This is a genomic window from Deefgea rivuli DSM 18356 (assembly GCF_000620145.1).
Lineage (GTDB): Bacteria > Pseudomonadota > Gammaproteobacteria > Burkholderiales > Chitinibacteraceae > Deefgea > Deefgea rivuli.
Window position 1 is genome coordinate 254806 of sequence record NZ_JHVM01000008.1, and the last position, 57671, is coordinate 312476.

Sequence of the window (57671 nt, forward strand, 5' to 3'; positions counted from 1 at the left end):
TTACCCTACCAACTAGCTAATCAGCCATCGGCTGCTCCAATCACGTGAGGCTCTTGCGAGTCCCCCACTTTCCCCCTCAGGGCGTATGCGGTATTAGCACTCCTTTCGAAGCGTTATCCCCCATGACTGGGTACATTCCGATGTATTACTCACCCGTTCGCCACTCGTCAGCGGAGCAAGCACCCTGTTACCGTTCGACTTGCATGTGTAAAGCATGCCGCCAGCGTTCAATCTGAGCCAGGATCAAACTCTTTCGTTTAATCTCTGTGCTAATTTGTACAACTTGGCTTACTTTTGAAATGGTTTTAAGGCCATTCCTACATCACTTCTAACCGATTAGATTTACATCTAACCGATCATTTTGAGAGTGTAAGCACTTGTTTGACTGGCAAACTAAGCACTCACACTCATCGGCTGTATTTTGTTAAAGATCAGTGGCTTAGACACCGAAACTAGCTGGAAAACTGCTTGTTTCGTTTGCTGTGTCAGCAGCAGAGAGGCCGAAATATACGGCACAGCCCCACACACGTCAACACCTACGTGCAAAGAAAATTCAAGTAGGTAGATAAGTCGTTGATTTACATAGAAACCAAATTGAAACAAAAATACAGCAAAGGCTAGAAACCAAAAAGGGCGCTAACGCGCCCTTTGTTAAAAACAATTCAAAACCATCGAAATTCAGATCAATCGCATCGATAAATCAATCGCGCGCGTTACTTAGAGTGAGTTTTTACACTGTAAATCGCCAAGCAATCCGTACATTGACTCTTGTTTCCCTTTATTTTGCCCTTATGTTGTAAGAACAAACAATCAATGGCCAAGTGCCACAGGAGTTCCAAATGGCCAAAGTCGTTATGTATAGCACGGGCTATTGCCCATATTGCGATCGTGCGGAGCGTTTGCTGCAACATAAAGGTGTTACTAATTTAGAAAAGATTCGCGTTGATCTTGATCCTAGCCAACGTGAAGTGATGGTGGCTCGTGGACAGCGCACCGTACCGCAGATCTATATAGATGATTTTCATGTTGGTGGTTTTGATGACTTGGCAGCACTAGACCGTGCTGGCAAACTCGATCCACTATTAAATTAAGCAAAACTTTTCTTGCATCGTTATCTTGCCTCGCCGTACTTCACGTACTGATCTTCGGCTTTGATGCCTTGCCATAAAATATTTTGCACGATTTAGGTTTAAACAAATAATGATTCGCAGGTGGCATCCAAGCTGCAAACTATGCGATGATTTCCGCCGAACCCAATAGAGTTCTATTTATATAACAACCGCTTTAAAAAGGGATGGACATGAGCGAAGAAACTCAAGCAGTACAAGAAGAATCACAACAACCGATTTTTGCCGTACAAAAACTCTATGTAACCGATATTTCGCTTGAGTCGCCAAGTGCGCCGAACGCGTTTATGGAACAAGAGCAACCAGAATTCAATATTCAATTCCGCAACCAAGCTCGCGGCTTTGATAATGGTTTCTTTGAAGCCAGCCTGACTGTGACTGCGACGGCTAAAGCTGAAGACCGCACCGTGTTCTTGGTTGAAGTAACGCAAGCCGGTTTGTTCCAAATCGAAAACGTGCCTGAAACTGAAATGGATCCATTGCTTGGCATTGGCTGCCCAAGCATTTTGTTCCCGTACTTGCGCGAAGCCGTTTCTGATTTGACGACCCGTGCTGGCTTCCCACCGCTATTGTTGCAGCCGATCAATTTTGAAGGCATCTATATGCAACAGCGCCAACAAGCTGCCGCACAAGAAGCCAATGAACAAACCACTCATTAATTTAATGGCGCGATCTGCGCTATTGAGCCGAGTGTTCGCTGTGAGCCTACTTGCCGTTATGGCAAGTGGCGCTCAGGCGATTGAATATCGCTCCACGGCCAGACATGGCGTTATTTTTTATGACGCTCCGGCAGAAACCTCTGCCAAACGTTTTATCCTCAGCGCCAACATTCCGCTCGAAGTGATGAGTGAACAAGGCGACTGGCTCCGGGTTCGCGACCGCGACGGAACGCTAAGCTGGATCAAAAAATCAGATGTGGCAACGCGCCGCTTTGTCCAAGTCAATCGCCTTAGCGATGTGCGGCAAGCCGCCAACCCCCAATCCCCTATTCTATTTAAAGCAGAACGTAATCTCCTGCTTGAACGCATCGATGCCAGCAACACTGGCTGGATCAAAGTGAAATACCGCGACGGCCAAACTGGCTACATTCGTATCGAAGATGTTTGGGGCGCTTAGAGCGTATTTTTAAAGTGCTGCGCATACCGTGATAACGGGTCGGGCGGTGCTCAGAATCCTCATGTACAAAGCGTACATTCCGGTTCCTGCGCTCCGGCCTCGCCGTTCTGACGGGCACTCGCTACTTTTAAAACACACTCTTAAGCTGCACCAACTCAGCATCAACAACACCATCACGAGGACTTTCCATTGAAACTTGCTGTTTTAGGTGCTGGCGCTTGGGGAACCGCGCTCGCCATTCGTTTTGCTGATCGCCAAACCGTCAGCCTATGGTCGCGTGAAGCGGAACAAGTCGCCCAAATGCAAGCCGCAGGCTGCAATGAACGTTACCTCGCCAATGCGCCCTTCCCAAGCAATCTCACTGTCACCGCCTCATTGGCAGACGCTGTTCTTGATGCAGGATTGATTTTGATTGTGACGCCAATGGCGGGATTACGCAGCACGCTCAAAGCCTTGCGTGAACTCGGCAGCACCGCGCCCGTATTGTGGGCATGTAAAGGCCTAGAAGCGGGAACAATGAAATTGCCGCATCAAGTGGCGCTTGAAGAAATGGATGATGCGATCCCGCGCGGCATGTTGTCTGGCCCAAGTTTTGCACAAGAAGTCGCCAAAGGCCTGCCGGCGGCAGTGACTATTGCATCAAGCGACGCCGCTTTTGCGCAGCATGTCGTGCAAGAACTCAATACCTCGGTACTGCGCCTCTATGCTAGCGACGATTTGATCGGCGTTGAAATCGGCGCGGCAGTGAAGAACGTCATGGCGATTGCCGCTGGTGTGGCTGACGGTTTAAACCTCGGCCTGAACGCGCGCGCCGCATTATTGACGCGTGGCCTCGCAGAAATGGCGCGCTTCTCGACGGCGCTCGGCGGCAAAGCTGAAACGATGATGGGTTTGGCAGGGATTGGTGACTTGATGCTGACCGCGACTGGCGATTTATCGCGCAACCGCCGTGTGGGTCTGTTGCTCGCACAGGGTTTGAACTTGGACGAAGTGTTAAAAAACCTCGGCCACGTCGCCGAAGGCGTACCGACTGCGCGTGAAGTCGTCAGCCAAGCCGCCGCACTGAATATTGAGATGCCCATCAGCCGAGCCGTTTGCCAAGTGCTGTTTGAAAATGTGCCCGTCAGCGAAATCATCACCGACCTGATGGGCCGCAGCCCAAAGATGGAAACGATGCAATAAGAGGTATTTAACTCTAGCTATTTACTGATAATGGCTACATTGATATACCAAAGGGAAAGCCACTCGATTGAGTGGCTTTTTTAATTCAGAGACCACGAAACCGCGGTCGGCATTTAATAGGAAATCGTAGATAACGAATGGCAAAAACATGCAGCGCGATAATTATGGCGTTGCAGTATCGATGCGGCCGTAGGGTGGGTTAGGCCGCCGCATGGCATCGAGAAACAGTATTGCGTTTCGGCCGCGTACCCACCGGAACGCGATTTTAGATAGGACAGCGTCACGGTGGGTTACGTCCGCTTTAGCAGCTGCGCCTCTGAAACACAGTGTGGCGGACTATAACCCACCCTACGATTGCACCAGATTCGGCTTTATTGCGGCTTACGAGTTGCAATAGGAGTATTTAACTATAGCCATTTATAAACAATGGCTAGATAGCAATACCCATAAAGAAGCCACTCGATTGAGTGGCTTCTTTTAATGAGAGAAATAAAGAATCCGATAAAGTAGCAGCAGGTAGCTCCGATACTTTAGTTTTTTAAGTACACTGCAATCGCTTTGTTTAAATTGTTTGGTTTTGCCATTTCACGGCTTAATATCTGACCCGCAGCAATTTGCTTTGGTGTCATTGAAGTCAACACTCGCTCCCTGCCCTCGCTCCCATTAGTCGTAGAGTCCATTGCTGCAAGGTTAAATAAAGCATAAGCGATTACTTTATTCTGTGGAACTCCACGACCACTTGCATACATAACCGCGAGATTGTTTATTGCTGAAGCCTCCCCTTGCTCAGCGGCCTTCCGATACCAACTCAGAGCATTTGCAAAATCTTGAGGTACGCCTTTCCCATTGTCGTACATCCATCCAATACCCACTTGCGATGCCGCATCGCCTTTCTGTGCTAGTGGCATAAGAGCTTCAAACGCCCGAGTGAAATCTTCTGCTTTTAGTGTCGAAAAAAGCTCATTTACGTCAGAACTCGCCCCCACTACCTTTGTCGATTTTTTAATGGGATTGTTTGCAAAAGATACATTTCCATTTTCATCGATATGTTTATCTATACCCGCATTTACTGTGGTAGATAACATAAAAGTGAAACCTATAACAACAAAACAAAAAATTTTCATTTGAAACAAATCCTTTAAAAAAATTACTTCACTAACGCATTATCCTCACTGAATAATCCCACCACCCAAGCAAACCTCATCCTTATACAGCACCATCGATTGTCCCGGTGTCATCGCCCATTGGGGTTCGTCGAACACCAGCTTCACACCGCCGTCGACATAGCTTAGCGTACACGCCGCGTCTTGTTGGCGGTAACGGGTTTTGGCGGTGTAACGCCCTTCCGCTGGCGTTTCGCCCAGAATCCACGAGCAATCTTGCGCGATCATCGTGTTATTCAGTAGCAGCGGGTGATCGTGGCCTTGCACCACCAGCAGCTCGTTGGTTTCTAGATTTTTGCCGGCAACAAACCACGGCTCGGTATTACCTTTGGTACCGCCGATGCCAAGTCCGCCGCGTTGACCGAGCGTGTGGTACATCAGGCCTTGATGCTCGCCCATCACTTTGCCTTCAGGCGTCACCATTTTGCCCGGTGTTTTCGGCAAGTAACGATTTAAAAACTCGCGGAATGGCCGCTCGCCGATAAAGCAAATTCCAGTGGAATCTTTTTTCTTGGCATTCGGCAGATTGATTTGCTCGGCAATCACGCGCACTTCAGTTTTTTGCAAATCACCCAACGGGAACACCGCATGCGAAATTTGCTCTTGGCTCAGGCGATACAAGAAATAGGTTTGATCTTTGCTTTGATCGGCTGCGCGCAGCATTTCGGTGCGGCCGTCGCTCCGCAGACGCGTTTTCGCGTAATGCCCTGTCGCCAATTTTGCACCGCCAAGCTTAATCGCGAATTCCAAAAACGATTTAAATTTGATTTCGCTATTACACAAAATATCGGGATTCGGCGTGCGGCCAGCCGAGTATTCGGCGAGGAAATGCGCGAATACGCGGTCTTTATATTCGGTCGCGAAATTGACCAGCTCGATGTCGATGTCCAACAAATCGGCCACCGCAATTGCGTCCATGCTGTCTTCTTTGATCGAGCAATATTCGTCGCTATTGTCGTCTTCCCAGTTTTGCATAAACACGCCGTGCACTTCATGCCCCGCCGCTTTGAGTAAATGCGCGGCTACTGACGAATCCACACCGCCCGACAATCCAATTACAATTTTCGTCATTTCGCTAATCCATCAAACTTTTGAATTTCATCGAACGTCTGTAGTACCGCCAGCGGGTAAGACTTACCCGCCAAATAATCATCCACACATGCCAAAATCAAGGGGCTGCGATGCTGCTCGCGCCGCGCCACCAGCTCATCGCGCGTCAACCACACCGCAGCTTCAATGCCTTCGTCAAGCAACCCCAGCACCAGCGATTCATCGTGCTCGCCTAATTCGCCCGTAAAGGCAAAACGCAGATAGGTTAAATCCGTGCCCGGCACCGTCCACTGATACAGGCCTTGAAACGCGGTTGGCGTAAAGTGATACGCGGTTTCTTCCCGCGTTTCGCGCGCGCAGGCGGCGGCAATCGACTCGCCAAATTCAACATGCCCAGCAGGTTGATTGAGTTTAATCTCGCCGTTGATGCGCTCTTCGACCATTAAAAAACGGCCGCCCTGCTCAATCACCGCGGCAACGGTAGCATTGGGTTTCCACATATCGATTTCTTGTGAATTTTTGAATACGGCGATTTTACCTGATCGCGGTAATGGGCGGGGTAAGCTTGCGACGGCAGGATTGCCGCCAGAGCGGCTTTTTATCGCAGCACTGAATGCCAATAGAAAACAATGAATTAGGGTATATCGATACAGGCATTAATAATTAATGGCTACATCAATATACCCATAGTTTTCAACAATAAGTACTGACTATCCTAGCAAAATGATTAAGCTAGGCATCACGTCCACTCGTGCAGCGCTTGCTTTAATAATTCAGGGCGAATCGGCTTGGCGAGGAAATCGTCCATGCCCGCATCTAGGCAACGCTGTCTATCTTCGGCCATTGCATTGGCGGTCAACGCGATAATCGGTACGCGCGTTGGCGCGGTTTGTTCAGTAACGCGAATTCGCCGCGTAGCTTCTAAACCATCCATTTCTGGCATTTGCATATCCATCAACACCACATCGACCGTTTGCTGCGCCAAAATCGCTAATGCAATGTGGCCATTTTCGGCGCAAATGACGCTATGGCCTTGGCTTTCTAGCAAGCGCGTCGCGACTAAACGATTGGTTGGATTGTCTTCAGCCAATAAGACCTGCAAAGGGCGCAATTGCAATGGCAGCACATAAGGCGCGGGCTCTAATGCTTCAGCCGAAAACGGCCACATCAACTCAAAGCGAAAGAGCGTTCCGCCTTGTGGATTGGCCGCCGCAATCAGCTCGCCGCCCATACCACGCACCAAACGACGCGCAATGGTTAAGCCCAAACCTGTACCGCCATGCGCCCGAGTTGACGAGCCGTCGGCCTGTACAAAAGCATCAAACACGGTCGCCAATTGCGCAGGCGGAATGCCAACGCCAGTGTCGATGACAGCAATATTGAGCTGGCAAAATTGTGCATATGACTGCGCTCGCACGCGCAGCGTGACTGAGCCTTGCTCGGTAAATTTAATCGCATTACCCAACAAATTAACGAGCACTTGGCGTAAACGCAATTCATCGCCGAGCAAACAAAGCGAATCGCTGCCCTGAAAATCGAGCAGCAACTGAATGCCTTGGCTTTTGGCGCTCAAACTAAACATCTGCAACACGCCATTGAGCAAAGTATTTATTTGCACGGGCTGCGCCTGCAACTCCAAACGATTGGCTTCAATTTTGGATAAATCCAGCACGTCATTGACCAGCGCCAGCAATAAATCAGCCGATTGATTAATCACATCGACTTTCTCTTTTTGCAGCGGCGACAGCGATGTTTGCGCTAGCAAATGCGCCATGCCGACAATGCCATTCATCGGAGTACGGATTTCATGGCTCACATTGGCGATAAATTCGGTTTTGGCGCGATTGGCTTGTTCGGCTTGATTGCGCGCGGCGACCAAATCTTCGGCCAAGCGCGTTTGTGTGAGTTCTAGCTCCAAACTTTCCAACATCGTATCGCGGTAGTTGTCGGCGCTTTTGAGCAGCGCAAAAAAGAAAAATACATACATAATCGCCAACGTCATATTCATCGACGTCGGATTCACAATACCATTGAGCCACATCGGTAGCGTCATACAAAAAGCATAAATTCGCATTGCCGAGCGCATCGGTGATAGCACCGGCATGGCGCCCACGGTCAGCCCTGAAAACACCAGAGCAGTCAAAATCGACAACAACATCGAACTCGACAGCATCAAATAAACGCCACCGATGCCCCACAATGTGCTCGAAATACTAACGCCGATGAGATGAATTTTGCGCCAATACTCATCACGATATCGCGCAGGATTGCGCTGATAGCGGCGAAAAACCGATAGGCGATACAGCGCAAAACCACAAACACAAAACCACCACAGCCCCAGCAACCAAATCGAATGCTCGTTGCGATGCAAAATCAAAAGCGTAGTCGCCGCGACAATACCAACATATTGCCCGCTGGCCGCCTTGCGATAACTCAGCGCCGTTGTGCGCTGTAAAATTGCGGCATCGTTTACCGTCATCCATTGCCATCCAAATTTTTAAGCTGCTTAGACGTTATAAAGGCGGCCAAACTACTGGCCGCCTGAACAAAGCTTATCATTACATCAAGAGACAGATATTACACTGCCATTTTACTTGTTGTAATTTTTAATGCGCTACATTACATCGCGTCTAAAACCTTAATCCCGAGCAAGTTCAAACCTGCCGCCAACACTTTGGCCGTCAAATCGCAGACTTTCAAACGCGACGCATTGGTCACGCCGTCTTGATTCACTGGGCAGTTTTCATAAAAGCGCGAGAACATCGTCGCCACGCTATATAAATACGCGCACAGCAAATGCGGCTGGCTGTCTTTGGCAACCGCATGAACCACATCGCTAAAGCGCGCTAACTCCAGCGCTAAGGCGTGCTCCGCGGGTTCGGTCAACACAATCGCTGCGTTTTGATCGTAATCCGTTACTTTGCGGAAAATACTCTTCACACGGGTGTAGGCATATTGCAGATACGGTGCGGTATTGCCCTCGAAACTCAACATCGAGTTCCAATTGAAGATGTAATCGGTGGTGCGGCTTTTGGATAGATCGGCGTATTTCAATGCGCCGATACCGACTGCATTGGCGATGTCACGGCGAGTGGCTTCGTCCAAGCTTGGGTTTTTCTCTGAAACTAAGGTAAAAGCACGTTCTTGCGCTTCGTCGAGCAAGTCGACTAATTTCACCACATCGCCTGAGCGGGTTTTAAACGGCTTGCCGTCTTCGCCCATCATTGTGCCGAAGGCGATATGTTCCAACGATACGGATTCGGGCGCGAATTTGGCCTTTTTGGCAATCGTGAACAATTGCTGGAAATGCAGTGCTTGCCGCGCATCGACCACATACAAGCAACGATCAATTTTCAGCTCTCGCACACGGTAGCGGATCGCGCCCAGATCGGTGGTGGCATACAAATAACCGCCGTCTTTTTTCTGAATAATGCTCGCTTGTGGCTCGCCGTCTTTGTTTTTGAATTCATCCAAAAACACCACTTGCGCGCCTTCGCTCTCCACCAGCAAACCTTGATCGCGCAATTCATCGACGATAATCGGCAAATCTGCATTGTAAAAACTCTCGCCGCGCACATCGCCATCATCAAGCAAGACGTTGAGTTTTTGGTAAACCGCATTGCAATGCGACAAGGAAACTTCAACAAAACGTTTCCACAGCGCATTCACTTCCGCGTCGCCGCCTTGTAGTTTTACGACGTAATCGCGTGCGGTATTGGCAAAGGAAGCATCTTCATCAAAACGCGCTTTGGCGCGGCGATAAAAGCCTTCCAAATCTTTTAGCGCAATATCAGCATTACCTTCTTGCTGCTGCTCGATCAAGAACGCCACCAACATGCCAAACTGCGTGCCCCAGTCGCCCACGTGATTTTGCCGCGTCACATTCATGCCAACGTAGGCCTGCACTCGCGCCAGCGCATCGCCAATAATCGTCGAGCGCAAATGGCCGACGTGCATTTCTTTGGCCAAATTCACTGATGAATATTCAACCATCACATGCTGCGCAAGAAGTTGCGCCACGCCGAGATGCTCATCTTTTAATGCCGTTTCAACGTAAGCCGCCAAGTAGGCGTTATCGAGTTTGATATTGATAAAGCCAGGGCCGGCGATTTCGAGCGCGCTAGCAATGCCAGTCAAATCCACCGCATCGATAATTTTTTGCGCCAATTCACGTGGATTGAGCTTGAGTGCTTTGGCTGCGCCCATCACGCCATTCATTTGATAATCGCCAAATTCTGGACGACTCGCCGCTTGCACCAAAGGCTGTGCATCTGGCGCACCGACTGCGGCCAAGGCGGCGGCAAAACGAGAATTCAATAAGGGAAGTAAAGACACAGACAGCTCCGAAAAGAACAAACGCCGAGATTCAGCGGCATAACAGCGCTAAAACGCGACGTTTAAATGATTGATTACCCGCAATTCTACGGGGGTGAGACAGGAGGGGCAAACCTTAAACCGTATTTAGGCTGCATCAAAAATAAAAATCGCCACTAAACATGATGTATATCGCTCTAAGCCTTATTAAATAATATCTACATAGCAATACCCATTACTTGAATAAGATCGCCATGTTTTAATTCTACTTATCAATTCGCTGGCCTCAAGCACTAATCAAAGTACGGTCTAAATTTGGCATCTCATCATAAAACAAAGCCGCTCTTCGGCTGCATCTGCCAATTGCTTTCGCAAAAAGCAAGGTGATACACTCAAAGTCCGCAATATAACTTTACACAGATCAACAGATGAAAAACCTCAAACTGTTTTTAGCCACGGCAGTGCTTTCCACCTGCGCGATTGCCGCCAATGAGCTTCCACTGCGCACAGACTTAAATGAAAAAGTGCTGATGATCCCTGTCGACAAAACGTTTTACGGCGGTGATATCAGCTTAGAAACCACTTTATTCAAACCCGATGGCGATGGGCCGTTTCCTTTAGTCATCATTAATGATGGTAAGTCGCTCGGTAATCCGTCGTTTCAAGATCGTTCCCGTTACTCGCTGATGGCGACAGAATTTCTCAAACGTGGTTATGCTGTGGCCCTGCCGATGCAGCGAGGATTTAGCAAATCAGGCGGCTCAAATTTTTACTTGGAAGGTTGCAATAGCCCTTATGGCGCTGCGCTCAAGCAGGCTGCTGACGTGCGTACAGTGATCGCCCATTTTGCGAAAACACCCGAAATTGATACCAAGAAAGTCATCGTTGCAGGTCAATCGTTTGGCGGCCTCGGCACTATGGCGCTAGCAAGCGACGCGCCGGATGGCGTGAAGCTACTCTTGAATTTTGCTGGCGGTTTGAAATATGAGGGTTGTCAGTGGGAAAGTACATTGAAGTATACATTTGAGAAATTAGGTGAAAATGCCAAAACACCTTCTCTATGGTTTTATGGTGAAAACGATAGCTTTTTCCCGCCTGAGTTATCCAAGCAACTGTACAGCAATTTTAATAAAACCAACGCCAGCGCAGAAATGATCTCCTTCGGCAAATTCAGAGGCGATGCGCATGGCATGTTTGGTACCCGCGAAGGTTTTGATAGCATTTGGTGGCCTGTTGTTGAAAAGAAATTAATTTCATTAAATATGCCGACGGCGATTATTCATCCGCAATATGATTCAAATAATAAAACAGAGAGCACCGGTTATGCACAAATAGATCAGCTTGAAAAGCTGCCCGAGTTTACAAGACCTAAATGTAAAGAAAAGTACGCCAGCTTTATTAAAGAAACAGCAGGGCAACGCGTTTTTGCAATTGCTGAAAATGGTGGCTGCGGATTTTCTTGGGGCGAGGATGATAAAGAAAACCAATTTATGGCGATGAATTACTGCGAACGAGTGTCCAAAGGCACACCATGCCAACTGTATTTAGTCGACGATAAAGTGGTTTGGCCGAACAGCTAATTGATTAATCAATCGCCTGAAATCAAAAATAGAGCAGCCGCAAGCTGCTCTATTTTTTTGCATTATTTCAAGAAACCAAAACCATCCCTATATAAGAGCATCCCGCGACTAAAAGTGAAAGAATAAGCGACCAATCTATTCTCTCAAGCAACCAGCTAAATCTTAAAGCGCGCGACCACTTGCTGCATGCTCTGCGCGGTTTGGCTCAGCGTGTCGGCGGCAACTGTGGTTTCATGGATAGCGCGGCTGGTTTGTTCGGCTTGCGCTGATATTTGCTCGATACGCACAGCGACATCAGTCGATGCTTCGGATTGCTCGCTGAGCGAGCTACTCAAATTACGCACAATCGCCGATACCTGTTGCGCCATTTGCCGCAAATTAGCAATCGCATCACCAGCCGATTGCGCCAACGTAACGCTGCTATCAACCAGCTGAACGCCGCGGCCTACGCCTTGCACAACGACCGCAGTAGAGCTTTGAATATCTTGCACTGTTCTGGAAATCTCGCGAGTTGATTCAGCGGTTCGCTCAGCCAATTTACGCACCTCATCGGCGACGACCGCAAAGCCTCGCCCCATATCGCCAGCGCGTGCAGCTTCAATCGCGGCATTGAGTGCCAGCAAATTCGTTTGATCGGCAATATCGCGAATAATCGCCACAATCTGTGAAATCTTGGCTGATTCATTCGCCAATTGACCGATTTGTTCTGCCGCTTCTTTAACGACCACGGCCACTTGCTCAATTTGCAATTGCAACGCTGACAGCGCTTCATTTCCTAATTGAGCCTGATGATCTGAATTGTGCGCCAAATTCGCCGCATCCCCCGTACTCACAGCAACATGGTTAATCGACACAACGAGTTCTTCGACATTAGCGGCAATGGCCGCCGCCGCGCTGCTTTGAATTTCGGATGCGTGATCAATTTGATGGACGGTGGCGTTCAATCGCGTGCTGGAGCCTTGGATGATTTCAGCGCTTTTTCTGGTTTCGCCCATTGAAATACGCAATGCGCTTTGCATATCACCGACCGAAGTTACCAACTGGCCAACTTCATCTCGGCTGGCTACTGGCAATTGCCCGCGTAAATCACCGTTTGCGATTAAATTGGCCGCGTTGATTAAGCCTTTAAGACGCAGCTCAATATGTCGTGCGATTAAATACGCCAAAAACAGGGCAAAAATCGAACCCAATATCAAAGCAAAAGTACCAATTTGGGTTGCCGAATTTACATTTTTCTCGGCTTTGGCCGCAGCGGCATCCGAGCCTTCGCGATTATATTTCACTAAAGCATCGGTTTGATCACGAAGTAAATTAGCCGCCTTAACCCATGTAGTTTTACGCAATTGCTGCGCTTCGTCTTCTTTACCCGCTTTTGCCAACTCAATGGCTTCAGATACGGCACTGCGATAAGCATTGGCAGCTTCGATAGAGCGCATATAAATGCCGCGTTCTTCATCACTTTGAATCAGTTTTTCATAGCTTTGAAATGCCGCGATAACTTCTTCATCGAGTTTTTTTAATGATGATTCCAGTTTGGTTTTTTCTTCCGCAGAGCCCGGTAATAAATACTCCAAACTGCGTACGCGATAGCGCAAACGTAACTGACTAATTTCACCCGCCGCTTGCACTGAAGGCAGCCAGTTTTTGGCAATCTGTAGTGTGTCTTTACCTACATTTTGAATTTGAAACACACAAAATAAAATGGCGATAATTAAGATGCCGCCCGTGAGCAGAAAATTAATAAATAACTTATATCGCAAGCTAATATCATCAAACCAGCGCATCGCGTTCCCCTGCATCATTCACATTAAGCCGACTTAATTTATAGCCTTTATTGCAAAATAAACTTAAACAAAAAAGCCCCGCTTCATCCAAAAATGAAGCGGGGCTTTTTGAAGAGTAAAGCAAAGTTATCGCATAGCTTGCAGCGCGGCGATGCGATCTTCCATCGCTGGGTGAGAGCTAAATAGCGATGACCAACCCGCTTTGGCCGAAATACCCGAGGCCGCCATATTGCTCGGCAATGAGTTCGGCTGCATGCCGCCCAAACGACGCAGTGCGTCTATCATCGGCGCCCTGTCGCCCATCAATTGCGCCGCACCCGCATCGGCACGGAATTCGCGTTGGCGTGAGAAATACATAACGATGACGCTAGCCAAAATCCCGAACACGATGTCACAGACGACCACGGTAATCCAATAGCCAATACCTGGGCCAGATGATTCTTCGTTGTCGCGGCGCAAAAATGAATCGACCAAATAACCGACGACGCGGGCGAGGAAAAATACAAAGGTATTCACAACGCCTTGAATCAAAGTCATCGTCACCATATCGCCATTTTTAACGTGGGCGATTTCATGTGCTAAAACCGCTTCGATTTCGCGGTGCGTCATGCTGTAGAGCAAGCCAGTCGACACCGCGACCAGCGAATTATTTTTACTTGGGCCGGTCGCAAATGCGTTCGGCTCGCCTTCGTAAATCGCCACTTCAGGCATCGCAATTTGCGCGCGTTGCGCTAAGCGCGCCACCGTATCAAATAGCCATTTTTCATCCGCATTGCGCGGCTGAGCAATCACTTGCGCGCCCGTGCTCCATTTGGCCATTTGTTTTGAGATGGCCAAAGAGATAAACGCACCACCAAAACCCAATACGCCAGCGAACATCAATAGCATCGGCAAATTCAGGCCGTTCGCGCTAATAAAGCGATTTAATCCAAATATATTAATAAAAATACCCAACACCACCATGATGGCAATATTGGTGCCGATTAATAGTATCGTTCGTTTCACAATTCCCTCCTTATTTAGACCCGCAAAAGTTTTCGTGATTGCATCGTCGTTTCCCAAAACGTACTTCACGCACAAACCGAGGTATCAACGCCTTGCCATCCAACTTTTGCACGAGTCTTTAATATTACTTAGTCGATTGACTGATCCGAATCGGAATAAGTTCCTTGGCTACCATTTTGCGTTTGAACGCGCGGCTCAAGGTATAAATGGCAATGAGTGCGAATAAAATCAAGATGCTGTTCATTATCGGTAGGCCTTTTATTATTTCTAATGTTTGTTTCAATCAACCCATTCACCCCGAATGGGCTGATTCAGTTTTAAATCGCCGCTGCGACAGCGGCTTCATCGGCCATATCGGCAGCGATCAGCATTTCATTGGCCAGCACTTTACGGCTGGCAATTTTGCGCACGACTTTTTGTCGTTTGGCATTCACGCGCTGAATAGTTTGTGCCGCGCGGTGAATTGCTCTATCCACGACTGATCGCAAATCACTGCCGCGCTCATGCACAATCACCGCCTCATGCCCAGGCACGATCAGCTTCACTTGGACCGATTTATCCGCGCCGCCTTTCGGGCCGTTTTCGTCGCTGAGGCGCACGGTAATCGCGCCGATTTTACTGAGGGTACGATCCAGCGCGAGGCGCAGACGATGCAGAATATAGCTGTGCATAGATGAATCGATAGCTAATCTGTGAGTCAAAATGAGTGGTCGCATTGTCAATCTCCAAAAAGGATAAATTAAACCAAGCCTCACTGGGTGCAATTTATAGATTGCGGCATTCCAGTGAACCTTCAAGTTAACGCAATAAAGCGCAGAAGGAAATCAGAGTATGACTGATACACCTTCAATTTTTATCGATAGATCGTGGCAGTATTCACAGCCTTTGATTTGGAACTAAATCGACTCCCGCCAGAGTACTGTTTTGCAGCAAGTACAAATAGTGTAACGTCTTGCATCAACCTGATCCACCCGCTGCTCGAGGTTGCCACATTGATAACAAGCAATCTTCTCTCCCCGTACCAACTCTGAAAATAACTCTCGATATTCAGCTTGGCTGATCCTTCGATGCCAGTGTTTCTGCAGCCACGGGTTATGAATCACAAAAGGAGCCATAACGCTCAACACAGCTGATGCTGTTAGTGTCCCGATAATTCGTAATGCGTTCATTGATCCATCTCCCGCCATAAGCGATTTTTACATTGCCGACAAATCGTTTGCCGCCGCCAATCGGTGTATTGCAACAAGCCCACATCCAATTGCAGCGTCGAACCGCAATGGCAACACGCGGTGTCATCACCTTGCACGCAGTACGGATGAGTTTGCCGATACTCTTTTAAAGTCGGCAACTGTTCCCACTCCTTTTGTGCCCAAGGATTGTAGGCAATGAAATACCAGATCAAGCACGCAGCCAGCACAAGGCCGATCACACTCAGCCAATGCGTCATATCCATCCCACTTCTCCTCTTTAGATTGCGGTGTAAATCGAATAGCAAAGCGTGAAATTATTCATACGCTTTAGCTTGGCTTACTTTAACTGCGCTTTACAGATTCAAACAGCAGGCTTACATTGACTCATCATCAGCTTTTTTCGATCTATAAACCATGAGCGACGCCGTACTGAATTACCGACATTTATATTATTTTTGGGTGGTCAGCCAAGAAGGTGGTATTAGCGCGGCAGCGCGCAAATTGCAGATGACACCGCAAACCATCAGCAGCCAGCTGTCTTTACTCGAAGCGCAAATCGGCAAAGCCTTGTTTACGCAAGTGGGGCGCAAGCTTGAACTCACTGACGCTGGCCGCAGCACACTACCGTTTGCCGATCAGATTTTTATGCTCGGCGAGCAATTACAACAAACGCTCGCCAGCGACAGCACACCGCGCCAGCGATTTCATGTTGGCGTTGCCGATGCGCTACCCAAGGCTGTCGCCCAGCAATTGCTCGCCAAGACGCACAGCGCCCATAACCGCTTATTATGTATCGAAGGCTCTCCCGACGAATTGATGGCCAAGCTGGCTATGCATCAACTTGATGTCGTACTGGCAGATCGCCCTGCCGCACACGGTGCACATTTACGGCTGGAAAGCCAAGCCTTAGCGCAATGTCCGGTGATGATTTTGGGTAATGCCGCGCAAGCAGCGGCACATTCTGCGCAATTTCCAGCCAGCCTGCATGGCGCGCCTATGCTCTTGCCTACGAGGGATACGGCGCTGCGAACGCAATTAGATTTATGGTTTTCAGATCGAAATATCGTACCCGATATTGTCGGTGAATTTGCGGATAGCGCTTTGATGCAAGCTTTTGGTATAGCAGGTATTGGCCTCTATCCATCACCAATCATACCTTTCAGTGCAATACCCACAAGTGAATTACAATCACTCGGCCATCTTGAAGGCTTATACGCCGATTATTACGCCATCTACGCACAGAAAAAAATTAACCATCCAACGCTCGATCAGTTACTGCAGCGCTAATCCTTAAGGCTGAAAATTCCAGAGTTAGAAACGACAGAACAAAAAATAGCCCGCTGTAAAAAGCGGGCTATTTTTCATTCAAGCTGATGGTGACTTATTTTCGCTTTTTTGCCGAACGCTGTGTTTTGCTGGCTTTATTCGCCTTGCTCGATGGTGAGTGCGCGGCAGAGCGCTGTGCGGACTTCTTCGTTGCCGAGCTCGACTTAGATTTAGATGTCTTTGATTGCTTCGCTGATTTCTTCGTCGCGGATTTGCCCGAGGCTTTAGTGTGCGATTTAGCCTTCGGCGGCGAAGCAAGCACTGGCGTACTAACTTTGGCAGGGCTGGCTTTACGCACAATCGGTGGCGCCGCCGCTGCATCATCAAAAGGCAAAGGCGCATCTTCCGCCAATACCAATCCTGAACACAACAAAGAACCAATCAATAACATTATTTTTCGCAGCACATTGCTTCCTCTATTTCAAAATGGCTGAGCCCAGACTCGGCCAAGCACACAGCGGCACATTATAAACGAGCTAGATCTAAATGACTTAGGACTTTCCCTTGCGCCAAAGCCTAAATATCGACAACAGAAAAGCATGACGTCAGCATTTTACGCTAGTTATTTACAGTGCAAATAAGACTATGAAATGATTGAAGATATTTGTTTTGTAGTGATTGACAGCGCAACTACAGATGGTAGGATTCACAGCATAACTTAAATACCAGTCAGGGCTTGATGCACTGATCAATCAAAAGTGTAAGTTATAGCAGTAATAGGATATTCCCAAAAAACAAGGCCGGACTTCAATCCAAACGGATCAGTACCGACCAACGAGGAGTGAGACAAATGAATAAAGCGATCAAACTTTCTGCACTGATTAGCGCTGTATTTCTAAGCGCAAGTGTGTGGGCTGCTGACTGGAGTGCCAGCTCGGTTTATACCGCCGGTGAAACCGTTACTTATCAAGGCAATACCTATACCGCCAAATGGTGGTCCAGTGGTGAAATCCCAGGCTCTAGCCAATGGGGCGCATGGAAACTAGTCAGCACAGGCGGTGCAACACCAGCGCCGACTGTTGCACCAACGGTCAAACCAACAACAGCACCAACGGCAGCGCCGACAAGCCAACCTACCGTAGCACCCACTGCAACACCTACGGTGAAGCCAACTACAGCACCGACTATTGCACCAACTGCCACGCCAACCGTAGCGCCAACTGCTGTACCTACCGTAGTGCCTACAGTGGCACCAACACCAACTGCAGCCCCCACTGCCACACCAGCACCAGGTAACGGTTTGCCTAAATGTGCAGCCGCATGGAGTGCCGCATCATCGTATGCCGGTGGCTCAGTTGTAAGCCACAACAATACCAGTTACACAGCAAAATGGTGGGTGAATGCGGGGGTAACACCAGGCACTGCAGCAGACTGGAACACAGGCAGCGCTTGCGATGCATCGGCATTACCGACCCCTGCACCAGGTGGTGGTACGACGACAGGCGGCTTGCCAACGAAAGCCCAAGCCGAAGCTTACGCAGCAACGCTGACCAACAGCGACATTTTCAACAAAGTAAAAGCTTCAGTTCGCACTTTGCCGAACTCCGTCGTTGAGGCCGTTGCACCGGGACTGATGAGCAATCCAAGCAATGTGAAACGCATCGAAGGCATCATGCCAAAAGCGAAATGGGATTTCTATTTCTCTAAAGCGCACCCAAGCTACACCTACACTCGCTTCTTGCAAGCATCCGCTAAATTCCCGGCATTCTGTGGTGACTACACCGATGGCCGCAATGCCGACGAAATCTGCCGTCGCTCATTGGCTGCTTCGTTTGCTCACTTTGCGCAAGAAACTGGCGGTCACAGCGTAACGCAGTACGGCAATCCAGAATGGTTGCAAGCACTGGTGCATGTCCGTGAAATGGGTTGTTCTGACGACGGCACCAATTGTGGTTACAACGGCGAGTGCGCTGATCCAGTATTCAACAAAGTCTGGACTTGCGGTACTGATGCCAAAGGCGGCTACATGAAATACTTTGGTCGCGGCGCGAAACAATTGTCGTACAACTATAACTACGGTCCATTTAGCCAAGCGATGTTTGACGGCGACCAATCGGTATTGTTGAAAGATCCAGATCGCGTAGCGGAAAGCTGGTTGAACTTGGCCTCTGCCGTGTTCTTCTTCGTTTACCCACAGCCACCAAAACCATCGATGTTGCACGTGATCGACGGCACTTGGGTTCCAAACGACTTTGATAAAGCGCGTCAATTGGGTAACGACTTCCCAACGTCGATTCAAATTATCAATGCCGAATGCCAAGACACACCGACTAAACCAGCTGCACAAAATCGTCTTGATTACTACACCGAGTTTGCCCGTGACTTGGGCTGGGATATCAAACGCGAATCAATGAAATGCGCAGGTATGGGTCGTTTTGACGGTGGTTCATCCGCAGCATTCAATATCTACTGGGAAAAAGATTGGAAAGTGGGCGGCGATAACAAGTGCCAACTCGTTAGCTACCAAACGCCGTACAACGCTTTGATCGATGGCCAATACGTGAAATGCGTAGATGCTAACTGGGGTATCACTCTGAAGTAATTACTAGCCATAGGCTACAGAGAAATACTGCCATAGCACACAAAAACGGGAGCCTAGTCTCCCGTTTTTTATTTAAGCCCAAATTATTTAATTATTAAACGAGATCGGCCACTGCGCTGCGCCAGAAGCACCCCCGCCAAAATCAAAGCACCGCCGAGGATATGATAAATTTCTATCGTTTCACCCAAGGCCAGCACCGCGATCAGCGCGGTAAATAGCGGCAATAAATTCATAAAAATTGCGGTTTTATCACTACCCATCGCTTGCACCCCACGCATCCAGCAATACGCCGCAACGACGGATGAAGCGATCCCTGCAAATAGCACTAGACCGAGCGCGGGCATCGGCAACGCCATACTTTGCGCGGTCATCGCCACTGGAATCAGCAGCAACACGCCGATCAGCACTTGCACGTATAAATTGAGCCACGCCGAAAAAGGCAAAGCCCAGCGCTTTAACAAAATCCCATACAGCGCATACGCCGCCGCGCCGATCAGCATCAGCACATCACCGAGATTCACACCGCCGTGCAGTAAATTGAGCGGCTGACCTTGGCCAAGCAAATACAACACACCCGCCAAAGACAGCGCCACGCCGATCAAAGCCAGCGCACGCGGTTTGTGCTGAAAAAATAGGCTATTGAGCAACAGCCCCAATAAAGGAATTAGCGCACAAATTACGCCCATATTGGTCGCCGACGTGCTGTGCGCGGCGTAATACGCCAAGCATTGATACAGCACCATACCCAACAGCGCGAGCACTGCAAATTTGGGTAAAAATGGTCGTATCGCCACGCGCTGCTGCCACAACAAGCGGCCACAAAATGGCGTCAGCACCAGCGCGGCAATCAGCCAGCGATAAAATGAAATTGCAGCCGGATCAATCACCGTCGCAGCCGCTTTTGATACCACGGTATTGGCCGCCCAAATCAATACCGCCAACAATGGAAACCACGCTTGCATCGTATTCTTCTCTGTTGATTTATAACACCCAGTTTAACGCCGTCTTATTTCATGCTTATAATGCAATCCAGACAAAACACTCTTTCATTTCAGACAACTTGTGCCAAATTTTTATGGCAAGGCGGGGAAGCCGCAGACAGTACATCTCGTACGACAAGGCGACACAACGATGCAAGAAAACTTTGGCTTTACTACGTCCTTAGCCCCGTATAGCGCGAGCGATATTAGTCTCGCCGCGCCCGAGCCTTTATATTTTCGCCGCGAGCGAGTCGACGCTCATACTGGCTATGCGCCGCATCGCCATCGTTGGGGGCAACTCAATCGGATTAGTCTGGGTCTGATCGAAATCACCGTTGGCGATGAAAAACTCATAGCGCCTGCTGATTACATTGTTTGGGTTCCTGCCGAATTGGTCCACGCGGCGTATATCAAGCAAGCGCTGGACTACACCTCAGCCTATGTGTCAGACGAATGGGCGCAGCACTTACCCAAGGCCACGACCTTAATCGCGCAAACGCCGTTGATTCGCGCGCTATTTGATGACTTTGCACAGCGGAAAATTAGCAGTACGGCCGATGCCAATGAACAGCCACAAGCCCAATTGCTGCTACAACGCCTGTGCCAGTCTGAGCAACGCCCCAACTATCTGCCAAGCAGTTCGCATCGGCAACTCACCATCATTTTGCAAACCTTGCACGATAATCCGGGCGACAGCACGCCGCTGGCGCAATGGGCAGCGCAAGTACACACCAGCGAACGAACGCTGGCGCGGCAGTTTCAAAAGGAATTGGGAATGAGCTTTGTGCAGTGGCGCAATCGGCTGCGTTTGCTGAGCGCGCTGGCGCAACTTAAAGATGGCGTTGCAATTCAAGATATCGCATGGCGACTCGGCTACGGCCATCCATCCGCATTTATTGCAATGTTTCGCCAGCACACGGGGCTGTCCCCCGAGCGCTATCGGCGACAAATGCAAGGAGGAACCAACTTTGCAGGATTACTGGCCTAATAACTTTTTCGCCACGGAAATCAGCGCCGCTGGCCGATTGCTATACGCCGCCAAGCGCCCTTTTGCATTCGGCAGTAGATTCAAGTCATAATGCAAACGCCCCGCCACCAGCCAGAGACGCTCAGCAGGCAGTTGTGCCAACAAGGTTTGCTGCGCAGTCGACAAACACGCGTTATAACTTTGCACAATCACTTGCGGATACGACTCAGCCGCCAGTAGCAGTGCGCTAATTTCAGCCTCCGTCGGCGACGGAGAAACGATCAGTTCATCGACTTGGCAGTTCGCCGCCAATAGCAAAGGCAACAAAGTGCCGCGCGCGGCGGTGCTTTTTCCTAGCGCTACTTCATCAATTTCGGTGCGCGTTTGCACTTCGACAGTCATCAATAAAATTGGCAAGCTTAAATCAACAGCTTGAAACTGTTCGCTCACCTGCAAAGCCTTCGCCTGTACTGAAGCCGCCAAGGCCAAGGCTTCCGGCGTTTGCAATTGCTGCGGCTCAAACGGAGCTGCCCAATCGCTCACCGCTGCGGATTGCTTTAAGCGCGCAATTCGCGCCAGGGATTGCTGGACTCGCTCACGACTCAGCACACCACTGGCGATGTGCTCTTGCAGCGCCAATACCGTCGCTTGCTGCAAAGCATGTGTATGCGACACCAAAATCAAATCTGCCCCCGCCTGCAAAGCCTGTACCGCGCCAGCCACCACGCCAACGCCTGAAGCAATCGCCGCCATCTCAAGACAATCAGTGAAAATCACCCTGTCAAAACCCAGCTCATCTCGCAACAAACCCGTCAGCACCGCGTGCGACAGTGTTGCGGGCGTATTGGGATCAGGCTCAAACTCTGGGAACACCACATGCGCCGTCATCATCGCATCGACGCCAGCGGCAATCGCCGCTTTAAACGGCGCCAGCTCAACCTCATCGAGGCGTGCTTTTGCATGTGGCACCACCGGCAGCGCGTAATGCGAATCCATCGCCGTATCGCCGTGCCCAGGAAAATGCTTGGCCGTCGCCGCCACACCCGCCGCCTGAATGCCACGGATCGCCGCCAAGCCGTATTCACTTACCGTAGCGGCATCTTCACCAAACGCGCGAATGCCAATCACCGGATTAGCCGGATTATTATTAATATCCAGCACCGGCGCGAAATTAATATTGATCCCCAGCTGACGTAACTCCGCCGCACCAATGCGATGCAAAGCCTCACAATCGGTCGCGCTACCGCTGTCCGTGGACTGATTGGCTGACGCTCGGGCATACGCCATCGCAGAAGGTAACGGCGTGACGCCCGCCTCAATCCGCATCACCATCCCCCCCTCTTGATCAATGGCAATCAACAGCGGAATGTCTGACACTTCGGCATTAATGGCTTGCAAACCACGGCACAGCGCCGCCACCTGCGCGGGTGATTCAATATTGCGGCGAAACAAAATCACGCCACCGATACGTTGCTCGCGAATTAAGCCGGCAATCTGCGCATTCGGCACAAAGCCATCAAAACCCACCATGACGAGCTGACCGACTTGCTGTTTTAAAGATTCAGAAAGATTTGGATTCATTGCGCAAGGCTTCCTTCAAACGGTGGAGTGAGTTGGCTTGGTCGGCAAATCGCCGCAGCCCTTAATTTACCAGACTTAAGCCTTTGCGTTCACAGCCCAACGCGCTTTAGAGAGGCGATACAGACAATGCTCGCGCAGTTCATGCCCGAGCAGCACTTTAGGATGCTGAAAATTTTCGGTCTCTTGAAGCATTCCCAAGCGGCGCATCACCGCTTGCGATGGCTGATTGTGAATACTGGTGAACGACACAATTTCCGCCAAATTAAGCTGAGTAAAACCACAGCGTAATGCACCTTGCGCAGCTTCGGTCGCGTAGCCTTTACCCCAAAATTCATGCGCCAAACGCCAGCCGATTTCGGTACACGGCGAAAATGGTAATTCGGGTGAAGGGATATTCAAACCGACAAACCCAATGAAACGTTGCGTAGCCTGCTCCTCAATCGCCCAAAACCCCCAGCCCTGCTCGGTAATAATGCTACGCATCGCTTCAAACGCCGCATCACTTTTATCGCGGCTTAAACACGCCGGAAAATATTGCATCACACGCGGATCGGCATTCATTTGCGCGAAAGCTTCCGCATCTTCATCGCGCCACTGGCGAGCGATTAATCTATCCGTTTTAAATTCGATGATGTCCGCCATATCAAAACTTCCTTGCAAAATTCCCAGCTCAATAACAAAAAAGCCAAGTTAACCTTGGCTTCTTTGTTTCACTCAGTGCAAAACTTAAGCGCGTAGACGGCGCAAGACTTCTTCACGACCAATCAGCGCCAATACCGCATCCACTGATGGGGTATTAGTAATGCCGCACACTTTCGCGCGAATCGGCATGCCGACTTGTGGCATTTTCACGCCTTGCTGTTTGACGAAATCTTTAATCAACGCGCCCAAGCTCGCTGCATCCCAAGACTCTAGCGCAGCGGCGGCTTCAGCGAACAGCTTCAAGCGCTCTTCGTCTTCTGGCGTGAGGTGCTTATCGGCGATTTCTTGTGTTGGCGTTAAAGCTTGGTAGAAATACTCGGCTTGATCGGCCATTTCGACCAAAGTTTGGCAACGATCTTTCAGCAAGACGCACACTTCGGCCAGCGCTGGACCTGCTTCGGTTTTCACGCCTTTGTCGGCCAAGAAGCCCGCAACGCGCTCAGCCAATTTAGCTGGCTCTGCGGCTTTGATATATTGCGCATTAGTCCACAGCAATTTGTCGCGGTCCATCCGGCTTGGGCTGCCGCTGACGTCTTTCAAATCGAACCATTCTACGAATTGAGTCATCGAAAAGATTTCGTCATCGCCATGGCCCCAACCGAGTCGCGCCAGATAATTGAGCAATGCTTCAGGCAGAATCCCTTGCTTATCGTAATCGACCACCGACACGGCGTCGCGACGCTTGGATAACTTAACGCCTTGATCGTTATGAATCATCGGCAAGTGCGCAAACACTGGCACAGCAACGCCCATCGCTTCGTAAATTACGATCTGGCGCGGCGTGTTGTTCACATGGTCATCACCGCGAATAACGTGGCTGATTTTCATATCGGCATCATCAACGACGACGCAGAAGTTATACGTTGGCGTGCCGTCGGGGCGCGCGATGATTAAATCATCCAGTTCGCTATGGCCAATTTCGATGCGGCCTTTGACTTGATCTTCCCACACCACCGAGCCGCCGATTGGCGTTTTAAAGCGCACCACAGGTGTTATGTCTGCTGGAATTGCGGGCAAAGTTTTGCCAGCTTCTGGACGCCAAGCGCGGTTATAACGTGGCTTTTCGCCTTTCGCCTCAGCTTCGGCGCGCTGTGCTTCGAGTTCTTCTTTGCTGCAATAGCAAAGGTAGGCGTGACCGCTGTCCAGCAATTGCTGGATCACCACTTTATATCTATCCATGCGTTGCATTTGGTAGAACGGACCTTCGTCGTAGCCGATATTAACCCAATGCATGCCGTCCATAATCGCTGCCACCGATTCAGGCGTCGAGCGCTCCAGATCGGTATCTTCAATCCGCAGCACAAACTGGCCGCCGTGTTTTTTGGCATACGCCCAAGAAAACAGCGCAGTGCGAACACCACCAATATGAAGTAAACCTGTTGGGGAAGGGGCAAAGCGAGTGCGTACGGTCATGGCAGCAAGTCCAGCAAAATGCAAAAGCGTTATTGTACTTTAAATGCAGGCTATTGCTGTAGATGCAGGACTTCACCGCAGCGATACACACGGCAATAAGCCCAGCACAGGAGTAAAACTTTACGGCGGCAATTCGTGGGTTATTTGAATTTAAAGCGATGTATTGAGCTGTATCCATTATTTTATAATGGATACAGCTCAATACCTAGATAATTATAAAGCAGCCAAGCGCCTCGGCTTGGCTATGCTCAGTTTGCTATTGATATCCAAGGTCAGATTGCCCGGATTGTAAACGACAACTTCGCTAGAAAACTCCGGCAAGGTGACTTTGCTCGGTTTTTCAAAACGCACCAAAATATCGTAATACGATTTCAATGTTTCTACGTACACCACCGGTGCGCCGCCTCGCGCGTAGCCGTATTTAAGCGTACTAAAATGCTCGGGCTTCCTCAGTAGCGGCAATACGCCTTTCAGGTCGGTCCAGCTATCTGGGTTGATGTTGAGGCGCAGCGCCAAAGTGCGGGCGTCTTCCACGTGGCCTAGGCCAATATTATAGGCCGCCAGTGCTTGCCAAGTTCGATCCGGCTCGGGAACGGTTGCAGGGATGTTTTTACGCATCATTTGAATATAACGCGCACCGCCCAGAATACTCTCACGCGGGTTTAAGCGATCAACGCGCAATAAAGACGCCGTATCGTTGGTCAGCATCATAATGCCGCGCACGCCGGTCGGCGAAATCGACTCATTATTCCAATGTGATTCTTGATAGGCTAAAGCGGCTAATAAGCGCCAATCAATGCCGGTTTCTTCTTCGGCTTTTAGAAAAGTAGCGCGAAATTGCGGTAAGGTGGATTTAATTCGCCCCAAATAAGTTAGCGCATCGACCGGATCAATCCGATTGACGTGGCCATAATAGCGATCTTGCAAACGGCTCAACGAGCCTTCCGCAATCACTTGGCGGAAATACGCCGAGATCATCGTACGCAATTGCGGATCTTCATCGCGCACCGCCCACGACAATTGCTGGCCGCTGTTAGTAGATGAGTTTGTAAACGATTTAGAAATCGCCACATTAGGATAATAATTTTGCGCTACATCCGCCGCATGAGAATCAACGACGGCATAGGCCAGCTTGCCGCTTGATACTTGCTCGATCAAATCTTCGTTATCGACTTGCGCTACGGTATTAAGCTGCAACAGCGGATATTGAGCTTTTTGCTGACTGAGCGAATCCACATATTGCGGCAAAGTGCTCAGTACCGCTTTGCCTTGCTGGATCTCACGCAGCGCATCGGCTTCGCTACGCGACGAAGCGTAAACCAAAACTGGCGTGATATTTTGATACGCAGGGCCAAATAATAAGCCTTCGCTCTCCATACCACGATGCACGCCGACGGCTAGATGTGCCTCGTGTTGCTTGAGGCGCTGCACCACTTCGCCATACGTGGCCGCCATAATAAAGCGCACTTTCAGGCCATTGATTTCAGCGAAACGCGTCACTAAATCATATTCAAGCCCAGCATAACGGCCCTCGGCGTCCACATATAAAGTGGTCGGGCCATTTTGCACCAGCACGGTTAATTCTTTGGATTCCGCCCATGGTAATACACGTTGTGCTTGCGACGAATGTTCGCCACAGCCCAAAAGTACGCACGCTGAAAGCGCAATCAAGAATCTCTTCATGCTGGTCCTGTTCCTTACTAAGATGCCCGCATTGTGCCTAAACCTAGGCAAAAAAACAAACAAAACAACAAACTAATTCTTGGCAAACAAGGACTTGCAGCGTAGAATCCGCGATCTTGTTGGAGAGGTGGCAGAGTGGTTGAATGTACCTGACTCGAAATCAGGCGTAGTAGCGATACTATCGGGGGTTCGAATCCCCCTCTCTCCTCCAGCGGAATAAAAAATAAAGCCCTGATTGATTCAGGGCTTTATTTTTATCTAAAAATGAAGTCAGGCGCTAGCGCATCAGCCGCGTCACAAATCAAATAAGGGTTTAATTTTGGCGGAGTCAGGGTGCAGCATCGCCAATTCGTATGCCGATTGCCCACGCAGATCCAGCGTGCGCGCATCCGCACCATGGCTGAGTAATAATTCAATAACACGGCGATGCCCAGCTTCGGCGGCGTAGTGCAAAGCGGTTTTTCCTTGTTGGTCTTGCTCATTAACGATCAAGCCTTGCTCAAGCAACAAAGCCACTGCGCCGACTCGCCCTTTAGCGGCGGCGGCCATCAATGGCGTAAACCCATGATGATCGCTAACATTTAAACGCACGCCAAAACGTAACAATAAATTCAAGCCATTGCTATGGTCACCTGCAGCAAACAAATGCGCGGCTTGCTGGCCTTCTGAATTAGCAGCATGAGCGCGAGCGCCGTTTTGTAACAGTAATTCAGCGGCATCGAAATGCCCGTAAAACACCGCCCACCAAAAAGCTGTTAAGCCATCGCCATCGGGCGAATCAACGTGTGCGCCGCCCTGCAATTGCTCACGCAATACCTCCAGCCTGCCGCGCTTGGCAGCCTCAAGATAAGCTGGAAGATCAAATTCGTTTAAATGAATCGCCGATTCAGTTCGCACCGCTTCTTCATAACCCCAAATCGCTGCCTCACTGCCTATCCCCATTACGCGGTCATGTTCACGCTGAATGGTAAATAGCTCATGTGCTACATCAGGCGGAAAGCCTTCCCGATCACCGCGCGTATCAAATAGAAGTTCGTTTAAAAAAACGACCAGTGTTTCTCGGCCCCACATCTGCGCCACGCGCTCGGCGATACGTGGGTAGTGTTCGATCAATAGTTGCGGCTTATTTTCAGGCCCTAAAACCTGAAGAAGCCGAGAAGCCAATGCTGCGTCCATGATTCACCTCCATGCTAATTTCATCCTTAATCTATAGACCGATTTTTGGCTAGCACGATGATTATTTGCAGTAAATCTGGCGCAATAATGAACTTAAGGCGTCGCTTTGGCCGCGCAGTATTTGGCGTAATCGGCCTGCAACACTTTTTGCTTTTCCAGCATCTTCCGAATGTCGTACGGTTGATTATTTCCAGTCAAGCGGCGCTGAATTAGACTTTGCTCTTTACTAATTTTGGCGCAGCGCTGTGCCTCTAATTCAGCCAGTTTTTCTGGGCTCGCTTTATAATATTCTTGCGCCTGCGCCGTGCTCGCAATCAAAACGATAGTAATCAATAAACTCAATTTCATTTAAATACACTCAATTGTTGCTGAACGATATGGATCAAATTGGCATCAATCGCCCAATGCTGCTGCTCAAACTGCCGCACCGGTACGCAGCCCGCCAAACTATTGCAGACAAAAACCTGCGTAGCAGAATATACGTCGCTCAAACTGACCTGACGCTCTTTAATGGGTATATCGTCAAGAACTACAATTTTTAATAGCATAGAACGATATACCCCTGCCACACCCGATTCGTCCAGTTGCGGCGTACACCAGGCCCCATCGATCAGCGCAAAAAGATTACTCATCACGCCTTCAATGACAAAACCATCACGATCGAGCATCACGCCATCAAAGATGCTTGGATCAGACCATTCACGCCGCGCGATAACGTTTTCCAAACGATTCAAATGTTTAATACCCGCCAACGCTGGTTGCCAGCTCGCACGCGTTCTGCACAGCCGCAGCACTGCGCCTTCGGTATAAAGCTCTGGAGAATACGCAGGCAAAGCGGCCAATTGCACGATGCGATTCGACTGCAAATCGGCGGCGGCCACATAGCCCCGCGCCGATTCGCCGCGCGTGATAATGATTTTAATGCTGTGGTTTTGTGGCATGAGCAGCGCAATATCGGCCAGCAGCAGCGCTTCGCTCGGCGCGACAATACCAATCCGAGCGCAATCGCTGACGAGTTTGGCATATTGCTGCGACCAAAACTCAATCCGGCCATCGACTACTTTCATCGTACGAAACACGCCATCGCCAAACTGGATCGCACGGTCATTCAAACTCAGGCTTTCAGCCAAAACCCCATTCACCAAGCGCATCAATTTGCTCCCTGCACATTGGCAGTAAAGTCAAAAACGGGGATCACGAAAAGCACGAAAAAAAGCCGAAAGACACGAAAAAAATCAAAGCTGCCAAGTTGCTGTTCGTGTCTTTTCGTGTGTTTCGTGGACCAATGAATTGTTATTTGAATCAACCCGCCACACCCAATGCGCGCAATAAACCACGCGCTTTGTGCCGTGTTTCTTGCAGCTCTTTTTCCGCATCCGAATCAGCGACAATGCCTGCGCCTGCGCGGAAATACAGTTGCTCGCCGCGCTGGACAAAGGTGCGAATCAAAATATTGCTATCCATGCTGCCGTCGCGGTTGATGTAGCCCAAGCTGCCGGTGTAGGCCAAGCGAGGGCGATCTTCTAGCTCGCGGATAATTTGCATACAGCGTACTTTCGGGCAACCGGTAATCGTGCCGCCCGGAAACAGCGCGCGCAGTACATCGGCAGTATTCAGACCCGCGCGCAGCTCGGCGCGGATATTCGATTCGATATGATGCACAAAAGAATACGTCGCCACCGCCATTAGCTCATCGACTTTCACCGTACCCGGCACCGCGATTCGCCCCAAATCATTACGCTCTAAATCGACCAGCATAATGTGTTCGGCGCGCTCTTTGGGTGTATCGAGCAGGCGTTGCTTCAATGCCGCGTCTTCAACGGGATCAAGCGATCGGGCAAACGTACCCGCAATCGGCCGCGTTTGCACAATGCCGTCTTTGACTTGCACCAAGCGCTCGGGCGATGAGCTGATAATCTGCCCCGCCGCGCCTAAATTCAAATATGCTGAAAACGGCGCTGGATTGGCAATTCGCAATGCCGCGTACACATCCGTCGCCGCGCCTTGCGAAAGCGAGACATCCCAGCCGCGCGATAAATTCACCTGAAACACATCGCCATCGACGATGTATTGCTTGGCGCGCGCCGCGCCGTCGAGAAACTGCTGCGGATCGTCTTCTGAGATCGCCGCAATCTGCAAAGGCTGCGCCTGCCATGCTTTGGCAGATGCAAGCAGTTCTTGTAACTGCGCCAACAATTCCGGCGTTTCAGCAACAAGCGTTGCAGCTTGTGTTTCACGTTGCAGCACAATCGCCGCCGGGCAGCGAATGAGTACGCCCACTGGGAAATCAGCATACTCACCCAGAGTACGTGAGATTACGCTAGGCTCAAAAAGCTCTAGAAGCTCATACCCCGCATAAAACACCCAGCCCCCCTGAAAGGGTAAATCGGACGCAATCGGCGCAGATTCTCCAATCATGGCCAAGTCGCGCAGCAAAGCCGCGCCTTCATGCGCCGCATACAGGCGGAACTCGCTCGGCAGGGCAAATAGGATATCCCAACCCTGCGTTTGCGAAGATTGCAGCAGAGCGGGAAAATGTTGGGGCGCATTTGCGGCCAGCGCTAGCAAATCCGGCGCTTGGGGCAAATCGCTCGTAAAATAGTTAAATTCAGGCATAGGCGCTATTGTAGCAAAGCCCGCCAACTCACCGCACATGAAGGCACACGATGAAACAACTTTTAATCAGCGCCCTCCTCGCCAGCTCCTCATTAATGGCGGCCGATTTACCGCCCGTGCAATCGGTCGCCAATGTTGATTTGGCGCGCTATGTCGGCCAATGGCATGAAATCGCCCGCTTCCCGATGTACTTTCAAAATCAATGCGTCGGCGACGTCACGGCCAATTACAGCCAGATGGACAATGGCAAAATCAAAGTCATCAACCGCTGCCGCACCAAAGACGGTGAATTTGATCAAGCCGAAGGCAGCGCCAGCGTCGTCGAAAACACCGGCAATGCGCAACTGAAAGTGAGCTTTTTCTGGCCGTTTCGCGCCGATTATTGGGTGATTGGCCTTGATCCCGATTATCGCTGGGCGGTGGTGGGCAATCCGAATCGCAAATACCTGTGGATTTTATCGCGCACTAAAACTATGACGTCTAGCGATTTAGCGGCGGCCAAAGCCAGTGCTGCAGCACAAGGCTTCCCTTTACAGCAATTAATCCAAAGCGAGACTGCAGCGGTTCAAGTCAATAGCTAGTTGCCGCAGTAAGCTTACCGCCTATCGGTCACAGACTCCGAATTGTCAGAATTGGGCTAATACTGATGTGAAATGCTGTTAGGAAATAGGCACATGACATTTCAATTTCGCTTCCAGCGCATGCTTTTGGCACTGTTGCTCGCAACTTGCTGCCTCTACACGCTTGCCGCCGAGCCTTGGCCACGCTCGATCGGCGTGAGTATTTCTAGTTTGGAAAATCCTTACTTTGTCGCGCTAGCGCAAGGTGTGCGCCAAAAAGCTAAACAACTCAACCCGAAAACCAAATTTATCATCACATCAGCAGGCTATAGCGCCGAAATGCAAATCGAGCAAATCAGCACGATGATCAAGCAAAAGGTGGATTTGATTCTCGTTAGCGCCTCTGACGAGAACGCGCTGGCCGACATTTTATTAGCGGCGCGCAAGCAAGGAATTATCGTGATTGGTGTCGATGTGCGTGCCCAAGGGGCGATGCAAACCGTGCTGACGCACAATGTACTCGCCGGCCAGCTGGTTTGCGAATATCTCGCGAACAGTCTCAGCGGCAAAGGCCGCGTCGCGATTCAAACTGGGCCACAAGTTTCCTCGGTCATTGATCGCGTCAACGGCTGTAAACAGGCGTGGAGTAAATATCCGAATCTACAATTAGTAAGCCAAACCGAAGATGGTGAAGGCTCAATTTGGGGCGGTTACACCGCGATGCAGCAGCTAATCAAGCAACACGGCCATGTTGATGCGATTTTTACCATTAACGATAGACAGGCGCTAGGCACATTACAGGCGTTGCAAAAAGCCAAACAAACGCAGACAAAAATTGGCTCAGTGGATGGCTCTCAAGCTGTCGTGAACGCGATTACTCAAGGTTCGGCGATTATCGCCACCGCCAGCCAATCACCCGGCACGATGGGCCAGCGAGCAATTGAGATGGCTGTCGCGCTACATCAAGGCGGCAAAGCCACGCCTGAACTGGAGTTGATGCAACCCACTTTAGTCACGCCAAACAATTCAGCGCAATTTAAAGCTTGGGATGCAAACAACCCAAGACAATAGGTATATGCACATGACCCTTTATCTAAAATGCCTGTAATTAAATACCCATCATAGAAATAAATAATCGATTGAAAACTTTGAGAGCGCTTGCTTGTGAATATTTGCTTTCACATGCCCACCCACGCCGACAAGAAGCAAGACGTTTTTTTAATCAGCTTATCGAGCCGACCATTGCCAAGGCGGCCTTTCTAAATCGTGCAGCCCCACAATTGCCGTTTCACCGAATTCTTTGTTCAAAATAATCGAGTTGCAGTCACTCTCACGCTCCAGCGCGGCGACCAGACGATTGGCGTGACTAACGACAATCACTTGGCTACGCTGCGCAGCGGCACAAATCAAGCGCGCTAAAGCCGGTAATAAATCAGGATGCAAGCTGGTTTCTGGCTCGTTAAGCACGAGTAATTCCGGCGGGCGCGGACTCAGCAGTGCGGCAACTAACAGCAAATAACGCAGTGTGCCGTCCGATAGCTCACTCGCCGCCAAAGGCCGCAACAGCCCATGCTGCCACATCAACACGCTAAATCGGCCTTGCTGCACCTCAATTTCAATCCGTGCGCCAGGAAAGGCATCGTCAATTGCCGCCGCCAGCGCCTCAGTCTCACCAATTTCAATAATCGTTTGCAAAGCCGCCGCTAAATTAGCGCCATCATTAGCCAGAATCGGCGTATACGTGCCGATTTGTGGCTGCCGCGCAGACGCGGCGGCATCGGTGCGCAGATGATCGTAAAAACGCCAGCGACGCATCGCTTCACGCAATTGCAGCACTTCGGGCGCGTTGATCGGATCGGCACATTGTGTAAATACGCTCTCGTACGTCGGCACATGCTGATTGACGACTTGCCATGCACGACCATCGCGCGTTCGCGCCACTGCGCCGCGCCGATCCAGCAATAGCGCTGCGTCGCGCTGAATTCGCCCGGCCCAGATTTGCTCGCGTTTGATTTCTGGATCACCCGCAAACATTGAGATCGATGGTGTCGGCAATCCCAAATCAATCACATACGAAAAATCATCGCCAGCAAAACCCAGTTTCAGCGCCACCGTGGCTTGCCGCACCGTGCCTTGAATCGGCACATCACCGCGCCGCATTGCTGCGCTGATATTTTCTGGGCCAGCCCACAGCGTTGAAGCAAAACCGCCTTCTTGCGCCAAATGCGCGATCAAGCGCCCTTCCGCCGCCTCGGCAGTTAAACGCAAGGCGCGGTACAGGCTCGATTTCCCGCTGCCATTCGTACCGCTGATGACGTTCAGTTGCGCCAACGGCACGATCAAATCGCGTAGTGAGCGGTAATTGGCAATGGCAAGGGTGTGTAGCATGGCGGGTTGGAGTCGATCAGAAGAGTCATCATCATAATGATTTGTTCACATGCTGTGCGTGTTTAAAGGCACAAAAAAAAGTCCATTCATGGCTACAAGACGTTGATTTTACGCACTCGACTACACCCAAATGGATGTTATCAAAATTAATTCTTACAGAAAACACAGCAAAAAAATCGGCAGACAAGCAACATCACCAAGCAAAATACTGACTTAAAATAAATAAAAACGTAAGCTTAGAGTTTGCATTGGACTTGATGATGGGTATCCAAGTCCCCCCCTCCCTATTCTAAGCAAATCATCCCTATCCAATGGGATCTAACCTCAATAGCGAAAACTGATGAAAATAAATAATTGGATTACTTGCAGCCTTGTTACGGCACTTTCAGCTTGTGGCGGTGGCGGCTCATCATTACCCGTAACGCCAACGCCCCCAGCAGAATTGGGAACCACATTTAAAACTAAATCTTCAAACGTCATTGTTGAAGTTTTTTTACCCGATGCAATACGTGATTGGGTGAAAGGTGCAGCCAGTCCAATCCGCAGCATTTCAGCTCAAGCGAATGATGATTTTGCTGATCTGGCAGCGTTTGGCAACGCCATCGGCGATGCTCGAATCGTCTCTATCACTGAATATGCACATGGTGATGCGAATGCTTTTGAATTGATGAATCGTCAGGTGCAATATTTGCATCAGAAGAAAGGCTTTGATGTTCTCATCATGGAAAGTGCGATGTTCGATGTAGAGGCGATCTGGCGTAGTGCGATGACGAAAAATGCATCGGTTGCCGACCTAGCAGCTGGCCGAGTTTTTTTTATGTATTCAAAAACCGATTCGGGCCGCAAGGTACTGCATTATATTGATCAGCAAAAAACCAGTGCTCGGCCATTGATTTTTACTGGGCTTGGTATTCCTGCGGGTGGCGATGCCTCCATCAAAGAAATCGCGCCAGCGCTGCAGCTCTTCCTGCAAAATCGTAAATCGACTATTCCACAACAGAGCAACTGGGCACAATTTGCCAATATCGCACAACAGGCTGCCGCCTTAACTTCAGCAGATATAGATAAATCCGTTTTTTACACTGTTGCAGACCAGATCAAAGCAGAAATTTGTAGCGACCCCACTATCGCCGCCACACCGCGCGAAACGGCAGGCTGGTGGTGCCTCCAAATCAAAGGACTGGTCGCTGCTGCTCAACGCCAAACCACGCTCGCCAAGACGGGTGAACTCCCACGATATGATCCGCGTGAAACACAAATGGCAAGCAATGCACTGTGGACGATTCAGCAGATGCATCCCAATAAAAAAATTATCATTTGGTCAAATGAAGTTCACGGACTCAATCTAAAGAAAGAAAAATGCTTTTTAGATAACGTAAGATGCGAACAACTAGTGAACCCAGAAATAGCGTACAGCATGGCCGCTCACCTACGCGATGCGCTTGGCAAACAACTCTACATTGCGAAAAATACAGCCCAAGCTGGGGAGTTAACTTCATTCGAAGGGCCTGGAACCTTTACCCTCAGCAATAGCTTAGATAATGTACTGCTGTCACTCAATTTATTAAACTCAAATCAAGTCTTTATCAATGCGCCATCTGACGGCAGCATGCGTACAAAACTTGAGAAAGTGAAGCTACCGCAAAATCCTTCTATCTTGGATAGATCTTTTGCCGTACTTGGACGGGAAATGGACGGCCTCTTCTATTACCCACTTGCAACGCCCGCCATCCGTAAAGATTATCCAACTAATCCACTACCTTAATTGATGCATCCCTAAGCAAATTGAGGATTTATTAACACCACAGTGGGTATATGAATTAGAACCTTTACAGGAAACGACTAGAGAGAAATACCCACAAAAAAGCCACCCGAAGGTGGCTTTTTTCAATTGTGAATCACACTTAAACTTTCTTAAACACCAGCGTACCGTTGGTGCCGCCAAAACCGAAAGAATTGGAGATCGCAACTTCAATCTTCATATCCCGTGCCGTATTAGCGCAATAATCCAAATCGCAACCCGCTTCAAAGTCTTGATCGTGCAGATTAATCGTCGGTGGCGACACTTGATTGTGCAGCGCCAAGATCGAGTAAATCGCTTCAACACCACCCGCACCGCCCAGTAAATGGCCAGTCATGGATTTAGTTGAATTAATCACCAGTTTTTTAGCATGATCGCCAAACGCGATTTTCAGCGCATTGGTTTCATTGGCATCACCCAATGGCGTCGATGTGCCGTGTGCATTCACATATTGCACTTGATCGACATTCACACCGGCATCACGGAGTGCATTTGCCACGCCGCGCGCAGGGCCTTCGGCGCTTGGTGCGGTAATGTGGTGTGCATCAGAACTCATCCCAAAACCAGCGAGTTCAGCGTAAATCGTTGCGCCGCGTTTTTTCGCGTGTTCGTACTCTTCGAGCACCAAGACACCCGCGCCCTCACCCATGACGAAACCATCACGGCCTTTATCCCACGGGCGTGAAGCGGTTTTTGGATCGTCGTTGCGCGTCGACAATGCTTTCATCGCGCCGAAACCACCAATCGCCATTTTGCAGATAGTGCCTTCAGCACCACCGGCAATCATCACATCAGCGTCGCCGTACTGAATAATCCGCGCGGCGTCACCAATACTATGCGCACCAGTGGTACACGCTGAAACGATCCCATAACTTGGGCCTTGATAGCCTTTCATAATGGAAACGTGACCAGCGATCATATTGATCAATGAGCCAGGAATAAAGAAGGGGCCGATTTTACGCGTGCCGCCTTCGATATACGCCGCATTGGTTTGCTCGATCAATTGCAAGCCACCAATACCCGAACCGATATTCACGCCAACGCGAGTTTTATCTAGGTCGGCCACATCATCCAATCCAGAATCCGTGATCGCTTGCATCGCAGCGGCGATACCGTAATGGATAAAGTCATCCATACGGCGCGCGTCTTTTGGATTCACGTATTGGGTAACGTCGAAATCTTTTACTTGGCCTGCTACATGGCAGCCCATATCACTCGGATCAAAGCGAGTGATTAAATCAATGCCGGATTGACCAGCAAGCAGGTTGGCCCAGCCAGTGGCAACATCATTGCCAACTGGGGAAACTTGGCCCAAGCCGGTGACAACTACTCTGCGTTTCGACACGGGGGAACTCCGCTAAAGGCTGGGTATTCCCAGCCGCATCAATAAAATACCGGGCAAGCCGGCCACGCCAATAAAATCGATTCAGCTCAAGGCACGACGCAAAAAGTGCAAGCCATGCCGTTGTCGATCAAATTTTATCGCGCTAAATATGAAAAAACCCCCGCGACGACACAGGTGTGCCGCAACGGAGGTCGGGTCGTACTGAATTACTTGCTCAGGTGAGCTGACACATAGTCAACAGCTTGCTGAACTGTAGTGATCTTTTCTGCATCTTCGTCAGGGATTTCGCACTCGAATTCTTCTTCAAGCGCCATAACGAGTTCAACGGTGTCGAGAGAGTCGGCGCCGAGGTCGTTTACGAATGATGAATCAATCTTAACGTCAGTTTCTGGCACGCCGAGTTGTTCAGCAACGATCTTCTTCACGCGTTGTTCTAGGTTTTCCATGGATGTATATTCCCAAGCCTTTATTAGCTTAATATTCGAAAAAAACGTTCGCATTCTACCAAAAAAATGGCAATGCAAACAGGTTTTGGGGTTTTCTTGTACAAAATGTACAAAAATGTACAAGAAAACCGCTGTAAAAAAGTCCACCAATCCAGCAATAATGCGGCCTAGCCGCGCAAGTAACCCTACAAAATTTTTCTCGCAAGACGCAGAGTCGAAGGCAGTACAAATCGTACGACAAGACGATGCAACGATGCGATAGCGCTTTTGCCTTACTATTTATTGCTCGATTAATTCATAAACATGCCACCATTTACATGAATCGTGTTGCCGGTGATGTATCCCGCCTTATCCGAGGCCAAAAAGCCCACCGCATCGGCGATGTCTTTTGGATCACCCAAACGACCCAAGGCAATATTAGCGACTAATTGCGCTTTTTGCTCGTCAGGTAGACCACGGGTCATATCGGTATCAATAAAGCCCGGAGCAACGGCATTCACCGTCACGCCACGGCTGCCGATTTCTTTGGCCAGCGATTTAGTAAAACCAAATAACGCAGCTTTCGCAGCCGAATAATTCGTTTGCCCTGCATTGCCGGTTGCGCCAACGACTGAAGCGATATTAATAATTCGTCCCCAGCGCGCTTTCATCATGCCGCGCATCACCGCTTTAGACAATTTGTAGACGGGTTTCAGATTGGTATCCATGATGGCATCCCAGTCTTCATCTTTCATGCGCATCAGCAAATTATCCCGTGTGATGCCAGCGTTATTCACCAGCACGGCAATCGGGCCAAATTCTTTTTCAATCTGCGCCACGATGGCTTCACAGGCACCGTCTTCAGTCACTTGCAAACGCAGACCAGAACCTGTTGCGCCCGCTGCTTGGAGGTAATCTGAAATCGCCGCTGCACCTGAATCACTGGTCGCCGTGCCAATCACTGTTGCGCCTTGCGCGGCTAATTCTAAAGCAATGGCTTGGCCAATTCCGCGTGAAGCGCCAGTCACCAGCGCTACTTTACCTTGCAAACTCATTCTCCACCCCTATATCTAGGTATATCTCACCAAGGTATAGCTGCTAATAGCTGGCAGCATATACCCAAAATAAAAAAGTTTTATTACAAGGCCGCTTTCAGTTGCTCAATACTAGCTGAATCGACCAAAGCCACACCCTGCACATCCGCAGAAATCCGTTTAGTCAGGCCTGCTAACACTTTACCCGGACCACATTCGGCCAACACGGTCACGCCATCAGCGGCCATTTTTTGCACGGTTTCTACCCAACGAACGGGCTGATACAGCTGGCGCACCAAGGCATCACGAATCTGCTCGGCATCGTTATACGCGCTCACATCCGCATTGTGCAAGACAGGCACAATCGGTGTATTAATTTGGATGCTCGCCAATTTTGCCGCGAGTTTTTCTGCAGCTGGCTTCATCAAATCGCAATGCGATGGCACCGATACCGGCAACAACATCGCCCGCTTCGCACCGCGCGCTTTACACGCTTCACAAGCGCGCTCCACCGCCGCTTTGCTACCGGCAATCACCACTTGGCCGGGCGAATTGAAATTCACCGCTTGTACCACTTCGCCTTGCGCCGCCTCTGCACACGCTTCGATGATGAGTTCGTCGCTCAAACCCAAGATCGCCGCCATTGCACCCGTACCAGCAGGAACAGCTTCTTGCATCGCTTCCGCGCGCAAACGCACTACAGACAAGGCATCACCAAAGCTTAGGGCTTCCGCCGCCACCAAGGCGGTGTACTCGCCCAAGCTGTGCCCGGCCATCACGGCTGGCATTGCGCCGCCTTGCGATTGCCAAGCACGCCAAGCGGCGACACCCGCAGTCAACATCAAAGGCTGCGTATTCACCGTGGCATTGATGGCTTCCAGCGGGCCTTCTGTGGCCATCGCCCACATATCGTCGCCCAATACACCCGAAGCTTCGTCAAATGTGGCCTTAACAACCGCTAAATCAGTCCAGCCATTCATCATGCCGATCGATTGCGAACCTTGACCTGGAAATACAAAAGCGAATGACATATTTTTTCCTTTCAGACAGTAAAACGGCGCTGTATCAGCGCCGTTCACAATTTACTTAAATCAATATTTAACGAGGACAGAACCCCAAGCGAAGCCACCACCAATACCTTCCATCAGCAAGGTTTGGCCGCGTTGGATTTTACCACTGCGGATTCCGGCGTCCAAGGCCAATGGAATCGATGCCGCCGACGTATTACCGTGCTCGGCCACTGTTACAATGACATTGTCCATGCTCATATGCAGATGCTTAGCCGTGGATTCAATAATCCGAATATTCGCTTGATGCGGCACCAGCCAATCCACGTCCGATTTTGCCAAGCCGGCTTTGGCTAAAGTGCTTTCAGCGACTTCGGCCAAGGCTTTGACGGCAAATTTAAACACCGCATTGCCTTCCATATACACAAACGGATTGCCAACTAGCTCGCCTTGCTTAGGACGCGCATCGGTTTTCAAAATACCATTGTAGCGGCCATCGGCGTGTAAATGTGTCGCCAAAATACCAGGCTCTTCTGACGCTTTCAGTACCACTGCGCCCGCGCCATCACCAAACAAAATGCAGGTGCCGCGATCAGTCCAATCGATCAAATTCGATAGCGTTTCTGCGCCAACCACCACCGCGCATTTCACCGCACCGCTTTTAATAAATTGATCGGCCGTCGTCAAGGCATACACAAAACCCGCACAGACGGCTTGCATATCAAAGGCTGGGAAGCCATGTACGCCGAGCTTGTTTTGCAAAATGCAGGCAGTCGATGGGAAAATATTATCCGGCGTGGTCGTCGCAACGATCAGCAAATCCACTTCGCTTTTATCCACGCCAGCCGCAGCCAAGGCACGCTCAACCGCGATCAAGGCTAGATCAGACGTTAATTGATCGGGAGCCGCTAAATGGCGTTGGCGAATGCCGGTGCGCGACACAATCCATTCATCGGTGGTGTCGACTTTTTCCGCCAATTCGGCGTTGGTCAGAATTTTTTCTGGTAGATATGAACCAGTACCTGCAATACGGGAATACATAAACGTCCCCTAATAATTTCAAACAAGGGCTAGGTATTAGCCTGTAGCTATTAATCAACAATGCCTACAGAGTAATACCCAATCAATCTACGGTCGATTCCACCGCAGCATTCAGGTGCAATAGTTCTTGCTGCACCTGCTCGGTAATACGTTGAATCATGCCGGAGCGTGCTTCCTCAACGGCTTGAGACAGCGCCCAGTAAAATGCGTTTTTGTTCGCGCCGCCATGACTTTTTACCACGATGCCGCGTAAACCCAAGAACGACGCGCCATTGAAACGGTCCGGATCAAGGCGTGATTTAAAACGTTTGAGCAGCGGCATCGCCAACACGGCAACAAATTTGCTAAATAAATTACGGGTAAACTCTTCTTTTAAGAAGGTCGAAATCATTTTGACCAAACCTTCCGAAGCCTTCAACGCCACATTGCCGGTAAAACCATCGCAAGCGACGACATCCACCGTGCCACGATAAATATCATTACCTTCGACATTGCCGTGGAAATTAAGACGCGTTTTACGGATCATTTCCGCCGCTTCTTTCACCACTTCATTGCCTTTGATGTCTTCCGAGCCGATATTAAGCAGACCCACCGTCGGCGCATCAACGTGTTTCAGCGCAGCAAACATCGCCGAGCCCATGATGGCAAATTGCGTTAATTGCAAAGGCGTTGAATCGACATTCGCGCCCAAATCGAGCATCGCCGTTTGGCCCTTCATCGTCGGCATCAATTTGGCAATCGCTGGTCTATCAATCCCGGGAATGGTTTTAAGCACAAAGCGCGCCGTCGCCATCAAGGCGCCAGTGTTACCTGCCGATACGCAAGCATTGGCTTCGCCGGATTTAACCAAGTTAATCGCCACGCGCATCGATGAATCTTTTTTGTTCTTCATCGCAGATTGCGGTGATTCATCCATAGTGACGACCTCAGTCGCCGGATGAACGCGCAAACGGGGGTGCGTCACGGCATGGTGTGCTTTCAGTTCGGCAGCAATGGCATCGACCAAGCCCACCAAAACGATGTTCACATCAGGGTTATCGCGCAAAAAACGCAATGCAGCGGGCACAGTAACATGGGTGCCATGATCGCCACCCATGGCATCGACTGCGACAGTGATATCCATTAGCACACCTTAAATATCAAAGACAGCGGGCAAGATAATTGCCAGCCATTCGATTCGACAGCCACAGTCATATTCATTCCAACACCTAAAATGACGAACGGCGCAAGGGAGTTATTCTCATAGAGACACTCACTTGCGCCGTAAAGCTAGCCAGCTTGGCTAAAGAATTAACCCGCTCTGCTAAATTCAGCAAGCTGCGATTATTCGCCCTTAGCTTTGATCACACGACGGCCATTGTAAAAGCCGTTTGGAGAAATGTGGTGCGGGCGATGAACTTCACCAGTCGCTGCATCAACAGACAATGCTGGTGCAACTAGGAAGTCATGTGCACGGTGCATGCCACGTTTCGAAGGTGATTTTTTGTTTTGTTGAACTGCCATGTTTAATACTCCTAAGTACTCAGTTGTTTATTCCGCTTTCCTGGTTTTCAACTGAGCCAGGGCTGCAAACGGATTAGGTTTATCGCTTGCCAATTTGGCCAGCGCGTCATCGCCACCACATACATCATGTGAAAGCGCTACGGGTAAAGTGAGTAAAATCTCATCTTCAACCAGTGCTTCAATATCCAGCTCCGGATCGATCAGAATGCCGTCGAGGTCTTCGTCGAGCGCTTCGGCTTCGTCGATTTGTTCTTCGGTCACAAACTGCGTCAATACCGTTTCACTGTGGAGCTGCCAAGGCGCGCCTAAAAGGCAACGCTGACAAATCAACTGCAAAGTGCCTTTCACTTCTAAATAAAGCCAAGGGCGCTGCAATTTATCTACACCACTTTCGATATGCCAGAATACTTCGCCTGACGCATCGGCCAACAGGTCACTCAAACGTGAGAGCTGCGTAAGTGGGATAGAACCTTTAAGTTCTCGACCTTCTTGCGCAAATTCCGCGCTATGAATCACCGTCATGTGGCTGCCGCGTAGAACCGGAAACCGCGCATGATATAATCGACCACTACCCGCTGTCAAAGTATTTTGCGCTTTTCAAACCATGGTAACCACGTATGCAAACCCCTTCACTCCAAACTAATGCACCGCAACTCGTTCTGGCGTCTACATCGCTGTATCGAAAAGAACTTTTGTCTCGACTCGGCATTCCGTTTATCACCGCCGCGCCCGACTTAGATGAATCGCCGCTGGCAGGCGAAACCGCCGCACAAACCAGCGAGCGCCTCGCGATTGCTAAGGCCAAAGTGCTGGCGACGCAGTTTTCCAACAGCCTGATTATTGGTTCAGACCAAGTTGCGCTACTCAATGGCGAGCAGCTCGGAAAACCGGGCAACCATGAACGCGCCGTTCGGCAGTTAACCGCGATGCGCGGACAAACGATCGCCTTTCATACTGCGCTGTGCCTTTACAATACGGCAACCGGCCACACGCAAAGCCACGTCGACATTACGGCAGTGAGAATGCGCGATTACAGCGATGCGCAAATTGAAACCTATCTACAGCGCGAACAACCCTACAACTGCGCTGGCAGTGCTAAGACCGAAGGCTTAGGCATTGTGATGATCGCGGCGATTGAGGGCACGGATCCAGCAGCGATTATTGGCTTGCCGCTGATTGAATTGATTACGATGCTGGATGCGGAAGGTTTTTCTATTTTATAAAGCATCACGAAACCAATAGATGGGTATTTGAATATAACCCTTATTTAATAATGGCTAGATTAATATACCCTTCTTGAATAAAATCAAGCTACGACGTCTTTTTACCGTACACACGTTTGGAACAAAACCATGTCTGGAACGCTCTATCTTATTCCCGCCCCTATGGGTGGCGACACGCTCAACGATATTTTACCGGCTGACGTGCTTGAAATCGCCAAACGCCTAACCTATTTCGTTGTCGAAAACGCAAAGACGACGCGCGCGCATCTGAAAATGTTCGGCACGCCGCATGAATTGCGCAGCCTGCAAATGGATGAATTGTCCGAGCACACCAAAGACCATGAAGTGTTTGCGCTGCTCAAGCCGCTGCTGGATGGCATTGATGTCGGTTTGATGTCCGAAGCGGGCTGCCCTGGCGTGGCTGATCCTGGCGCGCGCTTAGTGCAATTGGCGCATCAACGCGGCATCAAAGTTGTGCCGCTGGTGGGGCCGTCGTCCTTGCTGCTGGCGCTGATGGCATCAGGCGCGAACGGGCAAAAATTCCGTTTTAATGGCTATTTGCCGTCGGACGCAGCTGGCCGCGTCGTCGCGATTCGCCAACTGGAAGCCACTTCCGCCAAAGAAGCTCAAGCTGAGCTATTTATCGAAACGCCGTATCGCAATGGCGCACTATTTCAAGCACTGGTCGCGACGCTAAAACCGAACACACGCCTGACTGTGGCTTGCGATATCACGCTAGTTAGCCAAGAAATTCTGACTTTAGAAGCTGCCCAATGGAAGAAAAAACCGGAACCAAACATCCATAAACGGCCAACGGTTTTTATCATTCAGGCGTAATAGACTACGGCGGAAAATAGAGTCGTTCATTTCGGCTCTATTGACATCTTCGGCAATCAAATATCATAGGTATATCATTACAAGCATTGATAAATAATAGCAACAAGGAAATACCTATAACATCATGGCGCTGCAATCTGCTCTGGCGGCCCTGGACGGCCATAAAAATAGCCTTGAAACGCATCGCACCCCATTTGAGCCAATTTATCTCGCTGCGCAGCGGTTTCTACACCTTCGGCAATTACACGCAAATCCATGCTATGCCCCAGCGCAATAATCGTTTGCGCGATCATCGCATCATTCGGGTCTTGCAAAATATCCCGCACAAACGACATATCGATTTTTAACTGCTCCAGCGGCAGCCGCTTCAAATACAGTAATGAAGAATAACCAGTGCCAAAATCATCCAGCGCAAAACGCACCCCCACCGCTTTGAGCGCGTTCATTTTCTCGATCACATCTTCGGCATCTCTGAGCAAAGTGCTTTCGGTCAGCTCCAATTTTAGCCGTAAAGGCTTGGCTCCCGTGCTCGCCAATATGCCTTTAAGCATTACAACAAAGTCCGGCTGCGCGATCTGAAACGCACTGATATTCACCGCCAGCAACCAATTTTCGCTTTCTGCATGCTCGCTCCAGCGGCGTAACTGGCGGCAGGCTTGCTGCAGTACCCATTCCCCCAAGGGCACAATGATGCCGGTTTCTTCGGCCATTGGAATAAACACCGCTGGCGACACAATCCCCAGCCGTTCATGCCGCCAGCGCAGCAGTGCCTCAGCGCCAATGACGCGTCCGAAGAGATCGACCTGTACCTGATAATCCAGATAAAACTCCTCACGCGCCAACGCCTCGCGCAGGTTTTTCTCTAGCTCGGCCTGAATCGCCGCTGCAGCTTGCATTTCGGGGTCAAAAAAACAGGCGGTATTTCGCCCTGCCGCTTTGGCTTGATACATGGCCACATCGGCTTTTTTGAGCAGTTCATCGATGGCATCTTGCTCGCCCTGAAACACCACAATCCCAATACTGGGCGTACTGCGGTGCACAATTTCATTCAAAGTATAGGGCGCACCGAGACTGGCTAAAATTTTATTCGCGATAGCTTTCGTTTGATTGGCCGCTTCAGACTCATAGATGCTCAGCGTTTCCAGCAGCACCACAAATTCATCGCCGCCCAAACGCGCCACGCTATCGCTTTCACGCACGCAAGACAGCAAACGCGCCGATACTTGCTGCAATAAAATATCGCCAATATCGTGGCCATGCGAGTCATTGAGTTGCTTAAAATGATCCAAATCCAAAAACATCAGCGCACAAAAATAAGTACTGCGCGCCGATGCCACCATGGCTTTTTTAATTCTATCCATCAGCAGGCGACGATTAGGCAGGCCGGTGAGCGGATCATAAAAAGCCAAACGGTGAATCTCTTGTGTACGCTGATGATCCAAGGTTGCATCGCTCACCAAACCAATAAAAATGGCCTGTCCAGCGCGCATAATCTTAGAGACGGATAAACGCATAGGAAACAGGCTACCGTCTTTGCGCCGCCCTTCTACCTCGCGCGGAACTCCAATAATTCGCACCTCGCCCGAATCAAGATGATTGTGCAAATAGCCATCGTGATGGCTCGCATGCGGCTCGGGCATCAGCATAGCCACATTGTTGCCCAGCACCTCATCGACCGCATAGCCAAAGATTCGGCAGGCGGCGCGATTAAACGTCTCGATCAAGCCACGTGCATTGATGGTAATCACACCATCGCCCATATTGTCGAGAATGGTTTGCGTGTGCTGAGCAGATTCAAGCTGCGCCAAACGATCTTGAGCCAGCTGCTTTTCGCTTAAATCATGCTCAATCATCAGTCCCAGCAAATAAGCGCCGCGTTTAATCGCCTGTAATTCATTCGGCCGCGGCTCACACGGATAACGATGGTAATTGGCAAACGTCCCCAGCACCCGCCCTTTGGTAGACAAAATCGGGATCGACCAGCATGAAGCTAGGCCATGCTCCAAAGCCAAGCTGGCAAAATGAGTCCAAAACGGATGGCTGGCAATATCCACCACAATCGTGTCTTGCCCTGTACTGGCGGCATTCCCGCACGAGCCAACCCCCGCACCAATCGCAGTGCCGTCAATCTCCTGACAATAAGCACGCGGCAAACTTGGCGCAACGCAATGCACCAAATGCTGCCCTGCTTCATCCAGCAATAAAACCGAGGCGATCACCTCGGGAAAAGTCGCCTCGAAACCGATCACAAATTGCTGCAAAATCTGCGGAAGCGGCACATCCGCCACCTGCAGCTTTAGCATTTCAAGCTCATGATCAATCTGCTGCTGAAATTGTTTTTGCTCTGTAATATCCAGCGTCGAGCCGATAATAAATAACGGTCGCCCCTGTGCATCAAATACCGGATTTTTAATTACATAACCAATCCGATTCTGCTGAAATTTCGCGCTCCAGAATGTCTCCTCATACGCCGCAGTCTGCTGACTAGCAAAAATTTCCTGATCTCGCCGCAAAAACCGCGCCCATTGCTCTGGCGGAAAAAACGAATAGATTTTTTCACCCTCAATCGACGCAAACGACACGCCCAAAGCGTCTTGGCAGGCTTTGTTCATCAGCAAAGCACGGCCTTGCGGATCTTTCACAAAGCATTGAATCGGCAAGGTATCCAAAAAATCACGAAGGAAATTGAGATTTTCTGCTGCTAACTTTTGTAATGGCATCCAGAACGCTACCTGTTCAAGCACTACTCATTGACGGTACTTTCAGAACAAAAACATCATGTCTATCGGCTCGCTCAAACCCACCGCCTAATCCGTATTAGGCAATACTTATCATGGTTGACGAGATCGCCAAATGCAAAGCACGCAGCTCACTCATAAGGGCTTTTTAGCTAAGCACTGCCGTTGGTCGCCTCAAAGCAAAAACACGCCGTTTAAAGCATGCACTGTCAATATTTACCTATTGATTCAATTGTTTATGCCGATATAAAGATACACAGCCGTTTTTTTATTGCTTGCAAGGTGATTATTATGTCGCTCTCTATTAGCAGCACCATCAGCACCACGACCCCCTCAGTCAACAGCGTCAAAAAAACCGCCAGCGACGCCAGCGCAGTCAAACCCGACAACGCCACTTCGCAAGACAAGGTGACCATTAGCGAACAAGAAACCGAAGCGCTCACCTATAGCAAGCCACGGGCGCTACCAGAAAATCTATCGGCGATGCTGGCTGAATCAGATCGTAAAGTCGAAGAATTGATGAGTATGCTGCGGCCATTGCTAGAGCAACAAGGTCTGACGATGGCTAAAGTGGTTCGTGGCGAGCAAAAACTCACCGTCGATCAAGGCACGATTGATGCCGCTAAAGAAGCTATTTCTGAAGACGGCGAAATGGGCGTGAGAAAAGTATCCGAGCGTATTCTGAGCTTCGCCAAATTTGCCATGGGCAACGATCCTGCCCAACTGGGCAAAATCCGCGATGCAGTCGAATTAGGCTTCTCACAAGCCAAAGAAATACTCGGTGGCACGCTACCCGAAATCAGCCAAAAAACCTACGACACCATCATGGCTGAATTTGATCGCTGGGAAACAGAAGGCATTCCGACTGGCGATACAGTGAGCCTAAAAAAAGAATAGGGTATTTAGATGCAATCCTTAGCTAATAAGCGCCACATCGATATACCAACAAGTATTACTCCAGCACGCTTACCCCGCTGAGCGCAAGCTCATCGCTTGCATTCACCGCCTGTCTTAGTCACATAGCATTCCGCCCCACCTCGTCTTAACTGAACCATCGGACGCAAACGCGAGGTGAGGTGATGACTCTGACCATTCGCTTGGCACAGCTTTTTTTACTGCTGTTGCTGACTTGCATCGCACTGGCAGACGATGATTTCGCAACGGATGAAGATCCGGTCCGAATGAGCAGCAGCGTCGCCAAAAGCACCTTGGCGCAAACATTACCTAGCAACGCCAAACCCGCCGTCGAAATCGACTATTTAATCCGCCGCCAACAAGCCGCCTACGTGGCGGGTGACAGTCAGGCGCGCATTAGCGCGCTGCGCCGCTTAGTTGAACTCACCAGCAGCGACAGCCAACCTTCCCGCTATTTGGGCTACCTTGCCACCGAGGAATGGCGCAATGGCAATCAAAGCACCGCGCTTGAACTGGGTGAAAAATTACTCAAAGATCCCGGCTATTCGGCCAATGCACGCGCGGGCTATGCAGCGATTTTAGGCCAGCATTATTTATCGATGGGTAAAGATGCGAGCACGCTTTTGGCGCAAGCCGAACGTTTTAAACGCGAAGCCGCAGCGAGCGGAAAAACGAATGATGTCTTATTTATCTCGGCGCAAATCGCCAGCCTGCGCTCCGCTATTTTGCGCCGCGAAGGCAATCTAGCAGCCGCCAATACTGAAATCCACGCGGCGCTGAATTTTGTGAACCAAGAAATCCAACGTGCGCGCAACATCACTAATCCCACGGATCGCAATGTCATCGCAGATCGCGCGCAACGCACGCGGGACGGCATTTTGCACATCATGATTCGGCAGCAAATTGCAGAAGGAAAAAATATCGAAGCAGAAGCCACCGCACGTTTAGGCATGAAAAACATCCAAACAGAGCAACGCGGCGGCGCCAATCAAGGCGATTGGTTGGGTCGCTTAGCGCAAGCCAAACTGGCCCAACGCCGCTACACCGAAGCGGCTGATTTAGCGCAACAAGCAATTATCTTGCTGCAAAAAAATCCAGAAGGCCAAAGTTCCAACTGGCTACTTAATGCCCAAATGACTTTATTGCAGTCTTATTTTGGCTTGGCGCAATGGCAAAACGCCGATCAGCTCGCCAGCCAAATGCGCAGCGCCGCCAGCAATGATGAAGTCGCCCAAGCCCAGCTCGACAGCCCTATTTTGCGCGCCATTTTGGATTTGAATAACGATAGAGTCGATGCCGCGCTCAAAACCATCGATGCCTCAGTGCGCTACCGCGCGCGCAATTACGGCGAAAATCACATTGCAACGATCGAAGCCAAAGCCGTTCGCGCCATGGTGTATCAAGCCAAAAACGAGCAACGCAAAGCGCTCAATGATTATACCGATGTATTTAAAGCCATTTTCTCGCAAGAAACCTCGTTTGCCGATGCCGAGCCTGCCGGCCTACGCGGTAGCTATTTGCCACTGGCATTGCGCGCCTATTTGCAACTAGTGCAAAAGATCTATCAAGACAACGGCAATCGCCTGACTGACAGCGATTTAATGAACGACAGTTTTCGCGTTGCCGATCGCTTACGTGCCAGCATTGTGCAACGCGCGCTCATCGATAGCGCGGCCAACCTCGCCGCCAGCACACCCGAACTCGCCGCTTTAATCAGCAAGGAGCGGCAACAGCAAAGTGAGATGCGCGAAAAAATCCGCCAAATCACGCAATTGCTCGAAATCGACAAACAGCTCGATCAAGAACGGCGCGCCAAAGATCCCGCCAGCTACCCTGCCGCCGAAGAAAAAAAAGATAAAGAGCTCGCCAAACAACGCACCGAAGTCATCAATCTAAACCGCCAGCAAATCATCGACTTGACCAATCAACGTGGACAAACGCTCAAAGACATCGCGCAGCGTTTCCCTAATTACCAAGCGTTGATCAACCCCAAACCACCCACACTCAACCAAATCGGCAAGCTGCTCCAAACTGGCGAATCACTGATCAGCATTTACCCCAGCGCATCCGGCACTTTGATTTGGTCTATCTCCGCTGACGGCAGCAAAGCCTTTCACTTTTCTAGTCTGAATGACGCGCAAATTCACCGCTTAGTGAGCCAACTACGCAGCACGCTTGATATTGGCGACTTGCCCAATCCAGCCGAAGCGCATTTTGACTTTGCCGCTAGCTTTCAGCTCTACCGTGAACTCATTGCGCCGGTACTGAATCGTAAAGGCGACAGTGTCACTTTCGCCATCAGCGGTGATTTGGCGCAAATCCCATTGGCGACACTGACCACGCAAGCCAGCAGCGACCTCAAGACCGCGCCGTGGCTGATTAAAGACATCGCGATCAATCAAATTGCATCCGTCGCCGCTTTTCAAGCGCTACGCAGCACGCCACACAGCACGGCCAGCCAAGCGTTTATTGGCTTTGGCGATCCGCTGTTTAAATTGCCCAGTAGCGTGGCGAGCAAACCCGCGAATGCAAAAAAATCCACGCCCAAAACCACGGCACTTGCAACTACGCCCACGGCGTCCAGCAAGCCTAATCCCGCCGTGCGCGCACTACTGCGCGCCAACCTCAATGAGGCAGCATTTGATTACGGTAAAGTCCCCGCGCTACCTGAAACCCGAGATGAAATTTTGGAGCTGGCCAATCTACTCGGCGCAGACGTGAACCTTGATGTGTTCTTAGGCAGTGCCGCCAGCCGCAACAAGGTCATGACCAGCCCATTACTTAACTACCGTATTGCCGCCTTTGCCACACATGGACTAAAGCCTGGCGATATACCCCTATTATCTCGTCCAGCACTCGCGCTTGCGGCAAATAACAATCCACAAGACTCGCCCTTATTAACGCTCGACGATGTGCTCACGCTGAAACTCAATGCCGATTGGGTGATTTTATCGGCATGCAATACCGCATCGAATGATGGCCGCGCCGAAGAAGCGTTTTCTGGATTAACGCGGGGTTTTTACTTTGCTGGCGCACGCGCCGTGCTGGCAACCCAATGGGCGGTTGAAACGCAATCAGCCAAACTGCTGGTCACTGGCACGCTGCGCCACTACAGCAGCAATCCCAAACTGAGCCGAGCGGCGAGCTTGCGCTTAGGACAGCTGGATTTGATCGGCAACAGCCAATTTCAGCATCCCTTCTTTTGGGCTGCGTATGTGACATCCGGCGATCCGGGAAGATAATCCATGCCTGCCATCAGCCAGCGCCTTTGGATCATGTTCATTGCTGCTTTGGCGCTGCTGATTGCCGAATTGAGCCTGCGGACACAGCAACTTGCAACGCTCAATCACATTTATTCCGATAGTTGGCATCAATGGGCAGGCCAGCGTTACACACCGCAGCACGTGGTACTCATTACCGTGGATGATGCGTCTTTAGCCGCACAAGCCGATACGCCTTTGGTTTTTTGGAGCCCTTATTTCGCGCGTGCCGCCGCAGTACTGACGCAAGTGGGCGTGCGACGGATTGGCCTTGATTTTCTCCCTGCCATTACCCCTGAAACTTGGCTCAATCGCACAGGGCTGAGTCGCGAGGCATTGCCGCAGCCGCTGCAAAACTACGACTTGGCGTTTCGCCAAACGCTCAATCAAGGTCAGCTGATTCTCGTTGCTAGTTTTCAAGTTGATGCACAGGGCGGACAAGATCAACTACTACTGCCGCACCCCGATTATTTACTGTCCTTACCCAATTTAGACATCCCGCGCTACGTTGGTTTTGCCAATTTGCACCCCGACGCTGATGGCGGAGTGCGGCGATTTATCAGTAAACCAGCACTCAATTTAGCGCCCGAACTACGCAGCGGCGCGCCGCAATATGCGCTGGCCGCGCTGATGGCGGGCGCCCCCGATAAAGCGCGCAGCGGCCTTATCCATTTCGCCGGGCCGCCCGGTAGTTTTCCAAGTTTGCCGATTTCACGGCTGCTCGCCCCCAATGCCGCACAAGATCCTGCGGTGCGCGCCCTCGCAGGCAAAATCATCCTGATCGGCGCGCATTTCCAAGGCATGGGCGATACACACAGCACGCCTTACAGCCGCGCGATGTTGAGTTTGGCGGGGCAAAATATGAGCGGTGTAGAAATTCACGCCAATATTATCGAAACGCTGTTGGCCCGCAATCCGACCCAAAACCTCGCGACCTTGCCACGCCTAATTTTACTCACCGTTTTATTCATCAGCGCCACGCTGCTCTTTCAGCGCCTCGCCCTCAGCTGGGGCGTGCTGCTTGCCGTCGCGTTTTTGATTGGGCTATTGCTGATCGGCCAAGGATTGTTTTATTTTGGATTTTTACTGCCCGCCGCCGATGCACAGTTGGGTCTACTGATTTGCTGGGGCTTGAGCTACGGACGGCGCTTTACCCGCGAAACACGCGAGCGCCGCAAAATTCAGCAACTGTTTAGCCGCTACGTCTCCAGCGCAGTGCTGAACAAAATTATGGCGCAAGACAAGCTGCCAGATTTAGGCGGCGAAAGTTATCAGCTCACAGTACTGTTTGCCGATATTCGCGACTTCACCGCGATTAGCGAGCAACTCAGCGCGCACGAAGTCGTTGAATTTCTAAATGTGTATTTCGAGCAAATTTGCGCGCCGGTGTTTCTATACGGCGGTAGTATCGATAAATTTATTGGCGACGCCATCATGGTGCAATTTGGCGCGCCGCTCGCCACGCCCGATCATGCGCGCCGCGCGGTGCAAACTGCGCTGGCGATTCAAGCGGCTGCACAGCAGTTTGCGACATGGATGGAGACACGCTTTGCAGGGCGCAATTTACCGCCATTTCGCATCGGCATCGGCCTGCACACCGGCGTTGCCGTCGTCGGGCATATTGGCAGCCAGCGACGGATGGAATACACGGCAATTGGCGATACGATTAATCTGGCAGCTCGAATTGAAAGCGCGACCAAAGAGCTGGGCTGCACGCTGCTTGCCAGTAGCGAAACGCTGGCTGCTGCGGGTGGCGGCATTGTGACAGGCAGGCAAAGCCGGATTAACGTCAAAGGCCGACAGCAGAGCGTCGATGTCATCGAAATCCTCGACAGCCGTGTCGAGCAAGATGTACGACCCACCGTGGCATAAGATCACTGGAGAATCAAAATGCGTACGCTCATTTTCGCCATTCTACTCATCATCGCCCCACTCGCCTTCGCCACCGATATTGCACTCATCACGCAAGTGCAAGGCGATGTGCGCCTGATCAAAGCCCAAGGCGACGCGCAAAAAGCCCTTCCTTTACTCAAACTCTCGATTGATGATCGCTTGGTTTTAAATAAGGCAGCGCAAATTCAAATCGTTGTCTTTAGCCAAAATCAGCAAGAAACATGGCGCGGCGCAGGTGAAGTTCAAATCACAGAGCACGGCGGAGCGAGCAGTAATCTCAAACCCGAGCGATACGCCTTACCCGCCATCGTCAGCCGCCAGCTCGCCAAAATACCCGCCACAGGCGACACGACCCGCAGCGGCATGGTCGTCATCCGCGCCCTACCCAACCCAGAAAAACGACGCCAGTTAGAAACTGAATATCAGGCGCTCAACCCCAACGATCTCACCGCGCAGATTTACTACTTAACTGGGCTGATCGAACTCAATGACATGGAGCGCGCCGAAGAAGTCCTCAGCGCGCTGAAACAACAAAACCACAATCCCAATGCGCAAGCGATTGTGAAGCACTTTAGTCCTTTGATTACGCAACATTAAAGAACAAGCGTTTAGGTGAGAATAAAATCGGATGGGTAAACTGGGATAGCTGTTGTCAACCAGAAACGGATTATTTGCACATTGCACAAACCCACTGTAAGCACGTAAACAAAAATATCCCCACGCGACTTTTTACCTTAATGGCAACAACCAAGAATGACACAATAAATATGACCGACTCAGACATTCCACAGTACTTATACAAGTACAGAAGCGCAGATAGTTACTCACTCGACGCTTTGTTTAACTCGTATGCAGTATTTACTGGGCGAAAAAACTTTAACGACTTGTTTGATTCAAACATCATGTTGATCAAGCCAACACCCAAAGATATTAAACAACTTAGGGATAGTCACAGAGGTAAAGCCTTCGATCATTTTTCGCGTTTTCTCAAAGGCACAGTATTTTCCAAATTTGGTAAAGATCAAATTCACATAGCTAAAAAGCGCTTGGAAAGCTTAATAGACGAGTACTTATTTTACTGCGTTGCGGAGCACGACAACAACAATCTAATGTGGGCGCATTATGCAAATAGTCATAAAGGATTTTGCATTGAGTTTAACTCCAGAATGCTTGGCTCTCCATCCAAAGTTAAGTACCAAAAAACAATCCCAGAGTTTCGCCTAACTGACGCCTTTGATTTGACGTTTTCAGGCGAATGGAGATTAGAAACGGCATTCGATAACAGTGATCGCACCGGTCAGATAATTTGGGATGCACTCAGAACTAAGCTCGTTGAATGGGAGTATGAAAAAGAGTACCGAGTACAACCACCAGAGCGCGACATACAGCATCTACCACCGCCAAACGAAACAGTTCCTATCCTGCGGTATGATGAAACTTTCATCGCGTCGATTATTTTTGGCTGCCGTATGCCCGACGCAGACAGAGTTAAAATTGTTCAGGGAATGCGCTATCCCGTTAAGTACAAAAAAGCAGTTAAAGAAACCAGCACCATCGGTATATACGAACTAACCGATGAAGAACGTATTCGCTATGGAGTTTCAACCAACCTCGGTACGTTAGGCTAGGTAGGTTGGTGCTGAGGCACGAAGCCCAACGTTTACCGCGATTGTTGGGCTTCGCAAGCTCAGCACCAACCTACAAAAGCGCCTACTCTGGGTCGGAAACAAAAGTACACAGGTAAACGAATAAACGACGTGACCAAGCACAAGGAGTTGAGATGCAAAAACTGGTGGTACGAGGCTATGCCTTATCCATTGATGGCTTTAGCTCTGCGCTAGGGCAAAGCTTAGAGAATCCGTTCGGCAAAGACGGCCTTGCGCTGATGGACTGGGCATTTCAAACCCGCACGATCCGCACGATGTTTGGGCAGGAAGGCGGCAGCACCGGCATTGATGACGACTTCTTGGCCAAGGCCACCGACAATATTGGTGCCAATATTCTGGGGCGCAATATGTTTGGCCCCGTGCGCGGCGCTTGGAATGACGATGAATGGAAAGGTTGGTGGGGCTCCAATCCGCCTTACCATACGCCCGTTTTTGTCGTGACGCACCACGCGCGGGCGGCATTAGCCATGGAAGGCGGAACCACTTTTCACTTTGTCACTGACGGTATCGAGTCGGCCTTGCAGCAAGCATTTTCAGCGGCACAGGGCAAAGACGTGCGCTTGGGCGGCGGTGCGACGCTGATACGCCAATATCTCAAGGCTGGATTGATTGACGAACTGCATCTGGTGATAACCAACAAACTATTAGGCTCTGGTGAGCGATTGTTTGAAGGCGTCGACAACATCGCCGATGACTACGAATGCGTAGACACAGTCAGATCTGAAACCGTCACCCATGTGCATCTTGCCAAGAAGAATCGAAGCTAAACATCCATTTGATTGACCAACCGAGCAACTTACATGGGTATATCAAGCTACTCTTTTAATATAAAGACCCACAGCACAATACCTACAAAAAAGACCGCCGCAGCGGTCTTTTTTTGGCTTCTAAATTAAGCTGATGCCGTTTTTCTTCTGAAATGCCCCATAAACCACTGCACAAAGTCATCCACATAGGTAAACACCACTGGAATCACCAGCAAGCTGAGGAAGGTTGAGGTAATCAGGCCGCCGATAACAGCAATCGCCATTGGGGCGCGGAAGCTTGAATCAACGCCCCAGCCTGCAGCAATCGGCAACATGCCTGCGCCCATGGCGACGGTGGTCATCACAATCGGTCTGGCGCGTTTGCGGCCTGCATCCATTAGCGCATCAAATCGCTCCATCCCATCACGCCTTGCGACAATCGCGTATTCGACCAACAAGATCGAGTTTTTCGCCGCAATCCCCATCAGCATCACCAAACCAATCAAAGACGGCATCGAGAACGAGCTTTGCGCGATAAACAGCGCGAGGAAGGCACCGGGGAATGAGAGTAAGAGCGCAAACAAAATCGTCACTGGTTGCATAAATTGGCGGAACAGCAGCACCAGCACCATATAAATACACAGCACGCCGGTCAGCATCGCCAAACCAAAGCTGGCGAACAGTTTGCCCATTTCTTCTGCATCGCCAAATGCCGCGCGCGTCACGCCTGCCGGTAGATTTTTCAGGCTAGGCAAAAGATCGGCCTCGGCACTCACATCACCGAGCGGCCTGCCATTGAGTTCCACGTCGAACGTCACATTGCGCGCTCTATCGTAGCGACCAATCACGCTGGGGCCACTGGAGATTTCAATATCAGCCACCTGCCCCAGCATCACTTCGCCTTGGCTAGATGGCACGCGCAAACGTTTGATTTGCTCTAAATCCGTACGGAATGAATCGGGCAAACGCACCACAATCGGCACTTGGCGTTCGGGCAGATTCAATTTAGCGAGCGCGGTATCAAAATCGCCCACCGTGGCAACACGTATCGTGTCGGCAATCGCCAGTGCGGTCACGCCCATATCAGCAGCGCGGCCCATATCAGGGCGAATAATCAGCTCAGGTCGCACCAAGCTAGCGCTGGACGTTACCGCACCGATGCCTTGCAAAGTACGCAAATCTTGCTCAACCGCTTTGGCCGCAATCGCCAGCGCATCCGGATCATCCGATTTGATAATCATCTGCAATTTTTCGCCGCTTTGCCCCAAGCCCACCGTAATGCGCGCGCCTGGAATCGCTTGCAAGGCTTCACGCAGATTTTTCTCGATTGCAGTTTTCTTCAAACTACGTTCTTCACGCGGCGCGAGCGTCAGCGTTAGATTGGCTTTGTTCACGCCACTGCTGCCGCCCGCAAACGGATCTGCACCGGCTTTACCATCTCCCACTGCCGTGTACACACGCGTCACGGCAGGGTTTTTCATCAAGATCTGCCGCGCCTGCTCGGCTGCTGCAAAAGTTTCTTGCAGCGTTGCACCTGGCGGTAATTCGATTTTGACCAAGGTTTGCGATCTATCATCGGCCGGTACAAAGCCTTTGGGTAGCAAAGGCACCAACGCCAAAGAGCCGACGAAAAACAGCAAAGACAGTAACATCGTCGTTTTTCTATGCTTTAAGCACCATGCCGCGCAGCGCAAATAGGCCGCTTTGAGTTTGCCTTCTTTTTCTTCGCCCAAAATCGGTTTGAGCAAATACGCCGCCATCATTGGCGTGAGTAAACGCGCGACGACCAATGAGGCCATCACCGCCATCGCCGCAGTCCAACCAAATGGATGGAAAAATTTACCCGGAATCCCGCTCATAAACGCCGTCGGTAAAAACACCGCCACCAGCGCAAAGGTCGTCGCAATGACCGCGAGGCCAATCTCGTCAGCCGCTTCCATAGCCGCTTGATACGGCGTTTTTCCCATGCGTAAATGGCGCACGATATTCTCGATCTCAACAATCGCATCGTCGACCAAAATCCCGACCACCAAGGCCAGCGATAATAAAGTTACCGTGTTGAGCGTAAAGCCAAATAAATACATACCAATAAACGTTGGCAGAATCGACAAAGGCAAAGCCGCAGCCGACACCAAAGTCGCACGCCAATCACGCAAAAAGAACCACACCACAATCACCGCTAGCAGCGCGCCTTCGTACAGCAAGCCCATTGAGCCATCAAACTCGTCTTGCACTGGCGCGGCCATATCGTAGGCGGTGGTGATTTCCAGCGTTGGGTGCTCTAACTTAAATTTGGCCAAAGCTTTGGCGATTTCAGCCGCGACCTCAGTTTCACTCGCGCCGCGTGAACGGGTGATTTCAAAACCGACAACGGGTTTTCCATCCAGCTGCGCAATCGATCTGCGCTCTGCAACGGTGTCTTCAATGGTGGCGATTTGATCGAGGCGAACGCGGCGACCATCGGGCAACGCCAATTCGGTTTTGGCCAACTCTGCAGTCGATTGCACCGTCGCAATCGTGCGCAGCGCTTGCTCCGAACCGCCTAAATCAGTGCGGCCACCCGATGCGTCTTTTTGCGTACGCGCCAGTTGGCGAGAAATATCGCTGCTGCTCACACCCAGTGCGGCCATACGCTCTGGATCGAGCTCAATCCGCACTTGCCGTGTTACACCGCCCACACGCGCCACTTGGCCAACGCCCGGAATCGCCCGCACGATACGCGTGATTTTATTGTCGACCAGCCAAGACAACTGCTCTTCATCGAGCTGTTTGTCGGCTACCGTAAAGACCA

At 50.4% G+C, this 57671-nt stretch carries 49 protein-coding genes, 1 tRNA gene and 1 other annotated feature (2 of these 51 only partly in view); of the genes, 21 read left to right on the top strand and 29 right to left on the bottom strand.

Features of this window, described 5'->3' with window-relative positions:
- Positions 1-206: a sequence feature (16S ribosomal RNA rRNA prediction is too short), on the bottom strand (it extends 96 nt beyond the left edge of the window).
- A gap of 633 nt (positions 207-839) precedes the next feature.
- The 4 genes from grxC to Q320_RS0103750 all read left to right on the top strand — a co-directional run bounded on the left by grxC (position 840) and on the right by Q320_RS0103750 (position 3425).
- Complete coding sequence (gene grxC, locus Q320_RS0103735; protein WP_027467898.1) at positions 840-1091, top strand: glutaredoxin 3; 252 nt, start codon at positions 840-842, stop codon at positions 1089-1091.
- A 209-nt stretch (positions 1092-1300) separates the two neighbouring features.
- Positions 1301-1786, top strand: a complete 486-nt coding sequence (secB, locus tag Q320_RS0103740) for a protein-export chaperone SecB (RefSeq protein ID WP_027467899.1) — start codon at positions 1301-1303, stop codon at positions 1784-1786.
- A complete protein-coding gene (locus Q320_RS0103745) occupies positions 1767-2243 on the top strand; it encodes an SH3 domain-containing protein (protein WP_051534434.1) in 477 nt (158 codons plus the stop codon). The genes secB and Q320_RS0103745 overlap by 20 nt, the downstream gene beginning before the upstream one ends.
- A gap of 189 nt (positions 2244-2432) precedes the next feature.
- Entirely contained in the window at positions 2433-3425 is a 993-nt protein-coding gene (locus Q320_RS0103750; protein WP_027467901.1) for an NAD(P)H-dependent glycerol-3-phosphate dehydrogenase, read from the top strand.
- A gap of 530 nt (positions 3426-3955) precedes the next feature.
- On the opposite strand, the gene Q320_RS18330 is transcribed toward Q320_RS0103750, so the two are convergent.
- The 5 genes from Q320_RS18330 to argS all read right to left on the bottom strand — a co-directional run bounded on the left by Q320_RS18330 (position 3956) and on the right by argS (position 9973).
- Positions 3956-4549, bottom strand: coding sequence for a tetratricopeptide repeat protein (locus Q320_RS18330; protein WP_051534435.1), 594 nt, complete (start codon positions 4547-4549; stop codon positions 3956-3958).
- Positions 4550-4594: 45 nt separating this feature from the next.
- On the bottom strand, positions 4595-5659 hold the full coding sequence (gene mnmA / locus Q320_RS0103760) for a tRNA 2-thiouridine(34) synthase MnmA (protein WP_035852084.1): 1065 nt from the start codon (positions 5657-5659) through the stop codon (positions 4595-4597).
- On the bottom strand, positions 5656-6138 hold the full coding sequence (locus Q320_RS18335) for an NUDIX hydrolase (protein ID WP_051534453.1): 483 nt from the start codon (positions 6136-6138) through the stop codon (positions 5656-5658). The genes mnmA and Q320_RS18335 overlap by 4 nt, the downstream gene beginning before the upstream one ends.
- 239 nt (positions 6139-6377) lie before the next feature.
- Entirely contained in the window at positions 6378-8117 is a 1740-nt protein-coding gene (locus tag Q320_RS18340; protein WP_051534436.1) for a response regulator, read from the bottom strand.
- 140 nt (positions 8118-8257) lie between these two features.
- Positions 8258-9973 carry an arginine--tRNA ligase gene (gene argS, locus Q320_RS0103775; RefSeq protein WP_027467903.1) on the bottom strand — a complete coding sequence of 572 codons (1716 nt, stop codon included), beginning with the start codon at positions 9971-9973 and terminating at the stop codon, positions 8258-8260.
- 407 nt (positions 9974-10380) lie between these two features.
- On the opposite strand from argS, the gene Q320_RS18345 reads away from it, so the two are divergent.
- Entirely contained in the window at positions 10381-11532 is a 1152-nt protein-coding gene (locus tag Q320_RS18345; protein ID WP_051534437.1) for a dienelactone hydrolase family protein, read from the top strand.
- 155 nt (positions 11533-11687) lie between these two features.
- Here Q320_RS18345 and Q320_RS0103785 read toward each other — a convergent pair whose 3' ends face one another.
- The 4 genes from Q320_RS0103785 to Q320_RS0103805 form a co-directional block, all read right to left on the bottom strand.
- Entirely contained in the window at positions 11688-13316 is a 1629-nt protein-coding gene (locus Q320_RS0103785; RefSeq protein WP_027467904.1) for a methyl-accepting chemotaxis protein, read from the bottom strand.
- Positions 13317-13442: 126 nt separating this feature from the next.
- The gene (htpX, locus tag Q320_RS0103790) at positions 13443-14321 is read right to left on the bottom strand and encodes a protease HtpX (protein WP_027467905.1); all 879 of its coding nucleotides are present in this window, start codon (positions 14319-14321) and stop codon (positions 13443-13445) included.
- A gap of 317 nt (positions 14322-14638) precedes the next feature.
- The gene (locus Q320_RS18350) at positions 14639-15037 is read right to left on the bottom strand and encodes an HPF/RaiA family ribosome-associated protein (RefSeq protein ID WP_156938970.1); all 399 of its coding nucleotides are present in this window, start codon (positions 15035-15037) and stop codon (positions 14639-14641) included.
- 449 nt (positions 15038-15486) lie between these two features.
- Positions 15487-15774: a hypothetical protein gene (locus Q320_RS0103805; protein WP_051534439.1), complete on the bottom strand. Its 288-nt coding sequence runs from the start codon at positions 15772-15774 to the stop codon at positions 15487-15489.
- A gap of 151 nt (positions 15775-15925) precedes the next feature.
- Here Q320_RS0103805 and Q320_RS0103810 point away from each other — a divergent pair, with 151 nt between their 5' ends.
- The 3 genes from Q320_RS0103810 (at position 15926) to Q320_RS22090 (ending at position 19379) form a co-directional block, all read left to right on the top strand.
- A complete protein-coding gene (locus Q320_RS0103810; protein ID WP_027467907.1) occupies positions 15926-16798 on the top strand; it encodes a LysR family transcriptional regulator in 873 nt (290 codons plus the stop codon).
- An 86-nt stretch (positions 16799-16884) separates the two neighbouring features.
- Positions 16885-17271: a hypothetical protein gene (locus Q320_RS0103815; RefSeq protein ID WP_027467908.1), complete on the top strand. Its 387-nt coding sequence runs from the start codon at positions 16885-16887 to the stop codon at positions 17269-17271.
- Positions 17272-17627: 356 nt separating this feature from the next.
- The gene (locus Q320_RS22090) at positions 17628-19379 is read left to right on the top strand and encodes a glycoside hydrolase family 19 protein (protein ID WP_156938971.1); all 1752 of its coding nucleotides are present in this window, start codon (positions 17628-17630) and stop codon (positions 19377-19379) included.
- Between the two features lie 83 nt (positions 19380-19462).
- Here the strand turns inward: Q320_RS22090 and Q320_RS0103830 are convergent, their stop codons facing one another.
- On the bottom strand, positions 19463-20341 hold the full coding sequence (locus tag Q320_RS0103830; protein ID WP_027467910.1) for a DMT family transporter: 879 nt from the start codon (positions 20339-20341) through the stop codon (positions 19463-19465).
- 169 nt (positions 20342-20510) lie between these two features.
- Here Q320_RS0103830 and Q320_RS0103835 point away from each other — a divergent pair, with 169 nt between their 5' ends.
- On the top strand, positions 20511-21347 hold the full coding sequence (locus tag Q320_RS0103835; RefSeq protein ID WP_084282335.1) for an AraC family transcriptional regulator: 837 nt from the start codon (positions 20511-20513) through the stop codon (positions 21345-21347).
- Here the strand turns inward: Q320_RS0103835 and nagZ are convergent.
- The 4 genes from nagZ to mltF form a co-directional block, all read right to left on the bottom strand.
- Positions 21336-22907: a beta-N-acetylhexosaminidase gene (gene nagZ, locus Q320_RS0103840; RefSeq protein WP_027467912.1), complete on the bottom strand. Its 1572-nt coding sequence runs from the start codon at positions 22905-22907 to the stop codon at positions 21336-21338. The two genes, Q320_RS0103835 and nagZ, sit on opposite strands and share 12 nt — an antisense overlap.
- A gap of 75 nt (positions 22908-22982) precedes the next feature.
- Positions 22983-23549 carry a GNAT family N-acetyltransferase gene (locus Q320_RS0103845; RefSeq protein ID WP_027467913.1) on the bottom strand — a complete coding sequence of 189 codons (567 nt, stop codon included), beginning with the start codon at positions 23547-23549 and terminating at the stop codon, positions 22983-22985.
- Positions 23550-23633: 84 nt separating this feature from the next.
- A complete protein-coding gene (gene gltX, locus Q320_RS0103850; RefSeq protein WP_027467914.1) occupies positions 23634-25022 on the bottom strand; it encodes a glutamate--tRNA ligase in 1389 nt (462 codons plus the stop codon).
- Positions 25023-25235: 213 nt separating this feature from the next.
- Positions 25236-26705 carry a membrane-bound lytic murein transglycosylase MltF gene (gene mltF, locus Q320_RS18360; RefSeq protein WP_051534440.1) on the bottom strand — a complete coding sequence of 490 codons (1470 nt, stop codon included), beginning with the start codon at positions 26703-26705 and terminating at the stop codon, positions 25236-25238.
- Between the two features lie 121 nt (positions 26706-26826).
- Between mltF and Q320_RS0103860 the strand changes: the two genes are divergently transcribed.
- A tRNA-Ser gene (locus Q320_RS0103860) sits at positions 26827-26916 on the top strand.
- A gap of 83 nt (positions 26917-26999) precedes the next feature.
- Here the strand turns inward: Q320_RS0103860 and Q320_RS0103865 are convergent.
- The 4 genes from Q320_RS0103865 to Q320_RS0103880 form a co-directional block, all read right to left on the bottom strand.
- On the bottom strand, positions 27000-27881 hold the full coding sequence (locus Q320_RS0103865; RefSeq protein WP_027467915.1) for an ankyrin repeat domain-containing protein: 882 nt from the start codon (positions 27879-27881) through the stop codon (positions 27000-27002).
- Between the two features lie 93 nt (positions 27882-27974).
- On the bottom strand, positions 27975-28229 hold the full coding sequence (locus Q320_RS0103870) for a hypothetical protein (RefSeq protein WP_027467916.1): 255 nt from the start codon (positions 28227-28229) through the stop codon (positions 27975-27977).
- Positions 28226-29032: an aminodeoxychorismate lyase gene (gene pabC / locus Q320_RS0103875; protein WP_035852088.1), complete on the bottom strand. Its 807-nt coding sequence runs from the start codon at positions 29030-29032 to the stop codon at positions 28226-28228. Before pabC ends, Q320_RS0103870 begins: the two co-directional genes overlap by 4 nt.
- Before the next feature lie 151 nt (positions 29033-29183).
- A complete protein-coding gene (locus Q320_RS0103880; RefSeq protein ID WP_027467918.1) occupies positions 29184-30497 on the bottom strand; it encodes an aminodeoxychorismate synthase component I in 1314 nt (437 codons plus the stop codon).
- 50 nt (positions 30498-30547) lie between these two features.
- Between Q320_RS0103880 and Q320_RS0103885 the strand changes: the two genes are divergently transcribed.
- Both Q320_RS0103885 and Q320_RS0103890 read left to right on the top strand, forming a co-directional pair.
- Positions 30548-31078, top strand: coding sequence for a lipocalin family protein (locus tag Q320_RS0103885; RefSeq protein WP_027467919.1), 531 nt, complete (start codon positions 30548-30550; stop codon positions 31076-31078).
- Between the two features lie 93 nt (positions 31079-31171).
- Positions 31172-32128 carry a substrate-binding domain-containing protein gene (locus Q320_RS0103890; RefSeq protein ID WP_051534441.1) on the top strand — a complete coding sequence of 319 codons (957 nt, stop codon included), beginning with the start codon at positions 31172-31174 and terminating at the stop codon, positions 32126-32128.
- Between the two features lie 156 nt (positions 32129-32284).
- On the opposite strand, the gene Q320_RS0103895 is transcribed toward Q320_RS0103890, so the two are convergent.
- On the bottom strand, positions 32285-33445 hold the full coding sequence (locus tag Q320_RS0103895; protein WP_027467921.1) for an AAA family ATPase: 1161 nt from the start codon (positions 33443-33445) through the stop codon (positions 32285-32287).
- 340 nt (positions 33446-33785) lie between these two features.
- Between Q320_RS0103895 and Q320_RS0103905 the strand changes: the two genes are divergently transcribed.
- Entirely contained in the window at positions 33786-35210 is a 1425-nt protein-coding gene (locus Q320_RS0103905; RefSeq protein WP_035852091.1) for an erythromycin esterase family protein, read from the top strand.
- A 139-nt stretch (positions 35211-35349) separates the two neighbouring features.
- Here the strand turns inward: Q320_RS0103905 and fabF are convergent, their stop codons facing one another.
- From fabF to Q320_RS0103945, 8 genes are all read right to left on the bottom strand, one after another.
- A complete protein-coding gene (gene fabF / locus Q320_RS0103910) occupies positions 35350-36591 on the bottom strand; it encodes a beta-ketoacyl-ACP synthase II (RefSeq protein WP_027467924.1) in 1242 nt (413 codons plus the stop codon).
- Positions 36592-36797: 206 nt separating this feature from the next.
- On the bottom strand, positions 36798-37037 hold the full coding sequence (gene acpP / locus Q320_RS0103915; protein WP_027467925.1) for an acyl carrier protein: 240 nt from the start codon (positions 37035-37037) through the stop codon (positions 36798-36800).
- A gap of 290 nt (positions 37038-37327) precedes the next feature.
- Positions 37328-38071 carry a 3-oxoacyl-ACP reductase FabG gene (gene fabG, locus Q320_RS0103920; protein ID WP_027467926.1) on the bottom strand — a complete coding sequence of 248 codons (744 nt, stop codon included), beginning with the start codon at positions 38069-38071 and terminating at the stop codon, positions 37328-37330.
- Between the two features lie 83 nt (positions 38072-38154).
- Complete coding sequence (gene fabD, locus Q320_RS0103925; RefSeq protein ID WP_027467927.1) at positions 38155-39081, bottom strand: ACP S-malonyltransferase; 927 nt, start codon at positions 39079-39081, stop codon at positions 38155-38157.
- A 60-nt stretch (positions 39082-39141) separates the two neighbouring features.
- A complete protein-coding gene (locus Q320_RS0103930; protein WP_027467928.1) occupies positions 39142-40098 on the bottom strand; it encodes a beta-ketoacyl-ACP synthase III in 957 nt (318 codons plus the stop codon).
- Positions 40099-40180: 82 nt separating this feature from the next.
- Entirely contained in the window at positions 40181-41221 is a 1041-nt protein-coding gene (gene plsX / locus Q320_RS0103935) for a phosphate acyltransferase PlsX (protein ID WP_027467929.1), read from the bottom strand.
- Between the two features lie 200 nt (positions 41222-41421).
- Positions 41422-41601, bottom strand: a complete 180-nt coding sequence (gene rpmF / locus Q320_RS0103940) for a 50S ribosomal protein L32 (RefSeq protein ID WP_027467930.1) — start codon at positions 41599-41601, stop codon at positions 41422-41424.
- A gap of 27 nt (positions 41602-41628) precedes the next feature.
- A complete protein-coding gene (locus tag Q320_RS0103945; RefSeq protein ID WP_027467931.1) occupies positions 41629-42123 on the bottom strand; it encodes a YceD family protein in 495 nt (164 codons plus the stop codon).
- 95 nt (positions 42124-42218) lie between these two features.
- Here Q320_RS0103945 and Q320_RS0103950 point away from each other — a divergent pair, with 95 nt between their 5' ends.
- Positions 42219-42824, top strand: a complete 606-nt coding sequence (locus Q320_RS0103950) for a Maf family protein (RefSeq protein WP_035852095.1) — start codon at positions 42219-42221, stop codon at positions 42822-42824.
- A gap of 129 nt (positions 42825-42953) precedes the next feature.
- Positions 42954-43661: an SAM-dependent methyltransferase gene (locus Q320_RS0103955; RefSeq protein ID WP_027467933.1), complete on the top strand. Its 708-nt coding sequence runs from the start codon at positions 42954-42956 to the stop codon at positions 43659-43661.
- Between the two features lie 122 nt (positions 43662-43783).
- Here Q320_RS0103955 and Q320_RS18365 read toward each other — a convergent pair whose 3' ends face one another.
- A complete protein-coding gene (locus Q320_RS18365; RefSeq protein ID WP_051534442.1) occupies positions 43784-46381 on the bottom strand; it encodes a sensor domain-containing protein in 2598 nt (865 codons plus the stop codon).
- A 309-nt stretch (positions 46382-46690) separates the two neighbouring features.
- Here Q320_RS18365 and Q320_RS18370 point away from each other — a divergent pair, with 309 nt between their 5' ends.
- From Q320_RS18370 to Q320_RS0103990, 6 genes are all read left to right on the top strand, one after another.
- Positions 46691-47296: a hypothetical protein gene (locus Q320_RS18370; RefSeq protein WP_035852099.1), complete on the top strand. Its 606-nt coding sequence runs from the start codon at positions 46691-46693 to the stop codon at positions 47294-47296.
- A gap of 182 nt (positions 47297-47478) precedes the next feature.
- Complete coding sequence (locus tag Q320_RS0103970) at positions 47479-50556, top strand: CHAT domain-containing protein (RefSeq protein ID WP_027467934.1); 3078 nt, start codon at positions 47479-47481, stop codon at positions 50554-50556.
- A 3-nt stretch (positions 50557-50559) separates the two neighbouring features.
- The gene (locus Q320_RS18375) at positions 50560-52446 is read left to right on the top strand and encodes an adenylate/guanylate cyclase domain-containing protein (RefSeq protein ID WP_051534443.1); all 1887 of its coding nucleotides are present in this window, start codon (positions 50560-50562) and stop codon (positions 52444-52446) included.
- 18 nt (positions 52447-52464) lie between these two features.
- Positions 52465-53064, top strand: a complete 600-nt coding sequence (locus tag Q320_RS0103980; protein ID WP_027467935.1) for a hypothetical protein — start codon at positions 52465-52467, stop codon at positions 53062-53064.
- Between the two features lie 170 nt (positions 53065-53234).
- Positions 53235-54095, top strand: a complete 861-nt coding sequence (locus Q320_RS0103985) for a DUF2971 domain-containing protein (RefSeq protein ID WP_027467936.1) — start codon at positions 53235-53237, stop codon at positions 54093-54095.
- A gap of 152 nt (positions 54096-54247) precedes the next feature.
- Positions 54248-54901, top strand: coding sequence for a dihydrofolate reductase family protein (locus Q320_RS0103990; protein ID WP_027467937.1), 654 nt, complete (start codon positions 54248-54250; stop codon positions 54899-54901).
- A 125-nt stretch (positions 54902-55026) separates the two neighbouring features.
- Here Q320_RS0103990 and Q320_RS18380 read toward each other — a convergent pair whose 3' ends face one another.
- A protein-coding gene (locus tag Q320_RS18380) for an efflux RND transporter permease subunit (RefSeq protein ID WP_035852104.1) crosses the window boundary here: on the bottom strand, positions 55027-57671 show its 3' portion. It continues 415 nt past the right edge of the window; only the last 2645 of its 3060 coding nucleotides appear in the window; its start codon lies beyond the right edge, outside the window; it ends in the stop codon at positions 55027-55029.

Excerpts from the sequence above, each read along its gene's own strand:
- grxC (WP_027467898.1), top strand. The coding sequence starts at position 840 with ATGGCCAAAGTCGTTATGTATAGCACGGGCTATTGCCCATATTGCGAT.
- secB (WP_027467899.1), top strand. The coding sequence starts at position 1,301 with ATGAGCGAAGAAACTCAAGCAGTACAAGAAGAATCACAACAACCGATT.
- Q320_RS0103745 (WP_051534434.1), top strand. The coding sequence starts at position 1,767 with ATGAACAAACCACTCATTAATTTAATGGCGCGATCTGCGCTATTGAGC.
- Q320_RS18330 (WP_051534435.1), bottom strand. The coding sequence starts at position 4,549 with ATGAAAATTTTTTGTTTTGTTGTTATAGGTTTCACTTTTATGTTATCT.
- mnmA (WP_035852084.1), bottom strand. The coding sequence starts at position 5,659 with ATGACGAAAATTGTAATTGGATTGTCGGGCGGTGTGGATTCGTCAGTA.
- Q320_RS18335 (WP_051534453.1), bottom strand. The coding sequence starts at position 6,138 with ATGTGGAAACCCAATGCTACCGTTGCCGCGGTGATTGAGCAGGGCGGC.
- Q320_RS18340 (WP_051534436.1), bottom strand. The coding sequence starts at position 8,117 with ATGACGGTAAACGATGCCGCAATTTTACAGCGCACAACGGCGCTGAGT.
- Q320_RS18345 (WP_051534437.1), top strand. The coding sequence starts at position 10,381 with ATGAAAAACCTCAAACTGTTTTTAGCCACGGCAGTGCTTTCCACCTGC.
- Q320_RS0103785 (WP_027467904.1), bottom strand. The coding sequence starts at position 13,316 with ATGCGCTGGTTTGATGATATTAGCTTGCGATATAAGTTATTTATTAAT.
- Q320_RS18350 (WP_156938970.1), bottom strand. The coding sequence starts at position 15,037 with ATGCGACCACTCATTTTGACTCACAGATTAGCTATCGATTCATCTATG.
- Q320_RS0103805 (WP_051534439.1), bottom strand. The coding sequence starts at position 15,774 with ATGGATATGACGCATTGGCTGAGTGTGATCGGCCTTGTGCTGGCTGCG.
- Q320_RS0103810 (WP_027467907.1), top strand. The coding sequence starts at position 15,926 with ATGAGCGACGCCGTACTGAATTACCGACATTTATATTATTTTTGGGTG.
- Q320_RS0103815 (WP_027467908.1), top strand. The coding sequence starts at position 16,885 with ATGGTGACTTATTTTCGCTTTTTTGCCGAACGCTGTGTTTTGCTGGCT.
- Q320_RS22090 (WP_156938971.1), top strand. The coding sequence starts at position 17,628 with ATGAATAAAGCGATCAAACTTTCTGCACTGATTAGCGCTGTATTTCTA.
- Q320_RS0103830 (WP_027467910.1), bottom strand. The coding sequence starts at position 20,341 with ATGCAAGCGTGGTTTCCATTGTTGGCGGTATTGATTTGGGCGGCCAAT.
- Q320_RS0103835 (WP_084282335.1), top strand. The coding sequence starts at position 20,511 with ATGCAAGAAAACTTTGGCTTTACTACGTCCTTAGCCCCGTATAGCGCG.
- nagZ (WP_027467912.1), bottom strand. The coding sequence starts at position 22,907 with ATGAATCCAAATCTTTCTGAATCTTTAAAACAGCAAGTCGGTCAGCTC.
- Q320_RS0103845 (WP_027467913.1), bottom strand. The coding sequence starts at position 23,549 with ATGGCGGACATCATCGAATTTAAAACGGATAGATTAATCGCTCGCCAG.
- gltX (WP_027467914.1), bottom strand. The coding sequence starts at position 25,022 with ATGACCGTACGCACTCGCTTTGCCCCTTCCCCAACAGGTTTACTTCAT.
- mltF (WP_051534440.1), bottom strand. The coding sequence starts at position 26,705 with ATGAAGAGATTCTTGATTGCGCTTTCAGCGTGCGTACTTTTGGGCTGT.
- Q320_RS0103865 (WP_027467915.1), bottom strand. The coding sequence starts at position 27,881 with ATGGACGCAGCATTGGCTTCTCGGCTTCTTCAGGTTTTAGGGCCTGAA.
- Q320_RS0103870 (WP_027467916.1), bottom strand. The coding sequence starts at position 28,229 with ATGAAATTGAGTTTATTGATTACTATCGTTTTGATTGCGAGCACGGCG.
- pabC (WP_035852088.1), bottom strand. The coding sequence starts at position 29,032 with ATGCGCTTGGTGAATGGGGTTTTGGCTGAAAGCCTGAGTTTGAATGAC.
- Q320_RS0103880 (WP_027467918.1), bottom strand. The coding sequence starts at position 30,497 with ATGCCTGAATTTAACTATTTTACGAGCGATTTGCCCCAAGCGCCGGAT.
- Q320_RS0103885 (WP_027467919.1), top strand. The coding sequence starts at position 30,548 with ATGAAACAACTTTTAATCAGCGCCCTCCTCGCCAGCTCCTCATTAATG.
- Q320_RS0103890 (WP_051534441.1), top strand. The coding sequence starts at position 31,172 with ATGACATTTCAATTTCGCTTCCAGCGCATGCTTTTGGCACTGTTGCTC.
- Q320_RS0103895 (WP_027467921.1), bottom strand. The coding sequence starts at position 33,445 with ATGCTACACACCCTTGCCATTGCCAATTACCGCTCACTACGCGATTTG.
- Q320_RS0103905 (WP_035852091.1), top strand. The coding sequence starts at position 33,786 with ATGAAAATAAATAATTGGATTACTTGCAGCCTTGTTACGGCACTTTCA.
- acpP (WP_027467925.1), bottom strand. The coding sequence starts at position 37,037 with ATGGAAAACCTAGAACAACGCGTGAAGAAGATCGTTGCTGAACAACTC.
- fabG (WP_027467926.1), bottom strand. The coding sequence starts at position 38,071 with ATGAGTTTGCAAGGTAAAGTAGCGCTGGTGACTGGCGCTTCACGCGGA.
- fabD (WP_027467927.1), bottom strand. The coding sequence starts at position 39,081 with ATGTCATTCGCTTTTGTATTTCCAGGTCAAGGTTCGCAATCGATCGGC.
- Q320_RS0103930 (WP_027467928.1), bottom strand. The coding sequence starts at position 40,098 with ATGTATTCCCGTATTGCAGGTACTGGTTCATATCTACCAGAAAAAATT.
- plsX (WP_027467929.1), bottom strand. The coding sequence starts at position 41,221 with ATGGATATCACTGTCGCAGTCGATGCCATGGGTGGCGATCATGGCACC.
- rpmF (WP_027467930.1), bottom strand. The coding sequence starts at position 41,601 with ATGGCAGTTCAACAAAACAAAAAATCACCTTCGAAACGTGGCATGCAC.
- Q320_RS0103945 (WP_027467931.1), bottom strand. The coding sequence starts at position 42,123 with ATGACGGTGATTCATAGCGCGGAATTTGCGCAAGAAGGTCGAGAACTT.
- Q320_RS0103950 (WP_035852095.1), top strand. The coding sequence starts at position 42,219 with ATGCAAACCCCTTCACTCCAAACTAATGCACCGCAACTCGTTCTGGCG.
- Q320_RS0103955 (WP_027467933.1), top strand. The coding sequence starts at position 42,954 with ATGTCTGGAACGCTCTATCTTATTCCCGCCCCTATGGGTGGCGACACG.
- Q320_RS18365 (WP_051534442.1), bottom strand. The coding sequence starts at position 46,381 with ATGCCATTACAAAAGTTAGCAGCAGAAAATCTCAATTTCCTTCGTGAT.
- Q320_RS18370 (WP_035852099.1), top strand. The coding sequence starts at position 46,691 with ATGTCGCTCTCTATTAGCAGCACCATCAGCACCACGACCCCCTCAGTC.
- Q320_RS0103970 (WP_027467934.1), top strand. The coding sequence starts at position 47,479 with ATGACTCTGACCATTCGCTTGGCACAGCTTTTTTTACTGCTGTTGCTG.
- Q320_RS18375 (WP_051534443.1), top strand. The coding sequence starts at position 50,560 with ATGCCTGCCATCAGCCAGCGCCTTTGGATCATGTTCATTGCTGCTTTG.
- Q320_RS0103980 (WP_027467935.1), top strand. The coding sequence starts at position 52,465 with ATGCGTACGCTCATTTTCGCCATTCTACTCATCATCGCCCCACTCGCC.
- Q320_RS0103985 (WP_027467936.1), top strand. The coding sequence starts at position 53,235 with ATGACCGACTCAGACATTCCACAGTACTTATACAAGTACAGAAGCGCA.
- Q320_RS0103990 (WP_027467937.1), top strand. The coding sequence starts at position 54,248 with ATGCAAAAACTGGTGGTACGAGGCTATGCCTTATCCATTGATGGCTTT.